Annotated in this window: 48 protein-coding genes and 2 tRNA genes (2 of these 50 only partly in view); 33 read left to right on the top strand and 17 right to left on the bottom strand. The window is 48.9% G+C overall.

What is annotated here, in order from left to right; translation table 11 throughout:
- The 8 genes in view from J0M34_08465 to J0M34_08430 are tightly spaced (at most 23 nt apart) and all read left to right on the top strand, a layout consistent with a single transcriptional unit that may run on beyond the window.
- Positions 1-715: the 3' portion of an FAD-dependent oxidoreductase gene (locus J0M34_08465; GenBank protein ID MBN8544280.1), read on the top strand. It extends 551 nt beyond the left edge of the window; only the last 715 of its 1,266 coding nucleotides appear in the window; the start codon falls outside the window, past its left edge; it ends in the stop codon at positions 713-715.
- Entirely contained in the window at positions 706-1,503 is a 798-nt protein-coding gene (locus tag J0M34_08460) for a DUF1365 domain-containing protein (GenBank protein MBN8544279.1), read from the top strand. The genes J0M34_08465 and J0M34_08460 overlap by 10 nt, the downstream gene beginning before the upstream one ends.
- A gap of 20 nt (positions 1,504-1,523) precedes the next feature.
- A complete protein-coding gene (locus tag J0M34_08455) occupies positions 1,524-2,684 on the top strand; it encodes a class I SAM-dependent methyltransferase (GenBank protein ID MBN8544278.1) in 1,161 nt (386 codons plus the stop codon).
- Positions 2,677-3,192, top strand: coding sequence for a chalcone isomerase family protein (locus J0M34_08450; protein MBN8544277.1), 516 nt, complete (start codon positions 2,677-2,679; stop codon positions 3,190-3,192). The genes J0M34_08455 and J0M34_08450 overlap by 8 nt, the downstream gene beginning before the upstream one ends.
- 23 nt (positions 3,193-3,215) lie before the next feature.
- Positions 3,216-4,493: an MFS transporter gene (locus tag J0M34_08445; protein MBN8544276.1), complete on the top strand. Its 1,278-nt coding sequence runs from the start codon at positions 3,216-3,218 to the stop codon at positions 4,491-4,493.
- Positions 4,444-4,974, top strand: coding sequence for a DUF3833 domain-containing protein (locus J0M34_08440; protein ID MBN8544275.1), 531 nt, complete (start codon positions 4,444-4,446; stop codon positions 4,972-4,974). Before J0M34_08445 ends, J0M34_08440 begins: the two co-directional genes overlap by 50 nt.
- Positions 4,971-5,729, top strand: a complete 759-nt coding sequence (locus tag J0M34_08435) for an SDR family NAD(P)-dependent oxidoreductase (GenBank protein ID MBN8544274.1) — start codon at positions 4,971-4,973, stop codon at positions 5,727-5,729. Before J0M34_08440 ends, J0M34_08435 begins: the two co-directional genes overlap by 4 nt.
- Positions 5,726-6,277, top strand: a complete 552-nt coding sequence (locus J0M34_08430) for a glutathione peroxidase (GenBank protein MBN8544273.1) — start codon at positions 5,726-5,728, stop codon at positions 6,275-6,277. The genes J0M34_08435 and J0M34_08430 overlap by 4 nt, the downstream gene beginning before the upstream one ends.
- Positions 6,278-6,281: 4 nt before the next feature.
- Here the strand turns inward: J0M34_08430 and pstA are convergent, their stop codons facing one another.
- Genes pstA through J0M34_08415 form a run of 3 tightly spaced genes read right to left on the bottom strand, consistent with a single transcriptional unit; the run spans position 6,282 to position 9,090 of the window.
- Complete coding sequence (gene pstA / locus J0M34_08425; protein MBN8544272.1) at positions 6,282-7,160, bottom strand: phosphate ABC transporter permease PstA; 879 nt, start codon at positions 7,158-7,160, stop codon at positions 6,282-6,284.
- Positions 7,160-8,092 carry a phosphate ABC transporter permease subunit PstC gene (pstC, locus tag J0M34_08420; protein ID MBN8544271.1) on the bottom strand — a complete coding sequence of 311 codons (933 nt, stop codon included), beginning with the start codon at positions 8,090-8,092 and terminating at the stop codon, positions 7,160-7,162. Before pstC ends, pstA begins: the two co-directional genes overlap by 1 nt.
- Positions 8,092-9,090, bottom strand: coding sequence for a PstS family phosphate ABC transporter substrate-binding protein (locus tag J0M34_08415; protein MBN8544270.1), 999 nt, complete (start codon positions 9,088-9,090; stop codon positions 8,092-8,094). Before J0M34_08415 ends, pstC begins: the two co-directional genes overlap by 1 nt.
- 110 nt (positions 9,091-9,200) lie before the next feature.
- Here J0M34_08415 and J0M34_08410 point away from each other — a divergent pair, with 110 nt between their 5' ends.
- The 5 genes from J0M34_08410 (at position 9,201) to J0M34_08390 (ending at position 12,835) form a co-directional block, all read left to right on the top strand.
- Positions 9,201-10,406, top strand: coding sequence for a TIGR03862 family flavoprotein (locus J0M34_08410; GenBank protein MBN8544269.1), 1,206 nt, complete (start codon positions 9,201-9,203; stop codon positions 10,404-10,406).
- Between the two features lie 139 nt (positions 10,407-10,545).
- Positions 10,546-10,631 (top strand) — tRNA-Tyr (locus tag J0M34_08405).
- Between the two features lie 176 nt (positions 10,632-10,807).
- A complete protein-coding gene (locus J0M34_08400) occupies positions 10,808-12,001 on the top strand; it encodes a tyrosine-type recombinase/integrase (GenBank protein ID MBN8544268.1) in 1,194 nt (397 codons plus the stop codon).
- Positions 11,991-12,572, top strand: coding sequence for a hypothetical protein (locus J0M34_08395; GenBank protein ID MBN8544267.1), 582 nt, complete (start codon positions 11,991-11,993; stop codon positions 12,570-12,572). Before J0M34_08400 ends, J0M34_08395 begins: the two co-directional genes overlap by 11 nt.
- Before the next feature lie 68 nt (positions 12,573-12,640).
- Positions 12,641-12,835 carry an AlpA family phage regulatory protein gene (locus J0M34_08390; GenBank protein ID MBN8544266.1) on the top strand — a complete coding sequence of 65 codons (195 nt, stop codon included), beginning with the start codon at positions 12,641-12,643 and terminating at the stop codon, positions 12,833-12,835.
- Positions 12,836-13,152: 317 nt separating this feature from the next.
- Here the strand turns inward: J0M34_08390 and J0M34_08385 are convergent, their stop codons facing one another.
- Both J0M34_08385 and J0M34_08380 read right to left on the bottom strand, forming a co-directional pair.
- A complete protein-coding gene (locus tag J0M34_08385; GenBank protein MBN8544265.1) occupies positions 13,153-13,467 on the bottom strand; it encodes a hypothetical protein in 315 nt (104 codons plus the stop codon).
- Positions 13,468-13,686: 219 nt separating this feature from the next.
- Entirely contained in the window at positions 13,687-14,247 is a 561-nt protein-coding gene (locus tag J0M34_08380) for a hypothetical protein (GenBank protein ID MBN8544264.1), read from the bottom strand.
- 276 nt (positions 14,248-14,523) lie between these two features.
- Between J0M34_08380 and J0M34_08375 the strand changes: the two genes are divergently transcribed.
- The 15 genes from J0M34_08375 (at position 14,524) to J0M34_08305 (ending at position 39,301) form a co-directional block, all read left to right on the top strand.
- Positions 14,524-17,409, top strand: coding sequence for a class I SAM-dependent DNA methyltransferase (locus tag J0M34_08375; protein ID MBN8544263.1), 2,886 nt, complete (start codon positions 14,524-14,526; stop codon positions 17,407-17,409).
- Between the two features lie 229 nt (positions 17,410-17,638).
- Entirely contained in the window at positions 17,639-18,736 is a 1,098-nt protein-coding gene (locus J0M34_08370; protein ID MBN8544262.1) for a DNA cytosine methyltransferase, read from the top strand.
- Complete coding sequence (locus J0M34_08365) at positions 18,736-20,814, top strand: ATP-binding protein (GenBank protein MBN8544261.1); 2,079 nt, start codon at positions 18,736-18,738, stop codon at positions 20,812-20,814. The genes J0M34_08370 and J0M34_08365 overlap by 1 nt, the downstream gene beginning before the upstream one ends.
- Positions 20,815-21,010: 196 nt before the next feature.
- Positions 21,011-21,703 (top strand): hypothetical protein, encoded by a 693-nt coding sequence (locus J0M34_08360; GenBank protein MBN8544260.1) that lies wholly within the window; start codon positions 21,011-21,013, stop codon positions 21,701-21,703.
- Between the two features lie 3 nt (positions 21,704-21,706).
- Positions 21,707-22,915, top strand: coding sequence for a radical SAM protein (locus J0M34_08355; protein ID MBN8544259.1), 1,209 nt, complete (start codon positions 21,707-21,709; stop codon positions 22,913-22,915).
- 373 nt (positions 22,916-23,288) lie between these two features.
- Positions 23,289-23,537: a hypothetical protein gene (locus tag J0M34_08350; protein MBN8544258.1), complete on the top strand. Its 249-nt coding sequence runs from the start codon at positions 23,289-23,291 to the stop codon at positions 23,535-23,537.
- Between the two features lie 3 nt (positions 23,538-23,540).
- On the top strand, positions 23,541-24,107 hold the full coding sequence (locus J0M34_08345) for a bifunctional DNA primase/polymerase (protein ID MBN8544257.1): 567 nt from the start codon (positions 23,541-23,543) through the stop codon (positions 24,105-24,107).
- Position 24,108: 1 nt separating this feature from the next.
- Positions 24,109-25,848, top strand: coding sequence for a hypothetical protein (locus J0M34_08340; protein MBN8544256.1), 1,740 nt, complete (start codon positions 24,109-24,111; stop codon positions 25,846-25,848).
- Between the two features lie 329 nt (positions 25,849-26,177).
- Positions 26,178-26,339 carry a hypothetical protein gene (locus tag J0M34_08335; protein ID MBN8544255.1) on the top strand — a complete coding sequence of 54 codons (162 nt, stop codon included), beginning with the start codon at positions 26,178-26,180 and terminating at the stop codon, positions 26,337-26,339.
- Between the two features lie 46 nt (positions 26,340-26,385).
- Entirely contained in the window at positions 26,386-27,621 is a 1,236-nt protein-coding gene (locus J0M34_08330) for a site-specific integrase (GenBank protein ID MBN8544254.1), read from the top strand.
- Positions 27,622-27,809: 188 nt separating this feature from the next.
- Positions 27,810-29,459, top strand: coding sequence for an N-6 DNA methylase (locus tag J0M34_08325; GenBank protein ID MBN8544253.1), 1,650 nt, complete (start codon positions 27,810-27,812; stop codon positions 29,457-29,459).
- On the top strand, positions 29,459-32,182 hold the full coding sequence (locus J0M34_08320; GenBank protein ID MBN8544252.1) for a hypothetical protein: 2,724 nt from the start codon (positions 29,459-29,461) through the stop codon (positions 32,180-32,182). The genes J0M34_08325 and J0M34_08320 overlap by 1 nt, the downstream gene beginning before the upstream one ends.
- Positions 32,176-36,534, top strand: a complete 4,359-nt coding sequence (locus tag J0M34_08315) for a DEAD/DEAH box helicase (GenBank protein ID MBN8544251.1) — start codon at positions 32,176-32,178, stop codon at positions 36,532-36,534. Before J0M34_08320 ends, J0M34_08315 begins: the two co-directional genes overlap by 7 nt.
- Before the next feature lie 95 nt (positions 36,535-36,629).
- Positions 36,630-38,753 carry a hypothetical protein gene (locus tag J0M34_08310; protein ID MBN8544250.1) on the top strand — a complete coding sequence of 708 codons (2,124 nt, stop codon included), beginning with the start codon at positions 36,630-36,632 and terminating at the stop codon, positions 38,751-38,753.
- Complete coding sequence (locus tag J0M34_08305) at positions 38,750-39,301, top strand: hypothetical protein (protein ID MBN8544249.1); 552 nt, start codon at positions 38,750-38,752, stop codon at positions 39,299-39,301. The genes J0M34_08310 and J0M34_08305 overlap by 4 nt, the downstream gene beginning before the upstream one ends.
- A 112-nt stretch (positions 39,302-39,413) precedes the next feature.
- Here J0M34_08305 and J0M34_08300 read toward each other — a convergent pair whose 3' ends face one another.
- Both J0M34_08300 and J0M34_08295 read right to left on the bottom strand, forming a co-directional pair.
- Positions 39,414-39,866 (bottom strand): hypothetical protein, encoded by a 453-nt coding sequence (locus J0M34_08300; protein MBN8544248.1) that lies wholly within the window; start codon positions 39,864-39,866, stop codon positions 39,414-39,416.
- The gene (locus J0M34_08295; GenBank protein MBN8544247.1) at positions 39,866-40,225 is read right to left on the bottom strand and encodes a hypothetical protein; all 360 of its coding nucleotides are present in this window, start codon (positions 40,223-40,225) and stop codon (positions 39,866-39,868) included. The genes J0M34_08300 and J0M34_08295 overlap by 1 nt, the downstream gene beginning before the upstream one ends.
- Before the next feature lie 615 nt (positions 40,226-40,840).
- On the opposite strand from J0M34_08295, the gene J0M34_08290 reads away from it, so the two are divergent.
- Positions 40,841-41,776 (top strand): restriction endonuclease, encoded by a 936-nt coding sequence (locus tag J0M34_08290; protein MBN8544246.1) that lies wholly within the window; start codon positions 40,841-40,843, stop codon positions 41,774-41,776.
- Between the two features lie 110 nt (positions 41,777-41,886).
- Here J0M34_08290 and J0M34_08285 read toward each other — a convergent pair.
- Together J0M34_08285 and J0M34_08280 are read right to left on the bottom strand one after the other, a co-directional pair.
- Positions 41,887-41,963 (bottom strand) — tRNA-Ile (locus tag J0M34_08285).
- Between the two features lie 124 nt (positions 41,964-42,087).
- Positions 42,088-43,128, bottom strand: a complete 1,041-nt coding sequence (locus J0M34_08280; protein MBN8544245.1) for a GGDEF domain-containing protein — start codon at positions 43,126-43,128, stop codon at positions 42,088-42,090.
- A gap of 84 nt (positions 43,129-43,212) precedes the next feature.
- On the opposite strand from J0M34_08280, the gene J0M34_08275 reads away from it, so the two are divergent.
- The 4 genes from J0M34_08275 to J0M34_08260 are packed head-to-tail and all read left to right on the top strand — an operon-like array spanning position 43,213 to position 46,169.
- Entirely contained in the window at positions 43,213-43,689 is a 477-nt protein-coding gene (locus J0M34_08275) for a hypothetical protein (GenBank protein ID MBN8544244.1), read from the top strand.
- Positions 43,679-44,239, top strand: coding sequence for a winged helix-turn-helix domain-containing protein (locus J0M34_08270; GenBank protein ID MBN8544243.1), 561 nt, complete (start codon positions 43,679-43,681; stop codon positions 44,237-44,239). Before J0M34_08275 ends, J0M34_08270 begins: the two co-directional genes overlap by 11 nt.
- Positions 44,236-45,375 carry a 23S rRNA (adenine(2503)-C(2))-methyltransferase RlmN gene (gene rlmN / locus J0M34_08265; GenBank protein ID MBN8544242.1) on the top strand — a complete coding sequence of 380 codons (1,140 nt, stop codon included), beginning with the start codon at positions 44,236-44,238 and terminating at the stop codon, positions 45,373-45,375. Before J0M34_08270 ends, rlmN begins: the two co-directional genes overlap by 4 nt.
- A gap of 26 nt (positions 45,376-45,401) precedes the next feature.
- Positions 45,402-46,169: a prepilin-type N-terminal cleavage/methylation domain-containing protein gene (locus J0M34_08260; protein MBN8544241.1), complete on the top strand. Its 768-nt coding sequence runs from the start codon at positions 45,402-45,404 to the stop codon at positions 46,167-46,169.
- 101 nt (positions 46,170-46,270) lie between these two features.
- On the opposite strand, the gene rpoC is transcribed toward J0M34_08260, so the two are convergent.
- The 8 genes from rpoC to nusG all read right to left on the bottom strand — a co-directional run.
- On the bottom strand, positions 46,271-50,443 hold the full coding sequence (gene rpoC, locus J0M34_08255; protein MBN8544240.1) for a DNA-directed RNA polymerase subunit beta': 4,173 nt from the start codon (positions 50,441-50,443) through the stop codon (positions 46,271-46,273).
- 31 nt (positions 50,444-50,474) lie between these two features.
- A complete protein-coding gene (rpoB, locus tag J0M34_08250) occupies positions 50,475-54,599 on the bottom strand; it encodes a DNA-directed RNA polymerase subunit beta (protein ID MBN8544239.1) in 4,125 nt (1,374 codons plus the stop codon).
- A gap of 160 nt (positions 54,600-54,759) precedes the next feature.
- Entirely contained in the window at positions 54,760-55,131 is a 372-nt protein-coding gene (gene rplL, locus J0M34_08245; protein ID MBN8544238.1) for a 50S ribosomal protein L7/L12, read from the bottom strand.
- 39 nt (positions 55,132-55,170) lie between these two features.
- Positions 55,171-55,683 carry a 50S ribosomal protein L10 gene (rplJ, locus tag J0M34_08240; protein ID MBN8544237.1) on the bottom strand — a complete coding sequence of 171 codons (513 nt, stop codon included), beginning with the start codon at positions 55,681-55,683 and terminating at the stop codon, positions 55,171-55,173.
- 10 nt (positions 55,684-55,693) lie between these two features.
- Complete coding sequence (rplA, locus tag J0M34_08235) at positions 55,694-56,395, bottom strand: 50S ribosomal protein L1 (protein MBN8544236.1); 702 nt, start codon at positions 56,393-56,395, stop codon at positions 55,694-55,696.
- Positions 56,396-56,399: 4 nt separating this feature from the next.
- A complete protein-coding gene (gene rplK, locus J0M34_08230) occupies positions 56,400-56,831 on the bottom strand; it encodes a 50S ribosomal protein L11 (GenBank protein ID MBN8544235.1) in 432 nt (143 codons plus the stop codon).
- A gap of 197 nt (positions 56,832-57,028) precedes the next feature.
- Positions 57,029-57,547: a hypothetical protein gene (locus tag J0M34_08225; protein ID MBN8544234.1), complete on the bottom strand. Its 519-nt coding sequence runs from the start codon at positions 57,545-57,547 to the stop codon at positions 57,029-57,031.
- A gap of 43 nt (positions 57,548-57,590) precedes the next feature.
- Positions 57,591-57,671, bottom strand: partial view of a transcription termination/antitermination protein NusG gene (gene nusG, locus J0M34_08220; GenBank protein ID MBN8544233.1) — the 3' end only. It continues 513 nt past the right edge of the window; only the last 81 of its 594 coding nucleotides appear in the window; its start codon lies off the right edge, out of view; its stop codon occupies positions 57,591-57,593.

The raw sequence follows: 57,671 nt of genomic DNA, 5'->3' as shown, positions 1-57,671 counted from the left end.
CAGCTTCATACGATTCTTTGATAATCACGGGCTGCTTAGCGTCAACGATCAGCCACAATGGTACACGGTGGATGGTGGCAGTCGTGAGTATGTGAAGCGCCTCACCGCACCGTTTCGTGATCGCATCAAACTAGAGTGCGGCGCCAGCGCTATTACCCGCACGGCACAGGGCATCGAAGTCCGCGACACACAAGGTGGCAGCGCCACTTACGATCAGGTGATTCTCGCCTGCCATAGCGATCAAGCACTTCATATGCTGCAAAATCCGACCGAGGCTGAGCGCAACATTTTAGGTGCAATACGCTACCAGCCTAATGAAGTCGTATTACATAGTGACGAGAGTTTTATGCCGAAGCATAAAGGTGCATGGGCAAGCTGGGTATACCACTCAGAAACGCGCCGCGACGCAAAGCCTGCTGTATCACTCAGCTATTGGATGAACCGGCTACAAACCCTCCCCACCAAGACGAATCTGATTGTTACGCTCAATCCCTCGCGCCCTCCTGCAGAGCATCTTGTGCATAATCGCACCACGTTGGAACACCCCGTATTTGATACAGCAGCAATCATTGCACAAGAACACATCAAGGATATTCAAGGCACTGATCGCATCTGGTATTGTGGTGCCTATCAGCGCTATGGCTTCCATGAAGATGGGTTGCTCAGCGCAGTCACACTCACCCGCGCCATGGGAGTGGAGATACCGTGGAAATAACGCCACAGATTTTCACCGCGAAGGTGATGCATAAGCGGCTTTTTCCCAAAGTGAATCAATTTGTGTATGGCACTTACTATCTCGCACTACCGCTTCAACAGCTTACCAAAGTGAATGATGGTTGGCGCATAGGCTATAATCGTAAAAGCTTGCTTACCATTCATGATAAAGATCACGGCGCTAAAGACGGTTCATCACTTGAAACATGGATACGTACGATTCTAGCCCAACAAGGCTTTAGTGATGAGATTGCCAATATTACACTCGTCACCATGCCGCGCGTGCTGGGCTATGTATTTAACCCCGTTAGCTTCTGGATATGTATGGACGCGCAGCAAAATATACGCGCAATGTTGTCCGAAGTGAATAATACCTTTGGCGAAACCCATAGCTATTTCTGCGCTAATAATGACCATTCGCCTATTAACAGTGATCAATGGCTACATGCCGATAAGCTGTTCCATGTCTCGCCCTTTTTAGAACGCCACGGAACCTATCATTTCCGAATTGCACATCAGGAAGGAAAGCTTGGCATCTGGATTGATTATACCCATGAGAATGGCGAAAAGCAGCTTCTGACGTCACTCATTGGCTCGCTGGAACCATTGACCAGAGCCAATCTGAGACGTGTGTTCTGGCGGCATCCACTCGTTACCCTCACCACCATTGCGCTCATTCATTGGCAAGCCATTAAGCTCGCCCGTAAGGGGATTCACTATATTGTAAAGCCCTCCCAACGCGAAGAGAAACTCTCCGTTTCCAAAAACCTACCCAAACCGCCAAACTAGATACTATATAAACTTACGCTATGCTGCATCAAACGATCACAAAACGCTTCCTGAAATCGCTAGAGCATCTTGCTTATGGTAGCTTCACCATTACAACGCCAGACGGCAAGCGCTACATCTTCAAAGGCAGCGAGCAAGGCGCCAATGGCACTATGCATATTCGTGATTGGCGCACCGTCAGCGCAATGGCAGAGCGTGGCGATATTGGACTCACTGAATCCTACCGCGATGGCTGGTGGGATACAGACGATTTAACCGCGTTACTATTGGTCGGCCTGCAAAACGAAGAGGTGCTAAATCGCTACATATATGGCAGCGCCTTCACTCGCGCAGTTACTCGTTTTTTCTATTTTTTCAAACGCAACAATCTCAAAGGCAGCCAGCGCAATATCCATGCGCATTACGATTTAGGTAATGATTTTTACGCGCTGTGGCTCGACCCGTCGATGACCTATTCCTCTGCTCTCTTTGGCGATGGCGCCTTGAGTCTAACAGATGCACAGCACCAAAAATATGACCGTATTATCCAGCGTTTGAACCAGTCATCAGGTTCACTGATCGAAGTAAGATGTGGCTGGGGTGGCTTTGCCGAACGCGCAATGGAGAAAGGCGATTACGACATCAAAGGCATCACGCTGTCTAAAGCCCAGCACACCTATGCAACTGAACGTCTTCGCGATAAGGCCAACATCGTGCTTGAAGATTACCGCCACCAGCGCGGCAACTATGACCATATCGTATCTATCGAGATGTTCGAGGCAGTGGGCGAGCGTTACTGGCCAGTTTATTTTGGTAAAATCAAAGAGCTGCTAGCCAATAAAGGACGAGCGGTTATCCAAACCATCACCGTGGCCGAGAAGCATTTTGAGAGCTACCGCAAAGGCGGTGATATGATTCGCAGCTTCATTTTCCCGGGCGGCATGCTGCCAAGCCCCGAACGCTTCGCAAGTGAGGCTCGCCAAGTCGATTTACGCGTCACAGACAGCCACGCATTTGGCCAAGATTACGCGCGCACGCTGAAACACTGGCTGGACAACTTCGAGAATAGATTAAGCGAAGTCATTCAGTTGGGCTTTGATGAAAAATTCATTCGTATCTGGCGTTTTTATCTCGCTGCATGCATCGCCAGCTTCACCGTTGGCCGCACCGACGTTATGCAGCTAGAGCTACAACATGCGTAAGTTATTCTTAGTGTTTTCTATAACCATATTAAGCATACCACCTGCATTTGCAGATGTGGTGACGCGGTACATTCCCAATGCACAAATTGTCGGCTCAGGCCGCCTTACTGTTCTGTTTTGGGATGCGTATGATGCAACTTTATACGCACCAACTAAGCGCTATGATGCGAGCAAACCCTTTGCTCTAAAACTCACCTATTTAACCGAAGCAGCAGGCGAGGATATTGTAACAATTTCTGTCGACGAAATGCGTGCCCAAGGCGGCGTGAGCGAGACAAAACTTAGCCTGTGGCTGACAGAAATGCGCCAGATTTTCCCGAATGTTCAAGAAGGGGATAGTATCGTTGGTATTTATTTACCACAAACTGGCGTCACACGGTTCTACAAGAATAATATGATGATAGGCGCGCTAGAAGACCGTGAATTTGGCAAGCATTTCTTTGACATATGGTTGGCAGAAAACACTTCAGAACCTACATTGCGTCGTCAACTTTTAGGCCTCAAATGAGCATGAAGCCATACCGCTATAGTATGCTGCTGCGTTATGGCTTACTTGCTTTACCTTTAGCATTCGCAGGTTTACCTCTTTATCTCCATGCACCTGATTTTTATGTTACGAAGCATGGCCTATCCCTTGCCACAGTCGGTGCAGCATTACTTGGCCTGCGTATTATAGATGCCATACAAGACCCATTAATTGGTGCCTTGAGCGACCGTTTTGGTACCCGGCGCATGCGAATTATACAATATGCTGCACTCATTCTAGCAGTCAGTTTCTTTGCGCTCTTCCATCCGCCCGCTTCTTATGCACTGCTTTGGTTTATTGTTTTTGTGTTTCTGGCAACCACCGCGTACAGTATACTGAGCATTAATCTGAATAGCTTGGGCGCATTGTGGGGTGCAAGCCCCTTCATACAAACACGCATCACGAGCACGCGCGAATCGCTAGGAATTATTGGCTTATTGTGCGCGGTAACGATACCTTCTCTACCCATCGACCAACCCTTCACAGTGCTAAGTATCATGCTGACGATATTGCTAATACTCGCGCTAATCTTACTTCGTAGCTGGCGTAAGCAGGCAGAATCACCAAACACCAGAGCTGTAACTTCAGCACTGTTAAGTGGCTTTCTTAGTTTTACGCCAACTACAAAATGGTTCTTTCTGGCATTTGCACTTAGCATGCTAGCTTCAAGCATTCCTGCCGTGTTAGTGATTTTCTTTGTGCGTGATTTACTTGGCGCCGAAGGCTACTTGGGAGCATTCTTACTACTTTACTTTTTAGCTGGCATCGCGGGCATACCCATATGGCAAGCCATAAGCAAACGTTGCGGGAAATGCCGTACATGGCTATGGTCTATGCTGCTAGCCGTAATCAGTTTTATTGGAGCATATTTTTTGGAAGTAGGAGCGCTAATTCCCTACGCTATCATCTGCATCACCTCGGGGATCGCTTTTAGCGCAGACCTAATACTACCGCCTTCTATCATCGCCGATCAAATTCACGCACAACCAGAGCACGACACCTCAAGCGCCCATTATGGCATGTTAGCGTTTTTGACCAAAGCCGCACTGGCACTCAGTTCAGGCTTTTCCTTACTAGTTTTGGACTTGGCGGGATTTGTCCCTGCAACACAAAATTCGCCAACGGCGCTCAACGCCCTAAGCTTGCTTTACGCCTTGATTCCATGCCTCATTAAACTTATTGCCGCCACCGTTTTATGGACACTTTCCACACGTATCACTGAAGGAGTAACTTATGCGACTCACACGTCCCCTCGCTTTGCTGGGAGCCATCCTCATGCTTAGCGGCTGTATGAACAAAGAACTTGCTTTTTATGATGGCACCGAGCCAAAGGCCGACCTCAAAGCCTATTTCACAGGGCCCATTAAAGCATGGGGCATTGTGCAAGATTGGCGTGGCCGCGTCATCAGCCGTTTTGACGTAACCATGCACGGCTCGTGGGAAGGCAATGTCGGTACGCTAAAAGAAGATTTCACCTACTATACTGGTAATACCCAACAGCGCGTCTGGACGATTACACAACAGCCAGACGGAACCTACGAAGGCACGGCAAGCGACATCATCGACAAAGCGAGAGGTGCTAGCAACGGCAGCGCCATTCAATGGGCATATCGCATGGATCTTGATGTCGATGGCGCAACCTACCGCGTCAGCTTTGATGATTGGATGTGGCAGATGAATGATGGCGTGATGATTAATCGCTCCTACATCAAAAAATTCGGATTCACGGTCGCAGAGCTAACGCTATTCATGCAAAAACAATGACACGCTATAGCAACGAAACAGTCTGGGTGATTGGCGCTTCAAGCGGTATTGGCCTTGCGCTGGCGCAGCGCCTAGCAAATGAAGGTGCAAGACTCATTGTTTCAGCACGTAATGCTGCATCGCTCGGCCAATTTGTTGCGCAGCATGGCACGCAGCATATTGCAGCCCCACTCGATATACACGACCCCACAGCATTGCAAAAAACCGCAGAACAGCTCTGGCAGCAATGCGGCACTATCCATCGTGTGATTTTTATGGCGGCCTTATACCAGCCCATGAAACTTACCGAACTTGATATGCAGCAAACACGTGACATCATCGAGGTGAATCTTACCAGCGTGTTTGAGCTGGTGCATGTGTTGCTGCCGAAGCTTATTGCGCAGCCACGCGCGCAGCTTGCACTGTGTGGTAGTGTTGCTGGCTATACGGGCCTACCTTCTGGCCAGCCCTACAGCGCCACCAAAGCCGCGATAATCAACCTCGCCGAAAGCCTACATGCGGAAGCGCCAAACCATCTGGACATCAAGCTCATCAACCCAGGATTTGTGCGCACACCGCTTACCGATAAGAATAATTTCGCGATGCCAATGATTATCACGCCAGAACGCGCCGCACAGTATATTGCCGACGGTCTGCGCACCAAGCGCTTCGAAATCCACTTTCCCAAAGGCTTCACGCGCTTGCTGAAACTACTGCGCATCCTGCCATATGGAATACGTCTATGGATTGCCAAAAAAACGGAGGGAAACCAATGAAACGACTAATTATAGGAGTGATCATGGGACTATTTAGCACGGGCTGTACGGCAGCCAACAGCAACCCGAATGCCAGCGCGTACGATTTCAGCTTCACGACGTTGACGGGCAATCAACCCCTGCCCCTCAAGCAATTTCAAGGCAAGGTGCTGCTTGTCGTTAACACGGCATCTGAGTGCGGCTTTACTAAACAATATGAAGGCCTAGAGGCACTGTATCACGCATACAAAGATAAGGGTTTGGTAATCGTCGGCGTGCCAAGCAACGACTTTGGTGGACAGGAACCTGCAAGCAATGAGGAAATCGCGCAATTCTGTAAACGCAATTACGGCGTCACATTCCCGATGGCTTCAAAAGAAATCGTCTCGGGCGATAAGGCGCACCCATTCTATAAATACGCCTATGAAGTGTTAGGGTTTGGCACCGCACCAAAGTGGAATTTCCACAAATATCTGGTCGATAAGAATGGCAAACTGGTTGATTATTTCCACTCTACCACTGCGCCAGATGATGCGCGTATCGTTGAAGCAATCGAGAAGCTTCTTTAGCGTCTTACCACTGTAGGCGCTTGCGAATGCGGTAGCGGAAATAGAGCGCGATTGCATTCATACCTAGCGTTAAAACCATCAGCACCAAGGCTGCTGCTGCTGCGTTTGCTGCAAAGTCTTCTCCCGGGCGTGAAACCCAGTTGAATATCTGAATAGGCAGCACGGTAAATGGATCCAGCAGCCATTGGAACGATACGTAGGGCGCCTCTGTACCAAGTGGCGGATAGGGCAAGAATGCGATAAAGGTAAGTGCACCAATCGTCACGACGGGTGCGGTTTCGCCCACCGCGCGCGCCAGACCAATAATAACGCCCGTAATGATGCCGCCCATCGAATACGGCACGACATGTTGGCGGGTGACTTCCCATTTGGTCGAGCCCAACGCATACGCTGCCTCACGTATCCCCGTGGGAATCGTACGAATCGCCTCACGCGTCGCCACGATGATGACTGGCATCACTAAAAGCCCAAGCGTCAATCCCGCAGTTAACACACTGCGCCCTAAATCCAGCGTATAGACAAACAACCCCAACGCCAGCAAGCCATACACAATCGAGGGAACCGCCGCGAGATTAGTCACGTTCATCTCGATCACTTTGGTAAGCCAGTTCTTAGGCGCATATTCTTCGAGGTAAATGCCCGCCGCAACACCAAACGGAATAGCAGCACAAGCCGTAACGAACATCACCAAGCATGTGCCCACCCATGCCGATAAAATACCCGCACGTTCCGCATGGCGCGAAGGGAAATGCGTAAAGAAATCCCACGATAAACGTGGCACACCACGCGTTATTAAGTCAGCGAACAACACCACCAGTACAATGAGGCCAACGAGGGTTGCCGCAAAGCCAACGATGTTGAAAATCTTATCGCCCAGACGCATTAATACTCCTCACGGAATTTGCGGCGCATAATCGCTGCGAGAATGTTAAATGCCATGGTGATCACAAAAAGGGTCAAGCCCGCAGCAAAAATTGACTGGTAGCCAATGCTACCATGCGGCAAATCTCCCATCGCAACCTGCACAATATAGGCGGTAATCGTTGCCGCCTGCTCAGTGGGGTCAATGGTCAGATTAGGTTGTTGGCCTGCAGCAATGGCTACCACCATCGTCTCACCAACCGCACGCGAAACGGCAAGAATAATCGCTGCAATAATCCCCGATGCGGCGGCTGGAAATACCACCTTAAGTGCGGTCTGCACACGATTTGCGCCTAATGCCAACGAGCCTTCACGCAGCGCCATGGGCACGGCACGCATCGCGTCCTCGCTGAGTGAGCTGATATAGGGAATAATCATCACACCAATCACGATACCAGCGCTGAGCACGTTAAAACTTGGCAGATTAGGAAAGAGTGTCTGCTGCAGCAAAGGCGTGACAAAAAACAGTGCAAAATAACCAAACACAACCGTTGGCACACTCACCAATAATTCCAAAATAGGCTTTACGGTTTCACGCACGCGGATGGGTGCGAATTCGCTGAGATATACCGCAACAATCAGACCAATAGGAAGGGCAAATGCAATCGCCACCGCAGAGCTAAGCAATGTACCGCTTAGCAATGGCATGATGCCATAGCGTGGTTCGTAGAAAAGCGGTGTCCACATCGTGTCGGTCAAGAAATCAACGATACTCACCTGCTCAAAGAATACGAAAGATTCACGCAACAAAATCACCGCAATCGCAATGGTGATAGCAATCGCTGAAAGCGCTATCGCGAACAAGGCACCCGCTACCAATTTATCACGGCGCAGCCGCGCACGGTAATGCGGATTATGCTTCGACAATACCTCAGATTTGGTGCGAATAGTCATCAGTGAACCGTCTCTCGCTCGATAATATCGTGAATCGACACGCCAATCGCAGCATGCCCACCAAATACAGTGCCCGTTGTTCTTGCCTCAAACCGCGCGAGCAGTTTTGTATATACTTCCGCAGGTAATGGCAAGTAATGCACCTCGGTAACAAGCGGCTGCCCCTTAGTCAGATAATAATGAATAAAATCGCGCACACCGATATTTGTATCTGCTGATTGTTTACTAACATATAAAAACAATGGGCGCGAAAGCGGGCTATAGCTTCCGTCTTGTGCAGCCTCAATCGAAGGTAACACGCAGCCCTTGCCACCATCCACTTTCAGAGGCTTAAGTTGTGCTGCATTACCCGAATAATAGGAGTATGGAATATAGCCAAGCGCGAAGGGGTCATTAGCAATACCCGTGACAATTACGTTATCATTCTCACTCGCCGTGTAATCGCCACGACTTGCTTTAGCCTTACCCACCGTCGCTTCAGTAAAATAATCGAAGGTGCCAGAATCTGACCCTGCGCCATAAAGGTTCAAGCGAACATCGGGCCATGACGTATCCACGTCCTTCCATGTGAGCACAGTGCCTTGAGCTGAAGGCTCCCAGATTTTCTTGAGCTGCGCGATGGTAATACACTCAAGTGTTTTATTCTTTGGGCTTACGGCAACCGTCAATGCATCCAGCGCGATGGGCAGCTCGATATATTCAATGCCACTGGTTTTGCAGGCAAGCATCTCGGCCTCAGAGATTGGGCGCGAGGCCTGCGTAATATCAATATCACCTTTGCAGAAGCGTTTAAAACCACCACCAGTGCCAGCGATGCCAACCGTTACGGCTGCTGCACCTTTTTGCTCCAACTGAAATTCTTCTGCCACTGCTTCCGTAATCGGATAGGCCGTACTCGAGCCATCAATCGCGATCATCGAGCGCTTAAAGCCATAGGCTGGCGTCATCATCGACATACCAAGCAACCCTAATATGCTAAGCGCAGAGAGGCGATTCATAAAGTCTCCATCATCGGTGACACCTACATAGAATAGGGCAGCACAATTTGCCAGTATTTCGTGCGTAGCTTGCTTGACCAAGCATCGCTGCTACTTTAGCGTAAATCCGCATGGAAAATAGGCGCAACATTGCCATTATCGGCGCAGGCCCATCGGCCTTGATAGCGGCAGAAGAACTGGCTTCGCACGGCCATAACGTCTCCGTCTATGACCGTATGCCAAGCCCAGCGCGCAAGCTACTGATTGCGGGGCGCGGTGGCTTAAATCTGACCCATAGCGAGCCGCTCGATGAGTTCCTGACACGTTATGGCACAGCGCGTGATTGGCTTACACCCGCAATTCTCGCCTTCCCGCCTGACGCACTGCGTGCATGGTGTGACGGGCTGGGCGAAGAAACGTTCATTGGCAGCAGTGGTCGCGTCTTCCCACGTAAGATGAAAGCCGTCTCCTTATTGCGCGCGTGGCTGAAGCGCTTAGAGCAGCTAGGCGTAACCTACCACCCGCGCCATCATTGGCTGGGCTGGCATGGTGATGCACTATCTTTCGACACGCCCAAAGGCGCAGTGCACATTACCCCTGACGCAACCCTGCTTGCGCTTGGCGGCGCATCATGGCCGCGCCTAGGTTCAGACGGAGGTTGGGTAAAGCCACTTACTGAGCAAGCCATTCCCATGGCAACGCTTGCACCAACCAACTGCGGATTTCATACACATTGGTCCGATTATTTTCGCACGCGTTTTGCAGGTTCGCCGCTCAAGCCACTTGCCATCACGCATGAGGGCGCCACCCATCAAGGTGAGGCGATCATCACTGCAAACGGGCTCGAAGGTGGCGCGATTTATGGGCTTTCTGCATCCATTCGCAATGCCATTAACCGTGACGGACAAACCACCATCACGCTTGATTTGCGCCCCAGCATGAGCCCTGAGGCGCTAAGCAAGAAGCTCGCCTCTCGCGGCAATAAATCACTCAGCTCCTTCCTGCGCAGCGCGAATTTTTCACCCGTTGCTATCGCCTTATTCCACGAAACCACGCCCGAACATATGCGCACCACTGCGCCAATCGCCGAGCGACTCAAAGCATTGCCCGTAACGCTGCACAGCACCGCTGGCATGGCACGCGCTATTTCTAGCGCAGGCGGCATCACGCGTGACGCACTGGATGAACATTATATGCTGCGCGCAAAACCAGGCGTATTTGCCGCAGGTGAAATGCTCGACTGGGAAGCGCCCACAGGCGGCTACCTTCTTCAGGCTTGCTTTAGCACAGGAGTCGCCGCCGCTCACGGCATCATCCGCTATCTCAAGGCTACTTAGCCAAGGCCAGCAATTAGGGTAACATCGCTAGGTTTTGCGCCAGTTTTGCAGATATTACATCCCTAGCAATCCCTAAATATTGACAACCAGTCGATATTGGCTTAGCAGAAAGTCCCTTTTCGGTGAAAAGGCTTGGTGTGGAGGGGTGGTCGAGTGGTCAATGGCAGCGGACTGTAAATCCGCCCTCTTAGGAGTTCGAAGGTTCAAATCCTTCCCCCTCCACCAGTTTAGCTTCCAAAGAAGTCTAATAGAGTCCAAGAAAGTCCAGCAAAACTGCGGTAGACCAGGCATTGTTTGTCTGATAAGTTCTCTCAAGTTCTATTACAATCCAGATGGTTTTGGGGGGACTTTTTTCAAAAAGTACCCCCATCCACAGTGGTTTAAAATGGAGGTACCCCCAAATGAGACTAACTGACCGCCAGATCCGTGAGGCAAAACCAAAGGAAAAGGCCTACAAGCTCTCCGATGGAGATGGCCTATATCTGCTGGTGAAGCCCAATGGTCGTAAGTACTGGCGCTTCAAATACCGCTTCCTGAATAAAGAGAAAGGCATAGCCTTTGGAGTTTACCCAGAAGTAAGCCTTGCAGATGCCAGAGAGCGTCGCTTCGAGGCTCGTAAGCTCAAATATAAAGAGGTCGACCCCAGCGAGCATCGTAAAGAACAAAGACGCATCGCCATCCAAAAAGATCGGGATACCTTCGAACACATTGCTCGAGAATGGCATGAAAATCAATGCAGACAGAAGTCACCCTATTATGCGAAACAAATTCTGCAGCGGTTAGAGAACGATGTTTTTCCGAGAATAGGCCATCGTCCAATAAGTAAGCTTACTGCCAAGGAGCTGCTTGAGATGGCACGTAAGGTCGAAGACCGCGGTGCCTATGAACTTGCACATCGGGCTGTGCAGATTTGCGGCAAGATTTTCCAATATGCCATCGTTACAGAACGTGCAGATCGTAACCCTGCAACTGATTTAAGGGGCTTCCTAAAGGTTCCTCAAACAGAGCATCATGCACATTTGGAAGAAAAAGACCTCCCAGAGTTCTTAAAGACACTGGAAGCGTATCAAGGCAGCGATCAAACAAAACGAGCGCTTAAATTGATGCTGCTAACGTTTGTACGCACAAATGAACTGCGGCAAGCTCGATGGGATGAGATCAGCTTTGAAAAGAAGGAATGGCGTATCCCTGCTACACGAATGAAAATGAAGACAATGCACATTGTTCCATTGTCTGCTCAGGCATTAAACGTACTGCAAATATTGCGACGTTTGACAGGTAACTATGACTGGGTCTTCCCCAGCGTACAAGGACATCATAAACCAATCAGCAATAATACCATGCTCTACGCATTATATGGCATGGGCTATAAAGATAAAGCTACTGTGCATGGACTGCGTGCAACTGCCTCGACCATTCTAAATGAAAGTGGTTTATTTGAGAGAGACGTTATCGAACGTCAGTTAGCACACCAGGAACGCAACCGCGTACGGGCTGCATATGATCATTCAGAACACTTGCCTGCACGTCGGAAGATGATGGAATGGTGGGGCAATAAACTTGAAGATATGGGATTGCATTCCAATGCCCTCTGAACCTCAAAAAACCAGACGTTATAAAGCGAAAGATCTCAACAGACCTATTATTGCTTACAAAAAAGAATTTGAGGTGCCCCCTTTGAATTTTGATGGAACCACTGAAGAGTTCTACACTCAACGAAAAGCTGAGTTCATTCAAGCAATGCCTAGCCATGCAATTGAGCGCTCACGTCGCTTTTTGTTACTACTTGAAGAATACAATATTGAAGCCGGTGAAAATCGTTGGCTACATCTTGCTATGGCACTCGCCAATGATTATGTCCCTGGCCTTCAAATTGAGTACAGGAAGAAGCCTGGCCGGAAAGATGAGAGTGCAGAATATATTCTGCTTTATTTCCAAGTACGCGATGCAATCAGCAAGTCAGGCAAAAAGCCCTTGGAAATATGTCAGAAGCTGAACAAGACTGCGCAATGGAGTCATGTAACAGCAAAAGCTCTTTATCAGAATTACCTCAAAGCAAAGAAGAGTCCTATCGTTATAGTACTCAAGGCACTCGAGAAAGAATACGGCAACAGAATAATTCCTGAATTTGAAAAAGAGATTGCTCCAAAAAATCCCAAGAAATAGGTGCTCCAGTATTCTCTGGATTCATTTGCTCATACTTCTTCCAATACGGTCTTTTAAGAGGAGGAAATATGACTGAATCATTACTCACAATATATCAAGTTATTGAGCAAACTGGATTGGCAAGATCTACAATCTATGCCCGAATGAAAGAGCAGAATTTCCCAAGACCAATTGGTGTAGGCAAACGCTCTAAACGCTGGATCAGCACTGTTATTGATCACTGGGTTGCAGAACAGATCGCAGCCTCAAAAACCACCACATAAGTTGTCAGAAGTAGACATTACACTCATGCGTCCGAAAGCTCGATCCGGTGTAATGTTCAAAGTGGTGATGGATGAGATCATAGCAAAACCACAGAGACAGCTAACGCCAGACCTCGCTATGGGGGGAGATGTTCCCCTGAACTGACAACCATATGGCAAACATCTTGACCATATGGGCCTAACTGCGACGGCGATTCCGAAGGAAACAGATATCCATGCAGAAAGGCTTGCTGCCCTCCAACGTCTTCGGACAATGGGCTAGGGCAGCTATGCCTTTTGCTCAGGCTCAAACCGAGAAAACAGGATAAAATTACTTACTACGGCCTTGGAAACTGATTTTGTGAGTGTAAAGAACTCAATATCTCGCTGAGGCGTTCTTTCAACTCTATGTCATTGATCTCAGATTTCCAGACCATCTCTAACTCCAAAAGAGTATTGATAGTCTTTTCCTGCAATTCAAACGCTGCGCGATTCCAGAATATATTCTGCGCTAACTGTTTGATTAACTCAGTACGATCATAGTTCTGAAGCTCGTTTTGGATCTGCTCAATTTGTGCCCTGCGATCTTCGTCTTTGGTCAGATCCACACATTGCTTGATTGTGAGGCAGTCCATCATAATGCTCTGGGTCATATCACCTCTGTAAGGGCTCCGATTAAGTACATGATGAGAACAATACCAAATATTAGAACAGGGTGATCTGCAAACTTCTCCCCTTTCTTACGTCTGACGAATTCTATTATTCCGAGAGGGATCATCAGCGACAAGAAAAAGGCGATTGGCAGAAAGATAATGGCAATCAGTATTTCTGCCCAGTTCATATTGCCTCATCACCTCTTAACCTTTGTGGAACTAACATTTGCTCAAATAACCTCTGAGTTTTTCCACACTGCTTTTGGAAGCACTTTTATCAGGCTCCATCATACTGATAGTGATTGGCTGATTGCCCAGAATAAGGTTGAGGGTAGTTCTCAAGAATGTCTTATCTTGATGCTTTGCGATAACTTGGCTTTCTATCGCAGACAGCCCCATAATCTCTGTTCTCTTTTTGTAAACAAGCTTGCCTCCAAAGCCTGTTAATTCTCCCGAAGCCGTATCTTCAAGCCCTTGAGCTGCATCGGGCTCTGCAAGATGCATTGAATATAATGCCGAATGAAGAACATATGGAGTTCGGTCAGCTTTGCCGCCCTGATAAGCTTCAAGCTTAACACCTTTGATTTCTGCTGTAATAAGCTCGGGCTTACTCTCAAACGTTACTTGGAGGCATATATTTCTTGCACGATACTGAACATTGTTATGGTTTGTTATGGTTTGAACAGTGGAATTGTTATGCTTACCAAGCTTTTGGGGCTCCAAGTAGTATATTGAGCTCAAAATAGTAATGCCCAAAAGCAGTATTAAAAGTACTCTCATAGCTCCCCCATCTGGTGATCGGGGAGTTTGTAAACCTATCAAGTGAAAGGTCGCGCACGTCTTTAGTCGTGAGACCTGAACATACACATGCGCCTCCTCGACCATACTGGTTGAGGAGTGCTTGGCGGTGCACTGAGACCGCACTTGATAGGGGTTACAATGCCCCACGGCTGCTATTGCGTCCGCGCTATCATTATTAGGCGAATCGCTGGCCAGGTCAATGAATTAGGTATAAGTGCGCTTGCATGAACGCATCTGCGTCACTATCGTCGCGGCATGACACCAGAGCAGTTCATCGAGAAATGGAAGAAATCAAAGCTCACTGAGCGCGCAGGCTCACAGCAGCATTTCCTTGATTTATGCCTATTGCTTGACGAGCCCAACCCCTCTGATGCCGACCAGCTAGGCGACATTTATTGCTTTGAGCGCGGGGCGCTGAAGTCCAACGGCGGCAAAGGCTGGGCGGATGTTTGGAAAAAGGGGCATTTCGGCTGGGAATATAAGGGCAAAGATCGCAACCTAGATGCCGCGTTTCAACAGCTCCAACAATACGCAATCGCGCTAGAGAATCCACCGCTTTTGGTGGTGTGCGATATGCAAAGCATCATCATCTACACCAACTTCACCAACACGGTTCAGGAGAAGCATACTATCACGCTGGATGACTTACTTGATGCGAACAAGCGCCAGTTGCTCAAAAACGTATTCTCTAATCCCGAACAGTTAAAGCCCAGCCGCACACGCGACGCACTCACCAAAGAAATTGCCAGAGATTTCTCAACACTGGCGCAGCAATTACGCGATAAGGGGCATGAAGCACACGCCGTTGCACATTTCATCAACCGCCTCGTGTTCTGTATGTTTGCCGAGGATGTGGAACTGCTGCCAAACCATATGTTCACTGAAATGCTCAAAATCTCGGTGTATAAGCCGAATGAGTTTCAGGATTTCGCCAAGCAGCTTTTCACCGCCATGAAAAAAGGCGGCCTCGTAGGTTTCCAGCGGATTGATTATTTCAACGGCGGCTTATTCAATGATTCCGAAGCACTGCCGCTGACGACCGAGCAAATCAAGCTGGTACTTAATGCCGCCATGAAAGACTGGTCAGCGATTGACCCGTCTATCTTCGGCACATTGTTCGAGCGTGGGCTTGACCCCAGCAAGCGCAGTCAGCTTGGTGCACACTATACCGATCATGAAAAAATCATGATGATTATCCGCCCAACAGTGCTGGAACCGCTGGAACGCGAATGGGCTGAGCAGAAACAAGCCATTACCGATGCGCTCACGAAATATGAGCAAGCTAAAACGCCTGCCACGAAAACCAAGCAGCGCAATCAAGCCGAAAAATTAAAACGTGCATTCATGGATCGCATCAATGCCATCCGTGTTCTCGACCCTGCCTGCGGCAGCGGAAACTTCCTCTATCTCGCACTGCAAACGCTCAAGGATTTTGAATATCGAGTGCAGCTGGAATGCGAGGCGCTGGGGTTGCCGCGTGAGTTTAACCTGCTTGGCCCCGAGGTGCTACGTGGCATCGAAATAAACCCCTACGCGGCGGAGTTGGCGCGGGTGAGCATTTGGATTGGTGACATTCAATGGCATCGCGCGAAAGGATTGGATATCTCCAAAAATCCTATCCTCAAGCCACTAGATGTCATCGAGTGCCGTGATGCGGTGCTGAATGCAGATGGCACAGAAGCGAAGTGGCCAGAAGCCGAGTTTATCATCGGTAATCCGCCATTTTTGGGCGATAAAAAGATGATTCGAGGATTAGGTGAAGAATATGTCTCTATCCTAAGAAAAATATATAAGGGTCGTGTCCCAGGCGGTGCTGATTTGGTATGTTATTGGTTTGCCAAAGCCCACCAAGCTATCAAGGAATCTGCTACAAAATACGCAGGGCTTGTTACAACAAAAACAATTGTTGGAGGAAAAAACAGAGTTGTTCTCGATAATTTATCAAATGATGCCATCATTTTTAACGCATGGAAAAATGAACCATGGGTTGTTGATGGGGCATCACTAAGGGTATCCACAATATGTTTTGCGGATAAGAAATATTCTGCAACCGTTTCCAGATCATTAGACGGTGTGGCCCAATCAGATATTTACACCAATTTATCAAGCAACCAGTCAGGCAAAGGCATAGATATCACCCTGAGTCATAAACTAATTGAAAATGCCCGTTGCAGCTATGTTGGTGTAGTCCTAGTTGGTAAGTTTGAAATTTCAGATCAAGCTGCACATGAGTGGCTATTATTACCAAATAACGTTCACGGCATTTCTAACAGCTTTGTCATAAAAAGAATTATGAATGGGTCTGATTTTGTTGGCACTTCTCCCGTGCGTTGGGTGGTAGACTTTGGTACAGAAATGTCGGAACATGAGGCAGCTTTATTTGAGAAACCTTTTGAATATGCATTGCAAAACATTAAACCGCATAGATTGCGTCTAAATAAGGATGGCTCTTTTGCCGTAAGGAGAGAAAATCATCGCGAGTACTGGTGGAGGTATGGAGAAAGTCGTCCAGCAATGCGTAAGTCTTTGTCTGGTATAAAAAGGGCGCTTGCCACCCCGATGGTTTCTAGACATCGTATTTTTTCTTGGTTGAGCACTTCTGTTTTACCTGACCAGAAACTTGTAGTTTTTGCCCGTGATGACGATGCTTTTTTTGGTATCATGCATTCTAGATTTCATGAGCTTTGGAGTATTGCTCAATGCCAAAGAATTGGGGCAGGCAATGATCCAACTTATAGTACTTCAAGTATTTTTGAGACATTCCCCTTCCCGGAGGGGCTAACGCCAAACATTGCCGCCGCTGATTATGCTGCAGACCCGCGCGCGATGGCGATTGCCGTCGCCGCCAAACGACTGAATGAGCTGCGTGAGAATTGGCTGAATCCGCCCGACCTCGTGGTAAGAAAGCCAGAGGTGGTAGAGGGCTACCCCGACCGCATCCTGCCCAAAGACCCGCGCGCAGCAGAAGAACTCAAGAAGCGCACCCTTACCAAACTCTATAATCAGCGCCCAGCATGGCTCGATAATGCCCACCGCGAACTTGATACAGCCGTCGCCGCCGCCTACGGCTGGCCAGTCGAAATTAGTGACGATGAGGCATTAAGGATGCTATTAAACTTGAACTTGCAAAGAGCGCAATAGGCTGAACTCTACCGTACAGTGAGGAGTACCAAGTGGGCGCAAGGGGTGCTAGTGAATAGGCGAGGCTCGGATGCATTCGTATCTGCAACAGGGCTACCTACAGTGAAGCAAGCAAAGAGAAGATGTGTAAAAAGTTGATGCACCTACAGCTTAACTCGCTAGAATGAAACGGACTTGCGAGCCATAGGCTCCGCAGGAAGCAAGAAGACATTATTTGGAGGATAGACCATTGACTAAGGCCCGCCCCAGATCGACGAAATCAGCGTCAAGAACATCGAAACGCAAATCGCCTATAAAGGCTTCAGTGGTTGATATCTTCTGTGGTGCAGGTGGCTTGTCGCATGGCTTCTATCAAAAAGGCTTCAAGATCGCAGCAGGCATTGATGTTGACGAAGAATGCCGGTTTGCTTTTGAGCACAACAATAAAGCCCCACTCATTCGTAAAAGTATTACGGATGTTACCGCATCTGACATCAACAAGCTTTTCATACCTGGTCAGATAAAGGTCTTGGTAGGGTGCGCGCCATGCCAGCCATTTTCGACGTATAATCAAAAGAACGATGATCCCAAGTGGCAGCTTTTGAGATGTTTTGGCAACCTAGTGGTAAAGGTCTTACCAGATGTAGTTTCTATGGAGAATGTACCAAGGTTAGTTGATTTCAAGGGCGGTAAAGTATTTCAGGCATTTGTTTCACAGCTAAAGAGAGCTGGTTACGAAGTGGCGTATGACGTCCTCTATGGACCAGATTATGGTTTAGCTCAAACACGTTCGCGTTTGGTATTGCTCGCCTCCCGCCTTGGCCCGATTTCACTGCCTAAAAAAACGCATTCTAAGACGCATCGAACCGTACAGGACGAAATTGGTCATCTGCCTTCACTTCGTCATGGGCAATGGGATGAACGTGATCCTCTGCATCGAGCTAGTCGTCTTTCAGCGCTAAACGAAAAGCGCATTCGCTCCTCTAAGCCAGGGGGTACTTGGCGTGATTGGGATTCAGGCTTGGTCACGAGATGTCATACAAAAGATGCAGGGAGGGGCTATTCCTCGGTCTATGGCAGAATGACCTGGAATCAACCATCTCCAACAATCACCACGCAGTTCTTTGGTTTTGGCAATGGTCGATTTGGTCACCCAGAGCAGTTGCGCGCACTATCATTACGTGAAGGGGCGCTTCTTCAGGGCTTCCCAGCAGATTATCAGTTTGTAAAGCCAGGCCAACCCGTGCGGCTTAAGACAGTTGGACGATTGATTGGCAATGCGGTTCCTGTTAAACTCGGCAGCGCGATTGCTCAAGCGGTGCGGAATCATATACAGGCAGTAAGCTAATGGCTAAACGTCCCCTTGCAATGACTATAAGCCTAAATGCTTTGGAGCATTTAGGAATCAATCTGTACAGCAATATTCCAGCAGTATTGTCGGAGATAGTCGCCAACGCCTGGGATGCGGATGCTCACAAAGTTAAGGTTACGATCGATAAAGATGCTGAAACCATCACAATTGAGGATGATGGTCATGGAATGAATCGAGATGAAGTAATCGATCGTTTCCTTACCGTTGGATTTCGTCGACGCGATGAAATCGGCGAGAAGACAGCTGGGGGCCGTGCGCCAATGGGGCGAAAAGGCATCGGGAAGTTGTCTATTTTTTCGATCGCCCAGATTGCTGAAGTTCACACGATTGGGAATGGCGAACGCACTTCGTTCAAAATGGATCGTGAAGTAATTAAAAAAGCTATTACTGGTAAATCCGAGGGTTCATATACGCCAGATGAACTTACAAAATCACCCGCCGATCTTAAGCAAGGCACGCGAATCGTCTTAAGCGGCATCTCGAAGTCCCTATCAGGAATGACAGTTGAAGGTTTGAAACGACGTGTAGCTCGTCGGTTCTCTATAATCGGGCCCAAATTCAAGTTTGCAGTAGAAATCAATGGTGAAGCTGTAACTCCAGAGGATCGAGGCTATCAAAATGCATTAGAATACCTTTGGACTTATGGTGATGGTGACGACTTCGCAAAGACTTGCAAGAATCTCAAGCGCCCAGCAGAAAATCGTTCAGCAGTAATCTCAGCTGCGCTTAAAGCTGCTGGATTAAAGCTCACGGGTTGGATCGGGACAGTCACTGTTCCTCACCAGCTCAAAGATGAAGAAGGCGACAATTTGAACCGAATCGCAATTTTTATGCGCGGTAAAATGGCTCAGGAAGACGTTTTAGATGAGTTCGCGCAGAAGGAAATTTATGCCGATTATGTCATCGGTGAGCTAACATGTGAAGAGCTGGATATAGACGATCAAGGCGATATTGCGACAAGTAGTCGGCAAGCACTTAAGCAAGATGATCCGCGTTTCGAGGCACTCAGAGCAGTTATTTTGTCTGAATTGCGTCATGTAGCAAACCGTTGGAGTGATTGGCGGCGCGCGGATGGTACAAAGATTGCGCTTAGCGTCCCTGCTGTTTCGGCATGGTTAGAAGACTTGCAGGGTGACACTAAGAAGAGAGCAGAACGTTGGATAGGCAGGCTCAATACCATACGCTCTGCTGACGACGACAAAAAGGAATTACTGAAAGCTTCTATTCTGGCGTTCGAGAGCTATAGGCATCGCGACGCGCTGGATCGCCTTGACGACATGAAAGATGACAATCTTGATGAAGTCCTTTCAATTTTCCGCAGCATTGATGATCTAGAGCGCAGTTATTACGGTCAGATTGTTCGAGGACGCATCAAGGTTATTAGGACGCTTCAAGAGAAGCTGAAAAGCGATGAAAAAGAGCTGGTCTTGCGCGATTATATTTATACACATCTTTGGTTGATAGACCCCAGCTGGGAACGTGCTAAGGGGACAGAGCATGCTGAAACTTTAGTACGAAAGTTTCTGGAGGCAGATACAAAGGCTCTTAAAGGACAAGATGCCAAGGATCGAATCGATATTGGCTACAGAACTACTTCTGGAAAACATGTGATCGTAGAATTGAAAAGATCATCCGTCTCTGTTCCAGTCGATAAATTAGTTGCACAGATTCGTAAGTATCGGGATGGAGCTTTGGCGGCATTATCTAAAACCGCTTTCGCTAGCTACCCAATTGAGATCATTTGTGTCTTAGGTAAGGAGCCTCCAGAGTACAAGACAAGCACTGGAGCTGCTGGCGTTACAAAGTCATTAGAAGCTGTAAATGCCAGAATAGTCTTTTATGACCAGCTTCTCACAAATGCTGAACAAGCTTATGCTGACTATCTTGAAGAGCATGTTAAGCTTGATAAGCTTTGGAACGTCTTCCAGGCTATTGAAGATTTTGCTCCTCCTGAGAAAGCAAAGGCTGCACAAGATATTCCTTCAGCTGCTCAACCTTCCAAATCTATGAAGATTTTCAAACCTAAGAAGCACTCCAAATTTAAGAAGAAATGAAGCCGCTCATTCCTGTCGATCCAGTGCGGGGGACTTACAGGGGTATCCATGTGTTTTATGAAGCGCTTATAATTTATTTATCAGTCAGTTACTCAGATATTATGAATCCTTCCCCCTCCACCATTTTCGTAAGTAATGGACAATTTGACAGTTCATCCTACATTAGGTGCCAAATTTAATTAGTATGAGGGCGAATATGTCTTCTCCTGCTTTCCTAAAACATTGGCAGCAATTACGAGATTTCTTCTCTCTTGGGGTGATTAAACTTTTCATCACTTGGTTTGCGATTACTCCCGTAGTAGTAAAGGCGCTTCATAAATTACCAGATACTATATTTATCGGTGAAAGAAGTATTCCGATCCAGGCGTCTCTTCCCTTTTCATGGGAAGTATTATGGGTCTCTTCCTTCTGCTTCTTTATTTCCTACATTACCTATCATTGGAAATGCCCCAATTTTATTAAACGCTATCACGATTTCGCTTCCTATAAATCCACCAACCACTCTCCTAGATGGATTGTTTGGGAACTCTACTATTCATATGAAGATAGCGGTGGCGAGATAATGTTGGCCGAAAGATTAATTGCAAAAAATCTTGCTAATGTAATTGATGATTCTAGTGAGATTTTTGATGAGCCTGTTGTTGAGGGAAGAGGGACGATTTGGCGCTTCTTATACAATGGCAAGAAATATGAAGTCTGCATGTCCTCAAAAGAGGATATAACCAGCGAGCGAGAACTTTTCTGGGAAATATATGCGAGATGGGCTGATTCCCACCCAAAGCCGAGAACCGTGACTTGGTTAGGACTTTATGCTGCAATTGCCCTCCTGGCTTACGTAGTTGTCCAAAATATTATATCTGTTGTGATTTACCTTTTCACGGCATCGTAACTGATGAGTTCATATAAACACTCTTTAAGCCTTACAAGTCAGTTATTCTTCTGCAGCATTCCCCTTCGTTTAGATTCCTATAATCGCTGTCAATTTGGCTGCGCATTTTGCTTCGCAAAATCCAGAGGCGGAAATGTAACAAAACCAGAAGCAGAATCTGCTAGCACTACTGCGTTTAGTGCTCGCTTGGAGCGGGTCAAAGACGGCATTATCAAGAGCGCTTTGGATGAAATGATTGAGCAGCGCATTCCTATTCAACTCGGCGGAATGACTGATCCATTCTCGCCTTGGGAGGCCTCCAAGGGCATCACAAAGACAATTTTACAAGTCGCCAATAAACACAACTATCCAATTGTCTTCAGTACTAAAGGAACTTTGATTGGGGATCCCGAATATTTAGGCCTGGTAAAAGACGGCAATTATTATGTCAGAATTTCTATGACTGGTGCTGAACCAAAATTAGCTGCCTCACTTGAAAAAGGGGTGTCTTCAATAGAGGAGCGGTTAGCTTTAATTACTAAGCTAGCAAAGTCTGACATCAACGTTTCTGTAAGACTACAGCCGATCATACCAACACAAGAACCGCACATTAGCAGTTTGATACAAAGAATTGCTTCAGCCGGTGCTAAACATATCAGTGTAGAATATCTTAAATGGCCGATTGAGAAGAATTCAAACCAATCAAATGCCCTTGATAAAATTATGCCTGATGGGAAAGCATTTTATGTCCGAAACGGGGCAACCAGGTCAGGCAGAGAGTACGTTTTGCCTGCAAAATACAAGTTACCTCATCTTCGAGAATTAAAAGACATTGCAGAGAAATGTGGGCTTGTCTTTGGATATGCGGATAACGAATTCTTACACCTCAATAATTTTAAATCTTGCTGTAACGCCGCCGATTTATTCCTCAAGAACGCAAATTTCTTTGAAGCAAATTTATTGGGTGCCATAAAAAACAGAAGCCCCCAAAATAAAATCACTTTGAATTCGATAACCACCAAATGGTTTCCTAAGAATAGTATAAATCCATATTTAAATTCTACCATGCGCACCAATGTACAGATTCAAGATTCTGGGGATTGGCAAAACATTATCGCTACTAAATGGAATAGCGATACATGGCGCGGGGGGCCAAATAGCTTTTATGGTGTAGAAGACACCAGCGAGTTAGACCTCAATGGTAATAAAATTTATTCATTATCCACTGATTAAAAGTATCTCAAGTGAGCGCACCCCATTGCACAGGGTTGCATCTGCGTGCACAGCAATGACAAAAAATCATTCTCTAAGCATATGATATATCTATGCAATTTTTGACCTCCGACCGCTTTTCATTTGACAAAACTTTTCCGTTGGCTATATGTAGCATGCTTTTATTGAGACGATCAGTGGAGCAGGAGAGTCGGAAGCCAACCGATATTTAACTTACTGCGGATTTCGTCTCGGCGATTTGGCAATCGCATTCAATACGGCTCCATTACCACCGGTTGGAAAAGCGCATCACCTACTTAACCAGGTTCACATGCGCTTGTCCGTCTTTCAGGAATTCGTCAGCGCATGTGCTCCTTCATAAAAGGAATTTATCATGCGTTTAGCTGTATCAGAATTGCCGGAGTCCCCAACACCGGAACAAACTTCCATAGAAAGACTACCCCTCGAAAAACGCCCGATGTGCATCCAAGCAGTCGTTGATGCAATCGGTTCACCCGATATCACCTATCCCAAACTGCAGCGTGCAGTAAAAGACGGATTGGTAAAATTTTCAACATTACAAAATGGCCGGAAACTCGTTCGCATCTGCGACGTGTTCAAGGCTATGGGCATAGAGGAATAGGCCATGACAGATTCTACTAGGCCCTTCGGCACATGGGCAAAAATCTATCGTGACCTCGGTCTCTCGCCAAGACCACTAAAATATCCCGGCGCAGATAGCAGAACGGGCAAGTTGCTCGGCAAAGCCTGTAAAGAAAGAGGGTGGCAACTTCCGGACTCGGAATTACCGCCGGGAACGGTAGAGAAATGGGATGCGCAATACGGGCATTACAATATTGGTCTGCTAATGGGCACTCCGCTACCAGATGGCACCTTGTTAGGCGCACTGGATATTGACCACGATCAATATGTACCTTTAGGGCGAGCATTGCTGGGCAACCCATCGTGCGGACGTGTCGGTAAAAAAGGTGCAGTGTATTTCGTTCGTTTCACCCCGCTCGAAGCCAAGGTGAAATATAAGGTCAAAGGTGAACAGAATGCTGCCTTCGGTCAAGTGGCTGAATTTCTGTTACAAAGAACACTCTGTGTCATTCCACCCAGCATCCATCCGGACATTGAGCAGCCTTACCGCTGGATAGGTACACCGCTCCACGAGATGGACTTCAATCAACTCCCTCTGATCGGAGAATAAGATGATACCCTCAATTTCTATAAAGCTGATCAAAACATGCTTTGAGAGCGAACATTACCCGGAATATTTCAAGGGCCACGACACTCACGACTCTAATATCAAATTCATCGCACAAATCGTAGCGCATACAAAAGATCGCGATTTCGTAAAACAACTCATCGCCAGTGGGTTGCCTGCTGGGTATGAGGGGAACGCACTGGAAGAAATTGATGCGGCAATGGAAGGCGCAATCGCAAAGAAATTCGATGAACGAGGTGTAAAGAACAATACCAAACAATCAGTATCTGGGATTCTACTCGGCTTAATCGAAGAGATGGAGGGCGTAGAACTATTTCACGACTCATTCAGCCGTACGTTTATTTCGATTAAAGAGAAGGAAAAAGGTAGAATCACTTACCCCCTTTCCTCTACGGCTGCACGATTATGGTTAAAAAAGACCTACTATCAACATCGGCAGGCTGCCATCCCAACCCAAGCCTTCAGCGAGACACTCGACACGCTTCATGCGAAGGCATTATTTGAAGGGCCAAAGAAGCAGGTTTTCCTTCGCACGGCTCGCCATGAAGAATCTGTTGTCGTCAATCTGGCGAATGATGCGGGACAAGTGGTCATCATCACACGGGAAGGCTATCGGGTTACAACAGATTCGCCGGTTATGTTTGTAAAATCCGCTGCGATGGATGCACTCCCTGTTCCGGAAGCGGGCGGCGACTTGAAAACACTGCAAACACTCCTCGGCCTTAGCAACCAAACCTTCTATCGGGTACTTACATTCATCATTAACTGCTTAAAACCTGAGGGACCATATCTGCTTCTCCTAACCGAGGGTGAACAAGGCAGCGGCAAAAGCTTCCTGTGTTTATTATTAAAATTGTTGATTGATCCTAGTCAAGCACCCAAGCTCCGCCTACCTGATAACGAACGCGATCTGATGATACAGGCCAAGGATAACTACCTGCTCGTCTTTGACAACGTATCTGGCATGAGAGGTAGCCTATCGGATGCTTTATGTAGTCTTTCGACTGGAGGTGGCTTCTCGGTACGCAAATTATATACCGATGATGAATCTCAAATCTTCAACGAGTGTCGTCCTTACATTCTCAATGGTATTACCGGCATCGCAAACCGGCCTGATCTACTGGAACGATCTGTGTCGATCAGATTGCCCACCATGCCAGAAGGCCAACGTAAGACCGAAGAAGAAATCTTGCAGCAATTTCACGAGTTGCGGCCATGCATTTTAGGTGCGTTGTTTGATATCATCGCCTGTGCGGTAGATAAGTTCAACGATGTCATCGCCCCTACCAGCGTTCGTATGGCAGATGCAGCGAAATGGATCGTAGCGGCAGAACCTGCCTTGGGAGTGCCAGAAGATACCTTGCTTCAAGCTCTGGAGTCTAGCCAGCATGACGTGACGGTAGAGCGCATGGCCAACAATTCGCTAGCCGTAGCTCTTGCTAAAACTGTGGAACGTAACGCTTACGAAGGCACTGTTGGAGACTTGTTTGATAGCCTAGATCATCAGCAGGGACGCGGTGATTGGGATTTTCCAGCAACTTCTGCACATCTTTCGCGCTCATTAGACCGCCTTCGGCCAGCTCTTGAGAAAACTGGCATCATGGTCGAGTTCGGAGAGAAAAAGCGAGATGGCAGGTATATCCGCATCTGGTTGTCCGAAGAAGGTACATTCGAAGAGGCCTGCAAAGTAAGGGGGGAAAAGAATGCCAAGAGTAAATGGTGATGTGACGACAGTGACGCTGAAGAATCGCCAGCAGCAGCATCACGAGCCGCGCTTTACAAGGCGAGTGATGCCCGTGACGACAGTGACGCTCATGCACACCTCTCGAAGAAAAAGAGGGCGTGTTGCACCACGTCTAGTTGTCGTGTTCTGTTCGTTGGCTTGCATACAACGAAGAGTGGCTTTCAAGGCATCACCAGCATCACTATCGTCACCATGTTTATCGGCAGGGCACTTGAAAGATGCCGCTGCGATCACGCTAATCGCCACGAAATGTATATCAAGCGCCACAGGTTTATTGTGCCAAGTGATTTCACTCAGAAAGGTACTTTATGACGAGCGAACAATTCGAAGTAGTGACTCCTCCCTCGTTAGGCGTGAGGCCAGGTCAAGACGGACGCGGTTTTTCGGGCTTCAGACCCATCTCGTTTGCACCCGCGTTTGCACCGCACAATCAGAATATTGTGCGCAATATATTCGGCGTGATTTCCTAAAGAGCCTGAGGTCGCAAGACCGGCTAACCTAACGAAAGCTTAAACAATGCGCATTCAAGTTAACATCACCAAACGCCATCAGCGGCGAAAACTAAATGACGGATCGGTCAAGGAATATGACCGTTACGTCGTCAATTACCGCAACCCAAAGACTGGGAAGCGTGTGCAGCAATTCTACGAGCGCCAGAAAGAGGCTCAAGCGGCGCAGCGCCAAATCCTCGTCGATCTCGATCAAGGTATTTTCTCGAACGAGAAGCAAAATTTGACGGTTGCCGAAGCCTACGATTACTGGATCAAGAATCGCAGCATGGAGATAAAGCGAATGACGTTGCGCGGGTACGGCTGTTACCTGAATTATATCGTCGGCCCGTTGCTCAGCGGGACGCCGAAACAACGGATGGCACACAAATTAACGGGTAAAATTCCACCCGACTGTCAGCTCGTCCCCATGCTGGGCGATATCAAAATCAGTGAACTAACTACAGCAGACATTCGTGCATGGCATCGTCAATTATCCGAAATGGTCGGCAGCTATTCGGCACGCCGTTCAATGCAGCGGCTGAAAACCATTCTTGGCTTAGCAGCAGAGGATTACAATTTGCGACCACCAGTCATGCCTGCGCGTCTAGGGCGGGGCAAGCGCAAGGAGAAGAAAGCTATATTATCACCGGGGCAAATCGCTTTGCTACTACGCGAGGCCAAGAAAGACCAGCGGTGGGGTATCTACTACGCCTTCCCCTTCATGGCTGGTACTCGGCCCTCTGAACAACTGGCCCTACATTGGGAGGACGTGGATTTCGAGCGTGGCTTCATCACAATCCGACGAATGATTGAACGCGATGGCGCCGTTACCAACTTTACCAAGACAGAGGCTGGTATGCGTGAGATACCTCTATGGAGTGATCTGCGCGAAGCGTTGCTGGGCTGGAAGAAGCGCTGCCCACGCAAGGATGGTGAACTCAAATTGGTATTCCCAGGATATGGAAAGAAGAACCAATGGCCCTGCCCTCAGCTTGGCGGCAATCCGATGCTCTATGTCAACTTCCGCAAACGCGTCTGGGCTCCGGCCTTCAAGCGGCTGGCGGCATTAAGTATCCCCTACGTCACTCCGCATAGCGCCCGTCACAGCTTCATTTCGACACTGCAAGAACGCGGCGTAGAAGTTGGATTAGTTGCTAAGATCGCTGGTCATTCCAACCCTGCGGTCACGTTATCGTACTACACGCATGCGGTACGCGGCGGACAGGATGCATTGGAAACGCTGAGTGAAGCCTTCACTTGAACGAGTAAGCGTTCGAAAGTTCAAATCCTTCCCCCCCACCAACATTCTTTCGAGATTTCTAAAAATATTGCCAATTCAGTCGGTTGCTAGAATTAGCCCCCTTAAAAGATTTATTGCCTTTTGCTCATCGAGATTTTTGCATATTACAAGTCTAGGTAGAACAACAAGACCAAACACACGGGTAAGCAATGGCGAAGAACGCAGATCTTCCATCTCAGGGGAGTGCTGTTAATGGCGACCTGCTGGTTCTTGCGCGACGCATAGCTAGCAGTTTACGCGAAGAAACATCAACGCCAACGCTACGGCTTAAACTGTGCAATCAGCTGCTGACAGGACAAATAAAAGAAGAACGCCTAAGGCTGTTATCAGAGCAAATCTTTGCGTTAAATATTGATGAACAGCATTATTGGGTTGGTACCTTTTATGCCTTACTGCTGTCGGCAGCCAAGCGGCGAGAACAAGCGACATACTTCACACCCCCTCATCTTGCTCAGTCAGTGGTGTCATTACTATTGAAGGAAGGATTCGATCTGCTGAAGCATTCAGCAATTGATCCGGCAGCGGGAGGAGCAGCATTTCTTTCCACGCTCGCCGCCGCTATGCGACTTAAAGGAGCAACGTCTGAGAGCATTGCTGAACGCTTGCAGGGTATAGAGATAGATGTTGGTTTGGCGAGGTTATCCGAAACTCTGATTTCAGATCGAATTGGTGGTTCGATAGAGTCTGGAGCAGTAGTATCCGTGGGCAACTCCTTAACTAGACGCACATTAGGTTCATTCGATTTGGTGCTTGCTAATCCACCTTATGGTCGACTCTCGCAAAATGAGATATCTGGCAAGGCATGGAAAAAGGTCTGCCATCCAGGCCATATCAATAAGTATGCGCTTTTTACAGAACTCTGCTTCCGCTTAGTGAAGCCAGGCGGTCTCGTTGGTCTGGTACTGCCTTCAAGTTTTATTGCAGGACCGCTTTACAATCTATTGCGGAGTTACATGCGAGAACAAGGTGAAATCCTCATCGTAGGTTCCGTGCTTGATCGACAAAATGTTTTCGCGGAAGTGGATCAAGACATATCTGTAATTATAGCGCGTGCAGGCGTGTCTCATGCTCCGGATGCAAATGTTGTGTTTGGTAGCTTCCCCGGACTAAAAACTTTCAAAGCCGATGCGGCGACTAAATTGCCGAAGGCACCTAGTGATCCATGGAGTCTTCCAGCAGGTACTGCTGGCCTGGCAGTTGGTGGCGCTACGCTTGCTGACTATGGTGCAACCGTCCGCTCTGGTTATTTCGTATGGAATCGTGAGCAGGATCGGATGGTCAAGAGTACACGGAGTAAATCGACAGTACCATTGATCTGGGCACAGAATATTAAGGTTGGTAAATTTTGCATGCCTAAAGCGAAGAAACGTCGAGGAATAGATTTCGTAAAATTTCCAACAACAAAGAATTCCGCGATCATCCGTTCTAACGCGATCATTATTCAACGAACTACAAATAATTCTCAATTGAGACGACTGATAGCGGCCCGTATTTCGCCTTCCATTTTAAGAAAATGGGGAGGTTTTATAACAGAGAATCACACCATTGTTATAACCGCGCCTGATATTAAAACTTTGGACAATCTCTGCATACTGCTTAACTCAGCAGCTGTTGACGCTCGCTATCGCCCTCTGTCTGGTACCGCAAGTATATCCGTTTCATTACTGCGTAGCTTAGATTTACCTTCTCCGGACTCCCTGGCTGTAGCCCTTTCGACTATAAATGATGGTGAAAAAGCAGTCTTGAAAGCCTATTCCATTTCCTCACAGCAACTTGCGCTGTCGACGGCGGTGGCATAATGGCAAAATCCACATCGCAGCCATGGTCAACACGCCGCGAGCAAGCACAAGTCGCAAAAAAAGCGACATTGAATATTTACCATGAAGCAGCAGCTAAGCGTGTTGAAGAGCAACGATTAAAAGAAGAACTGCAAAAAGCACGACCTATACGAAATAGAGAACGTCACAAGGCTGCTTTGAAAGGCATTCCGTTTCTGCGCCCAGGGCAAAAAGAGAAATTAACCGTTTCTCACACATATGCCAGCTTGGCGGATATTGCTATAGAAGCAATCAACGAACAACGCCGTGAAGCTGTTCTATGTTGGCCAAATTGTGAACCATCAGCTGCTGCGGTTACAGCATTACTTGCTATGGCAGATTGCGAAGCTGCCGAACGGGTAAAGCATGGGCAGCACGATAGTTTTGCTGCACCTCATGGTCTCCGAGCTCTGGTTTATCCCTACGCAAGAACGATGCGTTATCCTTTACGACATATCTACATCGAAAAAAATCACCTAGCGTCGGTTCATACCAAACATCAAATTCGTGGGATGGAGGCTGACGATCATCCGGCATTTGCAGACTATCATAAAACAATAGCGCGAGTGAGTAAATTACCCAACCAATCTGTTGAAGAGGCAGGTTATCCAGAATCTTGCAGCCCATGCCTCGATGAACTGTTACCGTCCGGTTCGTTTCGGAGTGGGAGCGGGCAACTATCGCTTCTATGGAAGACAGCTAATAAGACTGATCTAAAAAAAATTAGTAGGACGTATGCAGCGGACATTCATACACAGGCCAAATTTTACCTGTTTGAACAACGGGCTCCCGATCCACTACCAAAAAAAGACCTTCTGGCGACCCTTGACGTAGTATTTCTTGATATGACCCACTCTGGCCGTAATCGGTTAGGGCAGGATTGGGCTACGCATGTCAGGGATTTTGTGAATGCTCTTGAGAATAGTTGCGAAGGACTACCGATCGTTGCGTTAACGGAAGACCCTTGGACATTTGACCAGTTACGATTCCGTATATTGCAGAAGGGATCGAAGCAAAGTAGACAGCCATCTTCTTCATCCGTTATCTTGGCGGATCAGCCAGATATCATATTACCCCCGCAGTCTACTACCCCCGCATATGCTTGCGTTGAGAAGTGCGAGGTTTACGGTTTTGGCGGCAACACCCAAGCAGCCGTGCAATATATTCGCGAAGCGCGTCGGAAGGCTCTTAAACTTGGCGACAAGATAAACGCAGATCGGTTAACACAGCTGAGCATTATTTTACGTCGCTGCATGTCACTTCCAGGTTCCCAGCTTCAGTTAAGCAATTACATAAGCAAAGAAATCGGGGCTCAGGCGGCGGCTGACCTGATGACTATTTACCATCCGGCTGCTTTAGTAAGAGAAATCCAAGACTCTCAGGAAGCTTGGACACAGCTTGAACGTCAAGAATCCACGAAACTGTGCGAAGAAATTACCAACATTTGGGAAAATTCTACGCGTATTACGCCGATGGCGGGCCTACTAAGAGATGTGCTTGAGCGCTTCCTACGGACCAGTTCACGTACAGCAGTTATCTTTCGCAAGGATATGATTGCTGACTTTGCTGAACACACACTCTGTAACGATGAAAAGATTGGTGGAGACATAGGTCGACGCCTTGAAAAAAGGATGCTTCTGTTTCTTGATCGTGCCGGATTTGATGACCTGGAAGGCTTGGCACAAGCGGAACGCAACTATATTAAAACACTCATAATTGTTGCACCGACTCGCTCTACACTGCTTTCTTTAATGGCAAGAGCGTGGTTGCCAGAAAATATCATTATCTTGGCTGATAACGATATGTTGGAAAGCGCTGCTCAGGATGCGCATCGTATTGCTGCGTTTCCTGCTTTTGAAGCCATCAAAGCGCGAATGGAACAATTTGCGTCGCAAGTTTTTGACTCTCTTCTTCGTAACTCGAATCGATCGCTTGTCTTTGACCCACAGGTCGAATTGATCGACGACATCGATTTTCCTATCAATCAGCACATAGACCTTGTTGGCAACACGGCATCTGACCAAGTAGTTGTTGAATTGGTATTTGAGAGTGGGCAGAAGATTCTCGCGAGGCCCAAAACAAAGATTGTGATCCATGACAAATCACAAGCGTTAACGACATTCAGAGAAGTCGAAGCAAGGCACATTGAACCAGGAGAGCATGTCTGTGTTATTGGTGACGCGTTCTTGGAAATGGCTCGTCCGTTGCTTAACATTACAGTGAGGGCTGCTGAAGAAATTCGAGACTATCACTCACTAGTGCTCGAAAAATTTAATGCCTTGCCGGGCGATACTGTAAGGCAACGGCTGGAATATCTGGTCAGCACGATGAATTTTCCTGAAGTTTCAGTGCAACGTGCTAGTTATTGGGTTGACTTACAAGAGCAGCAAGAAGTTCCACTTAAAGACGTTATTGCGCATGCCCCGCAAGACTACAAAACGTTCTTGGCATTTATGTCGGTTCTATCCGTTTCGGAAACAATGGCTCGTCATTATTGGACCTGGGCTGTCATTGCACAGCGCACTGGTCGCATGCGGGCAGCTATGGCCTTTCACGACGCTTATCGCAGCATTCTTGTGGATGGGTACGCCGCTGAATCAGATCACCCTGATCGTGCACGTGATATAAGGCGTTTAAAGGCAGTAGCAGAAGATTTTGTCAGCGTTGTCAGTCTGAAGAAAGAACATAAAGGTAAGCCATGCTAGAAATGGACACAGGCCAGTTACGTAGTATCGATCAAGAACTTAAAGAGGCCGTGTGCAATGCGCTGGTTAATCTTACGGTCGAACGGGTTACTGGAGGCGGTGAGCAAGGAGAAATTCTTTATGGTATATCGCCTCGACGCTCGATTGTTTCTGGACAACTACTCCCAAGATTCGATCAAACAGGACAAAGCGATGAAAGTTCTGATATTCGCATAGCCGCAATTGGAATGGATTTTCAAGTAGCCAGCGGTAGAAACGCCGAACTGACCGTTACGCCGCAATTTTCTATTTATGTGCGTGTCCTGCCAGATTGGCGGGAATTGCAGGATGAGAATCTTGGCCTTGATATCGAATTCAAACTGCGGCGACAAATTCAGCAAAATATTAACGCCAGAACCCAGCAGATTCGCACAGACCGCTTCACAGCAGCAGGGGTTAACAATCCGGCATGGACGACATTAACTCCTGAGCAAAAACAAGCTGTTCGCATACGCCGTAATGAAATTTCTAGAGAAGCGACGGTTGAAGCATATCGAGAACAGGGCATTTTGCTTCAGCAGGAAGATACCGGGCTCGTCGAAGCAGAGAATCCTGCTGAGATATTAAGTGAGCAACCGCAAGATGGCCCGCCAGCAGCAAACGATTCCGATGGGACTGCAAGATTAAGAATGGGGCGGTTGCTGCAGAGAAACCGTGTCATTCCATTTGGACTTCTCGATTCTGCCAATCCGCCTTCTAAATGGCGCAGGATCGATCTAACGTTACCTATATTTACTTGGCAGCAAGAAGTTGACGAAGCCACATTGCAAGATCAAATTCGTGAGTATGCTCAGCGCATGCGGCAAGTAGCATTGCAGCAGGTTACTGATTGGCTTGCATCGCCGCAAGGGGCACACGAAGCTTGGCGCAATATCCCGGTTCAGCCGGTTGACGGTCAGACTGAGCAAGACTGGCTTAATTACAGAACACGTGCTGCGTTGACACCAGTTCCGATTGCACAACTACTACCGAAGCTGGATCAACTAACCATACAAATTGATCGGCTTGTAGACTACATTGATCCTTCAAGAACATCCATCCGTGTGACCTTAGACAACCGCACTGCTGAATTGGGAGGCAGAGAAAGCATCCATCGTTCGGAAACTGTGTTCTGCACCCAGCTTTCAGTTAGGTTGCCAACCAGTCTACACCAGCCACTGCGCTTGGATCGAGTCGAACCATCATATCGTTTCAGGCATTTTCTTACTTACCATGCAATCGGCTTAAATTGTGGCATTATCAATCAGGTGCATGGAGAGGCGCTGACATTGCAGACCACATGGTCGCCGCGTTTTGTTCAACCTCGTATTATGCCGCGCGACATTACCGGTCTGCCGGTAGCCTTTTCGCAATTGGCAGACGAGGCAACGTCCATTGGCGATCTTCTCAGATTGCCACGCGATTATGAAGCCTGGGTTGCTCAAGAAGAGGAACGTCTGCGTGATGCTGTCAGAGAAGGACTGGAACGTGAAGAAGCCGATATAGAGAGCCGACGCTTGACAACCGACTTACAAGGGCAACGCTTAGAAGCTCAATATATTGAGCGCGGTATCCGTCTTTTGGAAGAATCGCAACAAGCCTACCGAGCACTTACTGCGGAGCGCCATCCTGAACGACGTAAAGAGTTGGAACGACGTGCCACTGCTTACCGAGCTTGGCTTTATACCAACCAATCTTTTTTGCGCCGTGAAAAAGGAAACCCCACGCGTGGATGGAGACTCTTCCAGCTGGCCTTCGTTCTCGCACATATTCCCACGTTTGCGTCACGAATGCAGGAATATAGTAATTACCATGATGCCGCTATCGATGAAGAACAGGCAAGCTTACTCTACTTTCCAACTGGCGGCGGAAAGTCTGAAGCATTCTATGGAACGTTGGTTTATGCGATGTTTCTAGACAGATTACGTGGTAAGGAGCGCGGCGTTACCGCAATGGTACGTTATCCACTGCGACTTTTGACGCTACAACAGGGTCAACGTCTTTTAAAATTGATCGTACAAGCCGAAATCCTACGACGGGAACTGAATCTCGGCACGTGGCCCTTCGAAATTGGATTCTGGGTGGGGAGTACTAATACTCCTAATAGATACACATCTGTGCAACCCTCAGTCGTTCCACGTGTAGAAGATGCTGCTCATCCTGATGATACGCGCTTAGAAGCCAGTGATCCTAGTTTTAACGAAGAAGAACGCAAAAACGCAGCAAGCTATTGTGAATTTAAATTGGCCTACAATAAAGTTCCTGAATGCCCAGTCTGCCGTTCAGCTACTGGCCTACGACGCTTCGAAGCGGGAGGGCCTACGGCAAAACGGCTCGGAATTGTGTGCTTTGATACTACCTGCGAATACAATCGTAGTCATAATGAGCCTACACCTCTGCCATTTCTTCTGACTGATGACACTATCTATGCTCGTGCTCCTTCGATTGTGCTTGGCACCATTGATAAAATGGCAATGCTGGGCCATTCGCCGTCGACGATCCGACAGGTCATGGGTATGTTTGGCATGGCACGCGGCATGGGGCCAACAGGCCACTTATACTCGCCGACAGCTACTACGAACATACTGGCGGATATGAGCAATGGTGGCTATCAACCTGTCTTCCCCGCATTTCGTGCTGGCCAACGTGTATTCTTTGATCCATTCCCATCACTAATTATCCAGGATGAGGCCCATTTGCTTGAAGAGAGCTTGGGAACATTTAGCGGCTTATTCGATACGTTATTCGAATCAATCTTACGGCAAATCAATCAAATTGCTGGATCGGACCTGTCTGTGGCTTGTACAGGATCAGACGGGATCACGCCGCGCATGCCAAAGATCATTGCTGCAACCGCGACGATTTCCAATCCCGAACGACAGCTAGAAGTTCTTTACCAACGAGGAGCATTACGATTCCCATATCCGGGACCCGATATTTACCGATCGTTTTTCGCCGGTCCCGCTAATGCTCCGGCTATTAACGCGGAACGCATAGCTTTGGAAAATGAACTACCATTGCACGTATCCCCCGAATTAACGGCACCATGGATGCGTTTATTCGTTTCAGTTATGACCAACGATGCTACACATACTGTGACAGCGGTCACAGTGCTCAGCGCTTTTCACACAATCATCACTAAAATATGGCGAGGCTTGCTCGATCCGCAGCAGCGGATGCAAACCATAGAAGTACTGCGCAGCATGCAAGGTTCCGACATTACGGGATCATGGCGACAATTGGCGATTGAGCGAGCGATCAGTGAGCAGCGCGAAAATGAGATAATGGCTCTTATCGACCTACATCGCATTGCCCTAACATACGTCACCAACAAAAAAGGCGGTGACCAAGTTATGGATGCATTGGATACTGCTGTTCTCCAGCGACATCGTGCAGAGCATGAGCCGTTGGATGGGTTCATTAGTCGGTTGATCTCAGGTGGCATTGATATCAAAGAAATCCAAGAAATTATGGAGCAGGCAGAACGGGCAGCACCTGGGCAACCTTATACAGAGGTAGTGGAAAAGATACGCAATATTGTAGCCACCTCAGCCATTAGTCATGGGGTAGATGTAGATCGTTTCAACAGCATGTTCTTTGCGGGCCTGCCTTCCGATATTGCTGAATATATTCAAGCCTCTAGTCGTGTTGGTAGAACGCATGTCGGTTTTGTCATTTTAGTCCCCACACCCCAAAGCCGCCGTGATCGCTACGTGGTTGAGACGCATGATATTTTCCATCGGTTTCTTGAGCGTATGATCTCTCCTCCGGCGGTTGAACGTTGGGCAGAAAACGCCATCAGACGTGTGTTAGCTTCAGTGACGCAGTCATGGGGAATTTTGAAAGAGAACGCTCTTTTCGTTGCCGCCACAGACGATCGTAAAAGCCAAGTGGAGTCTTATGATTTGACTTCTACATTTACAGCACTGACACAGCGCGGGTTGATTAATTTCGCTGATGACTTGGGAGGTTTTGTTTTGCAATCCATTGGTTTCTTTGGTCGCGGAACCAGCCATAACGGTGCACCTGTTTATGACGATTTGTACCGTTCCCTGATTGATGGAGAAGTAATGAAATTTGGCACACGTATACGTGAAAACCTAACTCCTACAGTATTGCGTGAATTCTGGAAAGATTCTCGTACTCCATTTCGACCTCCCATGACATCGCTGCGTGATGTCGACGAGGCAGGTATTATCACGGCAGGTGCCTATGATGGAATGCGTCAAAGTCGGATTAACTTGGATCAGGTCGGCGAAATTATGCGTGCCATACGAAGTCAGCGCGGTACGGTTGCCGAAACGGACTCAGAACAAGATGGGGAAGCGGCATGACGAGTCAAACAAATCGCCAGAATTGGCGCAACAGATCAACAAACACAGTAAGGCCATACGCGGGTACTCAAACCACGCCGCCTAAAGCGCCTATAATGGCACGTTCTCGCGTTCAGCTTGCGACCACTTATGCGCCAGGCGTTCTATTCACCTGGGAAGGTGCAAAAGGTATTTGCAGATCAGTACCTATTGATCGCGCCACTCCGCCCATTGAAGAAGCAACGCAATTATTAATTTTCGACGGCATCAAAGAGATCGCATCGAACTGGCTCCAGCGGGCATCAACTATTCGCACGCCTGATGCAGTACCCATGCAACTGATGCTGGATGATGTTTTCTATAACCCAAGGACATACGAGGTTGAGGTGGATCGAATGCAGCATTTTCAGCTGAACGATCCAGGCGTCATGGGTTACGTTCCCTATCCTTTGCTTTATCAGTGTGCCCATTGTGATTATCTCCAAGAATATGAGTCAATCGAGGAGCAAAGTAGAAGACCATTGCCGTTACATTGCCATGGCCATGAAGCACGCTGGACGCAGGTTGATGTAGTTTATGTCCATTGGTCGGGTGCACTCGAACCGCTAAGCCCTTACCGGTATAACTACGATACGACGCGGCAGGTAGTAACCCGCATTAGACAGTGCCAGTGTGGAAGCCAAGACTTCCAATTAAAAAGGAGGGGCAATATCTTCGCCACCTGGCAATTCGTTTGCGAAGGCTGTGGCGACACGCGTGATCTCAAGCAACCAGAACCTGTAACATTGGGCATCTTAGAGCGCGAGCAGCAAGGTGGTGGGCGAAACTTTGAACGTATTGAAGTGAATATGCTGCCAGTTTCCTATCGCGCTAATGCCGCGTTTTATCCTCAGAAAGGTTCGTTCATCGAGTTTCGTGACCGAAGCGTGGTCGAGCTGCTGTTGCCACAACGCCAGAATGAGCTTCTTCAGCGTGTGGCAGAAATTCATGGATTTGCATTTACCTCACCCTCAGAGAACGAAATTGTTGAGGCACTGCAGGCAGTAAGTCGGGAAGCTGAATGGCAAGAGTACGGAGAAATTCTCCAGCTGGCAGCTAACGCCCAGCAGCGCGGACAAACAGCACGTGCGGACGAGCGGCGTCAGGAAGCTGCTGAGCTTAGAGAAGGCTGGTACCGTGACGGAATTATTCAACGCGGACAGGTCCAAAGTCCAGCACTTGTCGCTGCAGTTGTGCAACGCGAAGGATGGGCTCGTCGCTACGATCCCATTCGACTAACTATCGAGCATGACCGATTCCGTGTGGAACATATTCAAGAACGTCGTACTTCTCATGAAGCAGTTGATGTAATGCAGCCAGATCGGTTGATTTGTGATGCGGTTGGTAACCCTGATGCTATGGCCCGCTACCAGTCAGATACGGGATCGCTTCTGAATCGAATCGGATTCGAACAAGTGACATTGATCCGTGGCTTGCCCATTTGTGAGTTTAGTTTTGGTTTCTCTCGCGTTTCGTCGACGCCAGTATATCAACGAGAATTTAATAATAGGTCGGTGGCTATGCCGGTTAAGTTAAACGCTTTTCCAAGGCTACCAAATAATCGACATCCTGTGTATGTCACGCAACAAAAGAATGAGGCGCTTTATTTCCGTTTGAATGAGGAGCGGGTTCGGCGTTGGCTAGTAGCTAACGACATCACGAATGTTCCTGTGAATCAGGGAATCGGCGCAGCTTATTTAGAAAGTTACCAGGATTTCCGCCCGTTCTTGGATCGTTTCAAGAATCGTGAAGGGCAAGGTGGTACGCAGCGGTTTTTGGCCGATTACACATACTTACTTCTTCATAGCATGGCGCATCAGGTCATGCATGCATTGGCTGATGTATCGGGTTTGGATAGTGATGGATTGGGTGAATATATATTTCCGGCTGATCTAGCCTTTGTCGTTTATCGAAAAGGTATGACGCAAGATTTGGGCAATATTTCTGCTATGTGGCGCAACAATCACTTAGAATTTTTGCGGCGTATGTTAGATTCACGATTGCTACGTTGCGGCTCCGGGTCTCTTTGCGACAGCAGAGGCGGAGCATGCCCAGCTTGCATCATGGTATCCGAAGTTACCTGTATTACCAGCAATCAACTGCTTTCCCGCGCAGCACTTCGCGGTGGTCCAGCACCAAACTGGGAGCCTCAGAACAGTTCAGCGTTAATCGGTTTCTTCGATCCAATGGTGATGTCATGACAGAATCGTTAATTGCTCCTTCAGCTCGCGCACGCTTTGTTGTTACCCTACCACCTGAGCCCAGCCGTATTGCTGAGCAACTCCAACGTGCTTCCGGTGCCTCCTTTACAACGTTAACCGATACCCAAGATGCCTTTCTCCATTTAGCGAGTCGAGCACGCGATAGACTAGTCATTATGACCCCTTTCATTGACAATGCTGGTGCCGCATGGGCAACCGACCTATTCGAAGCCACCCTGGCACCACGAAAAGAGTTGGTTGTGCGGGACATGGAACAGTTGGATGCATGCTCTCAAGTCGAGCGGTTGCGAGCAGCTATTACTGGATGTCATGCATATCGATTTGCTGGTGAGCACGCGGGGCAACCTTCCGAGACCTTTCATGCAAAGATCGTTCTAGCGGATGGTGTCGCTGCCTATGTGGGATCAGCCAATTTTCTTTATCGTTCCAAAGAAACCAACCTTGAGTGTGGCTTTCTCTTAGAAGGAGACGCTGTTGCGCCAGTAGCAACCTTGGTTGAGGCTGTACTCGGCATGTTTACACCTTAGGCTGCATTATGGTAATAGGTTAACTTGCAGCAAGTAGGCCTATTCAGCCATATCTAAGCAAGAAGTGCTTCCGATAATAGGGTGTTATCGGAAGTAATTTACTTAGTATGTTTTAACGGTAGGCACTCAGCGGCTGCGCCTTTATTACTTGGCCATATCGAATCGTGAACCATCCGCCGTCTAGTATGGTTGCTCCGAAAGCGTTCTTACCGCGATAGGAGCAACTTACTAGCCAGCCCTGTTTGGTGTGGCGCACTTCCCCGCAGCCTTCCATCTCAAGACTGCCGGGATCGTTCATGACCTGCTCAAGATATATCTCGACCGGGATATACCTGTGTCGTGAACCAGTTTGTTCTGGTGGCGCACCGAATTGATCGACTAGTTTCTGCATTTCAGATGAATACGTGACTTGCTCGGCCTGTTTTGGAGCTGGCGAGCTGGGATGGTCATAGGTGCGGAACATATAAACTATGAAGGCAACCATCCCGACACAGATCCAGAACGCAGGACGCCGTAGCGTACGTTTTATATCTTGCATGGTGATAGGCTGAACCTCCTCTGACATCAACGCGCTCCTTCGCACTGCTTGGCTGTCCTGACAACTTCGAGTGAGTGGTTGGGAATAGGTCCGAACATGTAGGCTACGCCGTAAGTAGACACCTCGGTTTTCCCCTGCCCTACATCGCGAAAGTCGGCACGACTGATCTCTTGTATGCTATTCGTGCCGGGAGCAGCTTGCCCTATGCTGTATGTATCTGAACCGGGTCGATGAAAAATCGGTCGGCCACTTTGGGCCTCCGAAACACAATGGGCGAGTTCTTTAGCAGACTGGTTAAATATTTCTCGCTGCCACGGTTCTTTATTCCAAGCATCAGGACCGACACATCCGGCGATTAGTACAGGTAAAATTAGCAGTTTCTTCATGACCAACTCCCTTATTGAGGTAGATCGGCCACCAACATTTCTGATGGTGACCGGGGAGTTTAGAAACCGCGTTAAGACGGTCGCATTGGCCTTTAGCCGTGAGGCCTGGACATGCGCCAATGCCTCCCCGACCATAAGGTTGGAGAGGCACCATTACGGCTGGTACCAACCGCTTAACGTGAGGTTCTAACGCCCCAGAACTCGACAAATGCCTTGTTCCAACAATGATTTAATCATGCCGTGAGGCCGGGGTCAATTATTCAACAAATTCAGATGTTCTCGACAATTAAAGAATTAGCCTATTCATATGATTACGTTAATATCCGCGGTCAAAGGAGATAGGTGTGGGAAATTTTACGGAAGCGGATATCAAAACCAAATACATCCTACCTGCCATTCAGGCAGCTGGCTGGGATCTGCAGACACAGGTACGAGAAGAAGTCTCATTTACCCATGGTCGCATCATTGTACGCGGCAAGATGGCTGACCCTCTGCGACAAACTCGAAGCGCACATCACATACACTCAAACGCTCGACACCCACTTGATGGACTCCCTCATCCACCGTATGGCCGAGGCAGCTTAATACCAACGTTAGATGATAAGGAAACACGCTATGGCAATTCCCGAGTTTAATGAGATCAAAGCACCCGCTCTTCAGTTCTTTGCGGCAGATGACAAACTGCACAAAATCTCAGAAATTTTTTCTGCTTTAGCCGAGCACTTTCAACTTACCGAAGAAGAACGCAATGAATTGCTCCCTAGCGGCACTCAGCGGCGCTGGCATAATCGTGCCAATTGGGCATGTTATGACTTGTTCCGCGCTGGGTTACTTGATCGTCCCAAGAAGGGTCTCTACGTCATTACAGAAGCTGGGAAAAAACTTGCAGCTGAAAATCCTAAATCTATCGATCGCGACTTCCTGATGCAGTACCCTCAATTTGTGCAATTTGCGCAAGCATCAGGAGCTAAGAAGGCTGAACCAGTAGATAAGCAAGGCGTGAATGCCACAAGCATATCCAACACAAAGGCGGAAACACCTGAAGAAAGAATCGATACAGCCTATCAGGTGCTTAACTCCACTTTGAGAAAAGAATTGCTAGATCAAGTAAAGAGTATGGACCCTTTCAAGTTTGAACATCTTGTCGTCGATTTGTTGGTTGCTATGGGCTACGGCGGATCACGTGAAGAAGCTGCTCAAGTTACAAAAGCCTCGGGGGATGAAGGAATTGACGGTATCATCAATGAAGATCGCCTAGGTTTAGATGTTATCTATATTCAGGCCAAACGTTGGCAGCAACCCGTAGGAAGAAAAGAAATCCAAAGTTTTGTTGGAGCTCTGGCAGGTCAGCAGGCACATAAAGGGGTCTTTATTACCACCAGCGGGTTTATCAACACCGCGATTGCGTATGCCAAGCAAGTGCCCCAAAAGGTGATTTTGATTGATGGCGAGAAACTGACAGATCTTATGGTTAAGCACAATATTGGCGTCGCGCTCTCTCATGCTTATGAAGTGAAGCACATAGATAGTGATTATTTTGAGGAAGACTAATTAGCGCTTTTTGATTCCAACTTGTAAACACACGGTAAACACAGCCCATCTTGGACTGCTCTCACTCAATCATCGAAATCTGGAAGTGCCCGCTTAGCGTGGCTTTGGAATGGTGGGTCCGGGAAGAGTTGAACTTCCGACCTCACGCTTATCAGGCGTGCGCTCTAACCACCTGAGCTACGAACCCATTCCAAGGTGAGGGGGTGTTTTAAGTAGGCGGCCTGCTAAAGTCAAGCAAAAGGACATCAGCGTTAATTCAATTATTTCATAGTGTTAGCGTTCAACCCGCCAACAAGCATATGACCAAGCGCCTATTCGGTAAGATGCTCTTGCGTCACGCGATTACGACCCGCGTTCTTAGAGCGGTAAAGCGCCTCATCCGCGCGTTTGATAAGGCTATCAGGCGTGTCTTGATCAGGGCGATAAGCAGCCACACCCACGGAAATGGTGATTTGACCGTAATTAGCCCCTGTATCCTTGCGCTTAAGCTCGCGGCTAGCGATGGCTTTGCGAATCGCATCGCCCACAATCATACCGCCCCCGATAGGTGTTTTAGGCAGGATCACGGCAAATTCCTCGCCACCATAGCGCGCAACGGTATCCATACCTTTCACTGAGTCGGTTAAAGTCTTCGCCACAATTTTCAGCACTTCATCACCAATCAAATGGCCATACGTGTCGTTAAATTTCTTGAAGTGATCCACGTCCAACATCATGAGCACAAGCGACGCATTCTTCTCTTTAGCCTCACCCATCGATTCCAGTAGCCGCTTATCAAACGCCTTGCGGTTATACGTACCCGTTAAGAAATCGCGCTCGGATTCGCTGGTCGCTTTCGCAAGGTTTTCACGCAGGCTGATAATTTCTTTTTGGGATGCCGCAAGCTTCGCGCTGACTGAGTCACCACTGGCTTTCAAGTTCTGCGCACCTGCCACAATCTCACCTGCGATAGCGCGCAATTCTTCCTCGCTTGGTGCAGCACTCAATTTCGCCACGCGCGCTTGCACCTGCTGCCCCACTTCTTGGGTAGCGCCCGTAAACTGCAGCATGGTCTGCAACATGTCCGACAAAAGCTTGCGCGTGCTGGCAGTAGTGTCTTGCACCACGCGTGATTGTCCTTCAGCAACATGTTGATGGTAGAGGTTGCTAAGCGCATCTTCGCTCAGAGGCAATTGCTGCTCTATAGCCTTATTAATATCACGCACCAGTTCGGCTGGTTGGCCTGAAGCATAAGCATAAAATACCGCATAGTTCTTGGCCGTAGGGCTGATATTGCGGGCACGCATCATTTCCACAGCCTGCGATGCGTAATGAAATGAAGTGATAAGCGCGGATGCGGAGTCGTTGGCCATGGGGTTCATCTAAGCGTTTGGGGGAATTTCGTCAAGCGTCTAACCCTTGCGTCAGCAGCCAACTCATGGCATGTTACTGCGATTATGAACGCGCTTGCCAATCTATCCCCGCCCCCACTCGCGCCCCGCGCAGCGACTACGGATTTGAACACGGCACACCCGAAAGTGGCGCGCCGTCCTGCGCAGTGGAAGCGCGTTGCGACACAACCAACTCCTGATGCACCTGAAGCGGTGACCACGCCCGCCAAGTCGGCCAACAGGCCATGGCAGGAAGACGCAGCATTCAGCACCATCATGGTGCTTATTGTTTTAGCGCTTAACGTGGTGCTTTTTTCGACCACGCAGTCATCTAAGCCACATAATGATACTTCCGTTATGATTCAACAACTGACACGTGAGTCCGTATTGCCAACACCACGCTACAACCCGAATGACAAAGTAAAAAGCTTTGTTACTGACGAAGAGACAAGCGGTGACGCTGCCATTCGTAGCTTCGTTGAAGAGCACGAAAAGTTGCTGAAACAGTTGGAACGTGCGCCACGCAGTCCCTATGGCGAATAATCCATCCATTGCACTTGCTACTGACTGCGCAGCGATTCGCGAGAGCCTCACGCGTTGGTGTGCGGTACTTGATATTCGCGTCGAGCCTAAAGCCGACATCTGGATTATCGACGGCCACCATGCACCCAAAGAGCTGCCCAAAGCTGGGCAATTGCTGGTGTTGGGGCCTGTTCCAAAAGACATAAAGGCAACAGCTATTATCCCCACGCCCGTTACACTCGCAGCGCTTACGAATGCCCTACATCGCAACCTTGTCGCCCCTTTTGCATTACGCGAAGGCTGGAGCTTTGATGCCAATCAGCGCACGCTATCGCATGGCACTACACCGCCTATCAGCCTCACCGAGAAAGAGGCAGCGTTGCTGCAGCAATTACTGCAGCATGCGCCAAGTGAAGTAAGCCGCGACAGCTTGCTTAAATCCGTTTGGGCATACGAGAAGGACGTGGATACTCACACGCTGGAAACGCATGTATACCGCCTGCGCCAGAAGGCTGGCTCATCGATTCTCGATATCGTAACGACCGAGCAAGGCTACAAGGTAGCACTATGAGCGTTGTGATTGAGAAAAAAGCCGAGAAGGCCGATAACGTCGCCGAGTTATTGAGCGTAAAGCCTAATCTGATTGGCATGACACGTGACAGTCTCGCCGAGGCGCTCAAGCCACTGGGCGTTGAAGCCTTCCGCACCAAACAAATCTGGCAATGGTTATACCAAAAGGGCGTGACGGACTTTTCCGCCATGTCGAACATCAAGAAAGACGTACAGCAGAAACTCGCTGACGCCTTCACCATCGAGCGTGCCGGCATTGCACGCAACGCCGTGAGCTTCGACGCCACACAAAAATGGCTCCTCAAATTTGCCGATGGTAACGAGGTCGAGACCGTTTTCATTCCCGACGCGGAGCGAGGCACGCTGTGCGTTTCCTCGCAAGTGGGCTGCACCCTCGCCTGCACCTTCTGCCACACGGGCACGCAGCGCTTGGTGCGTAACCTTACCGCTTCCGAAATCATCACGCAGGTGCTGGTCGCCAAAGACGGTCTCAAAGACTGGAACAAACCATCCGACTCTGCCCGCGCCCTCTCCAACATCGTGTTCATGGGCATGGGCGAGCCGCTCTTCAATTACGATCATGTGGTCACTGCATGTAATGTGTTGCTCGACCATGAGGGGCTGAATCTCTCGCGCCGCAAAGTGACGGTCTCGACCTCTGGCGTCGTGCCAAAAATCGTTCCGCTTGCGAAAGATGCGGGCGTGAACCTCGCCATTTCGCTGCATGCCGTTACCAATGAGTTACGTAATGAAATCGTGCCCATCAACCGTAAATACCCAATCGAGGAATTGCTCGATGCCTGCCGTGAGTATGTCAGCATCGTCAAAGACCGCCGCATCATGTTCGAATATGTGATGCTCAAAGGCGTGAATGATTCCGACGAAGATGCAAAGCGTCTGGTGCAGCTACTCAAAGGCATACCCTCGAAGGTGAACCTCATTCCCTTCAACCCATGGCCGGGTGCGCCGTATGAGTGCTCATCCAACAATCGCATTCACAGCTTTGGTCGCATCATCATTGCGGGCGGTATTGCCAGCCCCATTCGCAAAACACGCGGCGACGACATCATGGCCGCCTGCGGCCAGCTTAAGTCACTGAGTGAGCTGAAAAAAGGCCAAAAAGTAAAGTTGAAATAGCATACGCTTATTTCTATAATCCGTCCATGCAAAAGGGTTTCTCACTCGTCGAGCTTTCTATCGTGCTGGTCATACTCGGTTTGCTTACGGGTGGCATACTTGCAGGACAGTCTCTCATTCGCGCCAGTGAGCTACGCGCAATCACTACAGAATTTCAGCGCTATCAAGCGGCTACCCATACATTCCGTGATAAATACTTCGCATTACCTGGTGACATGGCGAATGCCACCGCATTTTGGCTTAAAGACAATGCAGCCTGTGCTGCGCACACTGGCACAGCAGGAACCCCCGGAACATGTAATGGAAATGGTAGCGGCTCCTTACAATATCCGACTGCTTTGAGCACAACGGGAGAAACCGTACAATTTTGGAGACATCTCTCACTGGCAGGACTTATTGAAGGCAATTACACAGGATTAGCTGGACCAGTTGCAGGCGCGGACAGCGTTATTGGCACCAATGTTCCGCGCTCACGCCTCAATAATGCTGGCTGGGGAACCGCAAGCGACCCAGCAAACCCAGGCAGTGCAGATACTTATGCATATAATTATGGTAATAATTTCCGCTTTGGTGCTCAGAACCCTGGTTTTCAACCGTCTACGGCCATACTCACACCAAGCGAAGCATGGAACATAGACACAAAAATGGATGACGGTATGCCTGGTCAGGGTAAAGTATTTGCGCGCTTCTGGAGCACCTGCGCAAACTCTACAACACTCTCGGACTACACTGGTACTTACAGACTAGATCAGACTGGCATATTATGCTCACTGTTCTTTTTACACGCTTACTAGAGCAACCCAACGCTTACTTACACGCGCCCTCTTTGTCAGCATAAACAAAAAAGCTGGCCATTTCTGACCAGCTTTTCGTAAGTCTTATAGGCTGATGCTACCTAGGCAGCTTCGCCAGAAGCTTCAATCGCTTGTGGCTTGGATGCTTCAATCTCCGCATCACGCACCTTGGCAATTTTCTTCATGCGTGCAATCGCAGCACCTGTTCCTGCTGGAATCAAACGACCAACAATCACGTTCTCTTTAAGACCAATCAGGCGATCCACCTTGCCATTAACAGCAGCTTCGGTGAGTACGCGTGTCGTCTCTTGGAACGATGCCGCCGAGATGAAGGAACGGTTCGACAACGACGCTTTGGTGATACCTTGCAGTACAGGCGAACCTTCTGCATTACGGTAACCTTCCTTAAGTGCCTTGGTGTTTGCTTCCGCGAATTCTTCACGGTCAACCACTTCGCCAGCCAAGAAAGTGGTCTCACCTGCATTGGTGATTTCCATTTTCTGCAGCATTTGGCGCACCACAACTTCGATGTGCTTATCGTTGATTGCCACACCTTGTAGGCGGTAAACGGCTTGCACCTCAGTCACCATGTAGTTGGCAAGTGCTTCCACACCCATCACGCGCAGAATATCATGCGGTACAGGGTTACCATCCATCAGCAGGTCACCTTTTTGAACATAATCACCCTCATGCACGGTGATGTGCTTACCTTTCGGGATCATATACTCAACAGGCTCGATATCCGCAGACTTCGGACGAACAATGAGGCGACGCTTGTTCTTGTAGTCCTTACCGAACTCAACCGTACCTTCGAGATCCGAGATAATCGCGTGATCTTTCGGCTTACGCGCCTCGAACAGCTCGGCTACGCGTGGCAGACCACCCGTAATGTCGCGTGTTTTTGACGATTCGCGTGGGATACGTGCAAGCACGTCACCCGCGTGGACTTCTTGCTGGTCATTGACCGACAGGATGGCATCCACTGGCAGGAAGTAACGCGCTTCCAAACCATTCGCCAAGGTGATGATTTCACCCTTCTTGTCGCGCAGTGCAATACGTGGCTTCAAATCTTGACCACGCGTTTGCTGACGGAAGTCGATAACCTTTTTGTTGGTCATACCGGTTGCTTCGTCCATAACTTCGCGGAGCGAAACGCCTTCCACGAGATCACGGTAGTTAGCAATACCCGTACGCTCGGTGATGATTGGAATCGTGTATGGATCCCACTCAACGAGCTTCTGGCCCTTCTTCACGTTCGCGCCTTCTTCCACAAGCAGGCGAGCACCGTATGGTACTTTGTGGCGTGCTTTCTCACGGCCCTTTTCGTCACGCAGTACCAATTCACAGGTACGGCTCATAACAACCAGACGGCCTTTTGAGTCTTTCACCACGTTCTTGTTCGACAATTCGAGTTTCGCTTCATGCGACGCTTCGATGTTCGACTGTTCCGCACCACGCTGTGCCGCACCACCAATGTGGAAGGTACGCATGGTCAACTGTGTACCAGGCTCACCGATCGACTGCGCAGCGATAACGCCCACCGCCTCACCGATGTTCACTGGTGTACCGCGAGCAAGGTCACGGCCATAGCACTTGCCGCACACGCCTTCTTCGGCTTCACAGGTCAGTACCGAACGAATCAGCATCTGCTCGATACCTGCTTCGTCGATCAACTCTACGGCTTTCTCGTCCATGAGCTGGCCCGCTTTCACAATCACTTTCTCGGTGGTTGGGTGCAGGATGTCCTTCGCCGAGGTACGGCCAAGGATTTTATCGCTCAGTGGCACAACCACTTCACCACCTTCGATCACTGCTTTCGCAATGATGCCTTTCGTGGTGCCGCAATCTTCAATGGTGATGATGCAATCTTGCGCAACGTCAACCAAGCGGCGAGTCAGGTAACCTGAGTTTGCCGTCTTGAGCGCCGTATCAGCGAGACCTTTACGTGCACCGTGTGATGAGTTGAAGTACTCAAGTACGGTCAGACCTTCTTTAAAGTTCGAGATAATCGGGGTCTCGATGATTTCACCCGAAGGCTTCGCCATCAAACCACGCATACCCGACAACTGCTTCATCTGCGCAGCACTACCGCGTGCGCCAGAGTTCGCCATCATGAAGATCGAGTTCACTTTCTTCGCGTTGCGCTTGCCTTCTTCGTTACCGATCGAAGAAATCTGCTTCATCATGTCATGTGCAACACGCTCGGTGCAATGCGACCAAGCATCGATCACCTTGTTGTACTTCTCACCCGAGGTGATGAGACCGTCAGCATATTGCTGCTCGAACTGCTTCACTTCCTTGAGTGTATCGTTGATGTGCTTGTCCTTGGTAGTTGGAACAATCATGTCGTCTTTACCGAACGAGATACCAGCTTTTGCTGCATGCTTGAAGCCAAGACCCATGATACGATCCGCGAACAATACTGCCTCTTTCTGGCCGCAGTGACGGTACACCACGTCGATAAGGTTCGACACGTCTTTCTTGGTCAGAACTTTGTTGAGGAGTTTGAACGAAATCTGGTTGTGACGTGGCAAGAATTGCGCGATCAGCATACGACCAGGAGTCGTTTCCATCACGTCATATTTTACCTTACCAGCAGCGTCCACTACAGGCACGCGCGCCTTGATTTTGGTGTGCAGGGTAACAACCTTGTTCTCCAGCGCCATTTCGATCTCGTTGAGATCGCTGAACGCCATTCCGTCGCCCACTTCCTTGTCACTTTCGAGCGAGAGGTAGTAGAGACCGAGAATGATATCCTGCGATGGTACGATAATTGGCTTACCGTTCGAAGGTGAGAGAATGTTGTTGGTCGACATCATCAATACACGTGCTTCGAGTTGCGACTCGATGCTGAGTGGAACGTGTACTGCCATCTGGTCACCGTCGAAGTCAGCGTTGAACGCCGCGCACACGAGTGGGTGCAGTTGGATTGCCTTACCTTCGATGAGCATTGGCTCGAATGCCTGAATGCCAAGACGGTGCAGCGTTGGTGCACGGTTCAGCAATACAGGGTGCTCGCGCACCACTTCTGCCAAGATATCCCATACTTCTGGACGCTCGGTTTCAACCATACGCTTCGCAGCTTTAATGGTCGTTGCGATACCGTAGATTTCCAGCTTCGCGTAAATGAATGGCTTGAACAACTCGAGCGCCATTTTCTTTGGCAGACCGCACTGGTGCAGTTTGAGTTCAGGACCCACCACGATTACCGAACGGCCCGAGTAGTCTACGCGCTTACCGAGCAAGTTCTGACGGAAGCGACCTTGCTTACCCTTCAGCATGTCGGAGAGTGATTTGAGTGGACGCTTGTTAGTGCCCGTAATCACGCGGCCACGGCGACCATTGTCGAACAATGCATCTACTGATTCTTGCAGCATGCGCTTCTCGTTGCGCACGATGATGTCTGGTGCACGCAACTCAAGCAGGCGCTTCAGACGGTTGTTACGGTTGATGACGCGACGGTAAAGGTCGTTCAAGTCCGAGGTCGCGAAACGGCCACCATCAAGCGGCACGAGTGGGCGAAGTTCTGGCGGAATCACTGGTACAACGTCCAGAATCATCCACTCAGGCTTGTTCTCAGAATCAATGAATGCTTCAACAAGCTTCAAACGCTTCACGATCTTTTTGCGCTTTGCTTCCGAAGTTGTGTCGCCCAACTCACCACGCAACGTGTCACGCAGTTCGGTGAGGTTAACTTTCTTCAGCAATTCTTTAATCGCTTCTGCGCCGATCATCGCAGTGAAAGTGCCTTCACCGTACTGATCCATTGCTTCGTAATATTGTTCTTCGTTGAGCAATTCGCCTTGGTTCAGGCCGCTCATACCAGCATCAACGACAATGTATGATTCGAAATAGAGAACTTTCTCGAGATCCTTGAGCATCATGTCGAGCAAGGTGCCGATACGGCTTGGCAACGACTTCATGAACCAAATATGCGCCACAGGAGCAGCGAGCTCGATGTGACCCATGCGCTCACGGCGAACTTTGCTGGTGGTTACTTCCACACCGCATTTTTCGCACACGATGCCTTTGTACTTCATGCGCTTGTACTTACCGCACAGGCACTCATAGTCCTTCACAGGACCAAAGATACGGGCGCAGAACAGACCATCGCGCTCAGGTTTGAAGGTACGATAGTTGATCGTCTCTGGCTTTTTCACTTCGCCAAATGACCAGCTACGGATTTTCTCCGGACTCGCAATTGCGATCTGAATCTCATCGAAATGCTTCGTTTGAGATAATTGTCCAAAGATATTCATCAACTCATTAGCCATAACGTCCCCTAAACTTTCGCGTTATATAAAGTTACTTAGCTTCTGCTTCTTTTTCGACGAGCTCAACATTGAGGCCCAGCGAACGAAGTTCTTTCACCATTACGTGGAATGACTCAGGAATACCTGACTCGAAGCTATGATCGCCGCGTACGATTGACTCGTACACTTTGCTACGACCCGCCACGTCATCCGACTTCACGGTCAACATTTCCTGCAAGCTGTAGGCAGCACCGTAAGCCTGAAGCGCCCAGCACTCCATCTCCCCGAAGCGCTGACCACCAAACTGCGACTTACCACCAAGCGGCTGCTGGGTAACAAGTGAGTACGGTCCAATCGAGCGCGCGTGAATCTTATCATCCACCAAGTGGTGCAGTTTCAGCATGTAGATGTAACCCACCGTGACTTGGCGATCAAATTGATCACCCGTACGGCCATCCCACAGCGTCACCTGACCAGACGTTGCATGGCCAGCTTTCTTCAGCCAATGCTCAATGTCCTTCTCTTTCGCACCGTCGAATACGGGCGTTGCGAATGGAACACCCTTCGTCACGTTATGAGCAAGTTCGATAACTTCGTCCTTGTCCATTTTCTTGATTTCAGCAACGTTGGCTTTCTCGTCATAGACATCGAGAAGCTTCTCGCGAAGCGCATCGATCTTCTGACCTTTGTAAACCTGCTCCAGCATCTCGCCAATCTGGCGCCCCATACCAGCCGCAGCCCAACCAAGGTGCGTCTCAAGAATCTGACCGACGTTCATACGTGAAGGTACACCCAGTGGGTTCAACACTACATCCACTGGACGGCCATCCTCGAGGTGAGGCATGTCTTCCACAGGAACAATGTTCGAGATAACCCCTTTGTTACCATGGCGGCCTGCCATTTTGTCACCAGGCTGAAGCTTACGCTTCACGGCAACGAATACTTTCACCATTTTGAGAACGCCAGGAGGCAGATCATCGCCCGACTGAACTTTCTCGATCTTCTCTTCGAAGCGCTTATTGAGCGAATCTACGGCATCATCAAGCTGCTTCTTGAGTGCCTCAATGCCTTTCATGGCTTTCTCGTCCTTGAGGACAATCTGCCACCAGAGGCCGCGTGAGGTCTCGTTCAGTTGCTCTTCGGTAATCGACTTCTCAATCTTGAAGCCTTTCGGACCTTTCGTTGCGGTCTTACCAACCAATTGCTCTTTCAGTGCGCCGTAAACATAACGCTCTGCAATCGCACGTTCATCGTCACGGTCTTTCGCAAGACGTTCGATTTCTGCACGCTCAATCGCAACAGCGCGCTCGTCTTTCTCGATACCACGGCGGCTGAAAATGCGCACGCCAACGATGGTACCTTGGTTGCCAGGAGGCAGACGCAGCGACGAATCACGCACATCGGACGCTTTTTCACCGAAGATCGCGCGGAGGAGTTTTTCCTCTGGCGTCATCGGTGATTCCGACTTCGGCGTTACTTTACCAACGAGAATATCGCCAGGCTTCACTTCCGCACCAATGTGGGTCACGCCGATTTCGTCGAGGTTGCGCAATGCTTCCTCACCGACGTTCGGAATGTCACGGGTGATTTCTTCAGGCCCAAGCTTCGTATCACGTGCCATTACTTCGAATTCTTCGATGTGAATCGAGGTAAAGCGATCTTCCGAAACCATGCGCTCAGAAATGAGGATTGAATCCTCGAAGTTGTAGCCGTTCCAAGGCATGAACGCGACGAGCGCATTCTGACCCAGAGCCAACTCACCAAGATCGGTCGATGGACCGTCAGCGATAACATCGCCCGCTTTCACCGAGTCACCAACCTTCACGATTGGACGCTGGTTGATGCAGGTGTTTTGGTTTGAGCGTTGGAATTTTTGCATGTTGTAGATATCTACGCGTGGCGTACCATCTTCATTTTTCTCGTTACAACGAACCACGATACGCATTGCATCTACTTGATCGACCACACCGTCGCGGCGTGCTGAAATCGCAGCGCCAGAATCACGGGCAACAATGTCTTCCATGCCAGTACCAACCAATGGCGCATCTGCACGTAGTAGTGGCACCGCTTGGCGTTGCATGTTCGAACCCATGAGTGCACGGTTCGCGTCGTCGTTCTCGAGGAATGGAATGAGTGCCGCAGCAACCGAAACGAGCTGCTTAGGAGCAACGTCCATGAACTCAATCGCATCCGCCGACGACATCACGAAGTCACCGTTCTTACGACAGCTAATCAGCTCGTCCGTGAACTTGTGGTTTGCATCAAGCGCAGCATTCGCCTGCGCGATGGTGTATTTACCTTCCTCAATCGCCGAGAGGTAAATCACTTCGCTCGTCACCTTGCCGTCTTTTACTTTACGGTATGGGGTTTCGATAAAGCCATATTTATTGATGCGCGCATAGGTCGCCATCGAGTTGATGAGACCGATATTCGGACCCTCTGGCGTCTCGATTGGGCAGATACGGCCATAGTGGGTTGGGTGAACGTCACGCACTTCGAAGCCAGCGCGCTCACGCGTCAGACCACCAGGTCCAAGGGCCGAAAGACGGCGCTTGTGAGTGATCTCTGAAAGCGGGTTGGTTTGATCCATGAACTGTGAAAGCTGTGAACCACCAAAGAACTCACGCACTGCAGCCACGAGTGGCTTCGCGTTGATGAGGTCATGCGGCATCACCGTGTCGATATCCACCGAGCTCATACGCTCCATGATACCGCGCTCCATACGCAGCAAGCCGAGACGGAATTGGTTTTCCATCAACTCACCTACTGAACGTACGCGACGGTTACCAAGGTGATCGATATCGTCGATTTCACCGATACCATCCTTAAGCTGTACGAGCGTCTTGATGGTGTTGATGACATCATCGTTCGTCAGAACGGTCACTTCGTCTTTATGGTTGAGGTTGAGGCGTGCGTTCATTTTCACGCGGCCCACTTCGCTCAAGTCATAGCGCTCATTATCAAAGAACAACGACTGGAACAAAGCACCTGCTGCTTCTGCCGTGGTAGGCTCACCTGGGCGCATCACGCGATAAATATCGATCAATGCATCGTCGGTAGTTACGTTCTTATCAACCGCGAGCGTGTTGCGGATGTACGCACCAACATTCACGTGGTCGATAGCGAGAACAGGAATGTTTTTCACGCCTGCTTCATCGAGCGTCTCAAGCAAGTCTTTGCTGATTTCATCGCCTGCTTCCGCGTAAATTTCACCCGTCTTGGTGTTGACGAGGTCAGAAGCAACGTATGAGCCCAGAATGAATTCTTCTGGCACGATGATTTCTTTGAGACCCGCTTCTGCAAGCTTTTTGAGTGCGCGTGGCGTAAGCTTCGTGCCACCTTCAGCAACGGTCTTACCCGTTTTTGCATCCACGAGATCGAATGGTAATTTCTGACCCTTCCAGCTTTCAAGCACGAACTCTGCGGTCCAACCTTTAGCGGTGTTCTTGAACTGGCGTGTTTCGTAGAAGGTGTTGAGGATCTGCTGGTTGTCCATGCCCAAAGCGCGCAGGATGGTGGTCACTGGCAATTTACGGCGACGGTCAATACGCACATGCACGATGTCTTTCGCATCGAACTCGAAATCGAGCCATGAACCGCGATAAGGAATCACACGCGCGCTGTAGAGATATTTACCCGAAGCGTGGGTCTTGCCATGGTCATGGTCGAAGAATACGCCTGGTGAACGGTGCATTTGCGATACGATTACGCGCTCAGTACCATTGATCACGAACGTACCGTTTTCGGTCATGAGTGGAATATCACCCATGTAAACATCTTGTTCTTTGATGTCTTTAATTTCGCGAGCACCCGTGGTCTCATCTACCAGCCACACGATCAAACGCAGCGTTACGCGCAAAGGCGCTGCGAAGTTGATACCGCGTGAACGGCACTCATCCACATCATACTTTGGCTTATCGAATTCGTAACGTACGTACTCGAGCGTCGAAACATCCGAGAAGTCCTTGATAGGGAACACCGACTTGAACACGCCGTTCAGGCCGTTACCTTTGCGATCCTTCAGAGGAACGTACATTTGCAAAAATTGCTCGTAGCTGTTCTTTTGAACTTCAATGAGGTTCGGCAGGGTTGTGGCCGCGCTCATCGTAGCGAACGATTTACGGATACGTTTTCTGGAGGTGAAGGAGTGAGTGTGTGCAGTTGCGGCGCTAGCCATAAATCCCCTCTTAACTCTAATCTCGAAATGGTAACTTCGAATACTTGCTTTGCAGATCTTTTAGTCTTTTAGTGTGCCACGCTGGGCGTGACGTCGTGTAAACGCGACGAAGGAGCCATGCGAATTCGCGTGGCCCCTTACGTGCATTTAGATGCTGAAACTACTTGAGTTCAACTTTAGCACCGGCATCAACCAGCAGCTTCTTGAACTTCTCAGAATCTTCCTTGTTGAGACCTTCTTTAACGGTCTTTGGAGCACCTTCAACGAGGTCTTTTGCTTCTTTCAAGCCAAGACCCGTGATTGCGCGAACTTCTTTAATCACGTTAATTTTGTTCGCACCGCCGTCCACGAGAACGAGCGTGAAGTCCGTTTTCTCTTCAGCAGCGGCAGCAGCAGGACCTGCAGCAGCAGCAACTGCAACAGGTGCAGCAGCCGAAACGCCCCACTTCTCTTCGAGAAGCTTCGAGAGTTCAGCAGCTTCCAACACAGTCAGTGCCGAGAGCTTATCAACCAGTTCATTCAAATTCGACATAATCAACCCCTTTTATAAATCAAACATTAAACCCAAAAATTATTCACCCTTAGCTGCTTTCGCGCCTTGGAGCCTTGCCAACTGGCCTGCGGGTGCTTGAAGCACGCCTGCAATACGCGTCGCAGGCGTGTTGAGCATGGCAAGGATTTTCGCACGCAATTCATCCAGCGAAGGCAGTGATGCCAACTGTTGAATTGCAGCCTTATCCAAGACCGTCTCACCAAACGCGCCGCCAAGCAGCACCAGTTTTTCGTTCTTCTTAGCGAAGTCGCTAAGAACTTTAGCCGCCGATACAGGCTCATTCGCGAACGCTGTAATGGTTGGGCCTTTGTAAAGCGAATCAAGCTTCGCGTAAGTCGTGCCAGCAATAGCGCGCTTAGCGAGCAGGTTCTTGGTCACCTTCAGCTTCGCGCCAGCCTTACGTGCATTCACACGCAATTCGCTGATCTCAGCAACGGTCAGACCTTTATAGTGAGCAACGAGAACAATCGCAGCACCCTTAGTGTCTGCATTCACGCCGTCGATCCATTGTTGTTTTTCGGTACGGTTCATGTCGCTCTCCTTACGCTGCCAACACGTCGTTGACATCAAGCTTGATGCCAGGACCCATCGTGGTGGAAACGGAAACGCGCTTGAAGAAGACACCCTTAACACCTGCAGGTTTCGCCTTGTTCACAGCACCAATGAATGCCTTGATGTTTTGGGCAATTGCTTCTTCTGAGAAGCTAGCTTTACCCACGCCTGCGTGGATGATCGCCGCCTTCTCAACCTTGAACTCAACTTGGCCCGACTTTGCAGTCTTAACAGCTTTCTCAACATCCGGAGTAACCGTGCCGAGCTTTGGATTTGGCATCAGGCCTTTTGGACCCAAGATTTTACCAACCTTACCAACCAGTGCCATCATGTCAGGAGCAGCGATGCACACATCAAAGTTCATATCGCCTTTTTGAATCATATCTGCGAGATCTTCCGCACCCACGATATCAGCACCTGCTTTTTTCGCCGCTTCAGCTTTGTCGCCTTTTGCGAATACAGCAACACGCACGGTCTTACCCAAACCGTTTGGCATCGACACCATGCCGCGAACCTGTTGGTCCGACTGCTTAGGGTCAATGGTCAGGTTCAATGCAACATCGACCGTTTCGTCGAACTTGGTCTTTGCATTGGCCTTCATGATCTTTACCGCTTCCGCGAGCGTGTAGGTTTTATCCTTGTTCACTTGCTCACGAGCAGCCTTGATACGTTTACCTGGTTTCGTTGCCATGATGTTAGCCCTCCACCACTTCAATGCCCATCGACATCGCCGAGCCAGCAATCATGCTGCAAGCCGCCGCTTCGTCATGCGCGTTCATATCAACCATTTTCTGTTTCGCGATCTCTTGGATCTGCTTCTTGGTCACTTTGCCAACGATCTCTTTACCAACCAGACCCGTGCCCTTTTCAAGCTTCGCCGCTTTAAGCAGGAAGTACGAAACGGGAGGCTGCTTCATAATGAAGGTGAAGCTGCGGTCTTTATAAACGGTGATAACCACGGGAATTGGCATACCCGCTTCTTTTTGCTGAGTAGCAGCGTTAAACTGCTTACAGAATTCCATGATGTTCACGCCAGCCTGACCAAGTGCAGGACCAATTGGCGGAGCGGGGTTGGCTTTACCTGCAGGGATCTGCAGCTTAATATAGCCAGTAATTTCCTTAGCCATGTTCTAACCTTTCCATATTTGGTGGCCTAACCGTTCGAAAACCCCATGTTTTCTGCGGCAGATTGCGGGTTGCGCAAGGCAATACCCTCCCAAAGGGAAGCGGGACTATAGAAGGGAAATCCTAGATTGCAACGGATTTTTTCAACAACTTGACACAGCGCAGCAAGAATCGAAATAAATTATTATATAACAATATGTTAAAATGATAAAATACGCATACCGCTAGGTGGGCTTGCTGCTGGCACATAACCTAGTCGATTATAATGGTCGAAGTTGGCATCCACATGACTTGCAACCTGATTGGCAAACTCCAAGCTGATTCTAGGCAAGTTAGCTGCGGCCAATATGGCATTGAGCTCTTGGATCTGGCCACGCGCTTCTACCACTCCACCTGCGGCTGCGAGTCTGCCATAACGTTGGCGACCACGCAGATATTCATTAGCAGCATCATTAGCAGCATCATTGAGATCCAGCCGGAATCCATAACCTTGGCCAGAGCCCGCCTGCTCGCCATCGGCGCAGTAATAGCCCTGCCTAGAACGACCCTCGATATTACGGCAATAACCGCGCAAATACTCATGGCTGCGCATTTCATTAAAAGTAATGTAGCCATTGCTATCAACATCAGCAGCTCGCATAGCGGCACGAAGCTCGTCGATACGACCAGCCTCTCTTAAACGCTCTACCGCTCGTGATATATCATTAATTGAGTCCATCCTGTCATTGTGACAGGATAAAATGACGTTTTAATGACAAAATCTAGACTTTATGCACCTGATCGAAGTTCAGCTCCACCGGCGTTGCGCGACCAAAGATGGACACCGAAACCTTCAGTTTCTG

It is taken from the genome of Alphaproteobacteria bacterium, from assembly GCA_017302575.1.
Classification (GTDB): domain Bacteria; phylum Pseudomonadota; class Alphaproteobacteria; order Rickettsiales; family UBA3002; genus JAFLDD01.
The sequence above is the reverse complement of the archived record's forward strand: the minus strand, read 5'-3'. Positions and strand labels throughout refer to the sequence as shown.

Bases quoted from the DNA above. Each gene is read 5' to 3' on its own strand.
- J0M34_08355 (MBN8544259.1), top strand. From the start codon at position 21,707: ATGAGTTCATATAAACACTCTTTAAGCCTTACAAGTCAGTTATTCTTC.
- J0M34_08300 (MBN8544248.1), bottom strand. From the start codon at position 39,866: ATGTCAGAGGAGGTTCAGCCTATCACCATGCAAGATATAAAACGTACG.
- J0M34_08415 (MBN8544270.1), bottom strand. From the start codon at position 9,090: ATGAATCGCCTCTCTGCGCTTAGCATATTAGGGTTGCTTGGTATGTCG.
- J0M34_08275 (MBN8544244.1), top strand. From the start codon at position 43,213: ATGAACGCGCTTGCCAATCTATCCCCGCCCCCACTCGCGCCCCGCGCA.
- rlmN (MBN8544242.1), top strand. From the start codon at position 44,236: ATGAGCGTTGTGATTGAGAAAAAAGCCGAGAAGGCCGATAACGTCGCC.
- pstC (MBN8544271.1), bottom strand. From the start codon at position 8,092: ATGACTATTCGCACCAAATCTGAGGTATTGTCGAAGCATAATCCGCAT.
- J0M34_08385 (MBN8544265.1), bottom strand. From the start codon at position 13,467: ATGACCCAGAGCATTATGATGGACTGCCTCACAATCAAGCAATGTGTG.
- J0M34_08400 (MBN8544268.1), top strand. From the start codon at position 10,808: ATGAGACTAACTGACCGCCAGATCCGTGAGGCAAAACCAAAGGAAAAG.
- J0M34_08260 (MBN8544241.1), top strand. From the start codon at position 45,402: ATGCAAAAGGGTTTCTCACTCGTCGAGCTTTCTATCGTGCTGGTCATA.
- J0M34_08365 (MBN8544261.1), top strand. From the start codon at position 18,736: ATGGCTAAACGTCCCCTTGCAATGACTATAAGCCTAAATGCTTTGGAG.
- J0M34_08325 (MBN8544253.1), top strand. From the start codon at position 27,810: ATGGCGAAGAACGCAGATCTTCCATCTCAGGGGAGTGCTGTTAATGGC.
- J0M34_08450 (MBN8544277.1), top strand. From the start codon at position 2,677: ATGCGTAAGTTATTCTTAGTGTTTTCTATAACCATATTAAGCATACCA.
- J0M34_08375 (MBN8544263.1), top strand. From the start codon at position 14,524: ATGACACCAGAGCAGTTCATCGAGAAATGGAAGAAATCAAAGCTCACT.
- J0M34_08225 (MBN8544234.1), bottom strand. From the start codon at position 57,547: ATGGACTCAATTAATGATATATCACGAGCGGTAGAGCGTTTAAGAGAG.
- rplJ (MBN8544237.1), bottom strand. From the start codon at position 55,683: ATGAACCGTACCGAAAAACAACAATGGATCGACGGCGTGAATGCAGAC.
- J0M34_08290 (MBN8544246.1), top strand. From the start codon at position 40,841: ATGGCAATTCCCGAGTTTAATGAGATCAAAGCACCCGCTCTTCAGTTC.
- J0M34_08455 (MBN8544278.1), top strand. From the start codon at position 1,524: ATGCTGCATCAAACGATCACAAAACGCTTCCTGAAATCGCTAGAGCAT.
- J0M34_08280 (MBN8544245.1), bottom strand. From the start codon at position 43,128: ATGGCCAACGACTCCGCATCCGCGCTTATCACTTCATTTCATTACGCA.
- J0M34_08295 (MBN8544247.1), bottom strand. From the start codon at position 40,225: ATGAAGAAACTGCTAATTTTACCTGTACTAATCGCCGGATGTGTCGGT.
- J0M34_08310 (MBN8544250.1), top strand. From the start codon at position 36,630: ATGGCACGTTCTCGCGTTCAGCTTGCGACCACTTATGCGCCAGGCGTT.
- rplK (MBN8544235.1), bottom strand. From the start codon at position 56,831: ATGGCTAAGGAAATTACTGGCTATATTAAGCTGCAGATCCCTGCAGGT.
- J0M34_08335 (MBN8544255.1), top strand. From the start codon at position 26,178: ATGACGAGCGAACAATTCGAAGTAGTGACTCCTCCCTCGTTAGGCGTG.
- J0M34_08435 (MBN8544274.1), top strand. From the start codon at position 4,971: ATGACACGCTATAGCAACGAAACAGTCTGGGTGATTGGCGCTTCAAGC.
- J0M34_08320 (MBN8544252.1), top strand. From the start codon at position 29,459: ATGGCAAAATCCACATCGCAGCCATGGTCAACACGCCGCGAGCAAGCA.
- J0M34_08430 (MBN8544273.1), top strand. From the start codon at position 5,726: ATGAAACGACTAATTATAGGAGTGATCATGGGACTATTTAGCACGGGC.
- J0M34_08410 (MBN8544269.1), top strand. From the start codon at position 9,201: ATGGAAAATAGGCGCAACATTGCCATTATCGGCGCAGGCCCATCGGCC.
- J0M34_08440 (MBN8544275.1), top strand. From the start codon at position 4,444: ATGCGACTCACACGTCCCCTCGCTTTGCTGGGAGCCATCCTCATGCTT.
- rpoC (MBN8544240.1), bottom strand. From the start codon at position 50,443: ATGGCTAATGAGTTGATGAATATCTTTGGACAATTATCTCAAACGAAG.
- pstA (MBN8544272.1), bottom strand. From the start codon at position 7,160: ATGCGTCTGGGCGATAAGATTTTCAACATCGTTGGCTTTGCGGCAACC.
- J0M34_08330 (MBN8544254.1), top strand. From the start codon at position 26,386: ATGCGCATTCAAGTTAACATCACCAAACGCCATCAGCGGCGAAAACTA.
- J0M34_08345 (MBN8544257.1), top strand. From the start codon at position 23,541: ATGACAGATTCTACTAGGCCCTTCGGCACATGGGCAAAAATCTATCGT.
- J0M34_08360 (MBN8544260.1), top strand. From the start codon at position 21,011: ATGTCTTCTCCTGCTTTCCTAAAACATTGGCAGCAATTACGAGATTTC.
- J0M34_08390 (MBN8544266.1), top strand. From the start codon at position 12,641: ATGACTGAATCATTACTCACAATATATCAAGTTATTGAGCAAACTGGA.
- J0M34_08380 (MBN8544264.1), bottom strand. From the start codon at position 14,247: ATGAGAGTACTTTTAATACTGCTTTTGGGCATTACTATTTTGAGCTCA.
- J0M34_08445 (MBN8544276.1), top strand. From the start codon at position 3,216: ATGCTGCTGCGTTATGGCTTACTTGCTTTACCTTTAGCATTCGCAGGT.
- J0M34_08350 (MBN8544258.1), top strand. From the start codon at position 23,289: ATGCGTTTAGCTGTATCAGAATTGCCGGAGTCCCCAACACCGGAACAA.
- rplL (MBN8544238.1), bottom strand. From the start codon at position 55,131: ATGTCGAATTTGAATGAACTGGTTGATAAGCTCTCGGCACTGACTGTG.
- J0M34_08395 (MBN8544267.1), top strand. From the start codon at position 11,991: ATGCCCTCTGAACCTCAAAAAACCAGACGTTATAAAGCGAAAGATCTC.
- J0M34_08340 (MBN8544256.1), top strand. From the start codon at position 24,109: ATGATACCCTCAATTTCTATAAAGCTGATCAAAACATGCTTTGAGAGC.
- rpoB (MBN8544239.1), bottom strand. From the start codon at position 54,599: ATGGCTAGCGCCGCAACTGCACACACTCACTCCTTCACCTCCAGAAAA.
- rplA (MBN8544236.1), bottom strand. From the start codon at position 56,395: ATGGCAACGAAACCAGGTAAACGTATCAAGGCTGCTCGTGAGCAAGTG.
- J0M34_08315 (MBN8544251.1), top strand. From the start codon at position 32,176: ATGCTAGAAATGGACACAGGCCAGTTACGTAGTATCGATCAAGAACTT.
- J0M34_08270 (MBN8544243.1), top strand. From the start codon at position 43,679: ATGGCGAATAATCCATCCATTGCACTTGCTACTGACTGCGCAGCGATT.
- J0M34_08305 (MBN8544249.1), top strand. From the start codon at position 38,750: ATGACAGAATCGTTAATTGCTCCTTCAGCTCGCGCACGCTTTGTTGTT.